Origin of the sequence: Planococcus salinus (assembly GCF_003719725.1) — a bacterium.
GTDB lineage: Bacteria > Bacillota > Bacilli > Bacillales_A > Planococcaceae > Planococcus > Planococcus salinus.
The window spans coordinates 1-57,671 of sequence record NZ_RIAX01000005.1 but is presented as its reverse complement, the minus strand read 5'-3'; the positions used below and the strand labels follow the sequence as shown (position 1 = coordinate 57,671).

Below are 57,671 nucleotides of genomic sequence, written 5' to 3'. Positions count from 1 at the left end.
GTTGGAGTTTGCTGTCTTCTGAACAAAAGGAATTTACATAAGCTGCCATATTGAGTGACGTGTTTGAGGAAGAGGATGAATATTCCAAAATTCTACATTAAAATGGTCGGAAAAGATGTTATAATAAAGTTTAAAAACGGGTTGAGTCTTCACGATTGACCGCTTATACATAATGTAAAGTTCGGTTGCATCAGAGAACGCATAACAGAAAGCGCATGAAAAGAAATGAATGGGTAAGGAGCCAGGGAAGAGATGGAAACCAAAAGTCCGAGTCATTTAAGAGGTATACTATGTGGGTAACTATAGGAGCGGTTATTTCGGTGGTATCGGGATTTGTATTTTCTTTGGCAAAAGCCAGTTCCCGTGCTGAAAGGGCTGCAGAGAGACATCGAGAAGAATTGATGGCAAGAAAACAGGCAAAACCCAAGAGTGAAAACAATAATGCTTAAGGGCACTCTGTGCTGGGGCAGGATATATACTCACTGAAAGAGGCTGGAACGCTAAAAGTTACAAAAGCGTTTCAGTCTTTTTATGTAGTTTGAAAGAAAACAGCATAATAGTCAAATTAACTAGAAAATTTAGAAAAATTCATTTTTTTATTCTAAAAGGCTTTCTATTTAGGACTATCGATGTTAGAATGTTAAATAATAACGGTTATACACTAAAATTATAGTTCTATATATCCTGTAAATAAGGACATATAGTAAATAATTTTACTTACCTAGGCATTTATTATCAGTTCCTTTAAAAGGCTCCAAGCAAGCAGGCTGGGAAAGGCAGGCCTTAAATCGCTTGTTGTTCAGCGCTTTTTGTCGAAATTCATGGTCTTTTTTTCTAGCAAAAAAATTGATAATTCAGAAAAACAGGAGGTTATTGTATGACAAAAAAAGTAACTAAAGCAATTATTCCAGCCGCAGGACTGGGGACCAGATTTCTTCCTGTAACAAAAGCGATGCCGAAGGAAATGTTGCCAATCGTCGACAAACCGACCATCCAATATATTGTGGAAGAAGCGATTGCTTCAGGCATTGAAGACATCATCATCGTAACAGGCAAAGGCAAACGGGCGATTGAAGATCATTTTGACAATAACTTTGAACTTGAAGACAACCTTTTGAAAAAAGGAAAGTTTGATCTTCTTGAAAAAGTCAGAGACTGCTCCAAAGTGGAGATTCATTATATCCGTCAAAAAGAACCGAAAGGGCTTGGCCATGCTGTCTGGACGGCTCGGAAATTTATCGGAAATGAACCTTTTGCGGTACTGTTGGGAGATGACATCGTCAAATCGGAAAAACCGTGTTTGAAACAACTCATCGAGCAACACGAAGAAACAGGTTCTTCCATCATCGGTGTGCAGCAGGTAGCTGATGACCAAACACACCGATATGGCGTCATTGACCCCTCTGCAGTGGATGGTCGCTGTTATGAAGTCAGTAATTTTGTGGAAAAACCTGCAAAAGGAACAGCACCTTCCAATTTAGCCATAATGGGACGGTATATACTGACTCCGGAAATCTTCGAATTTTTAAACAAGCAGGAAGTTGGAGCAGGGGGAGAAATCCAATTGACCGATGCTATTCAGCAACTGAATAAAATTCAATCTGTTTACGCCTATGACTTTGAAGGAGAGCGTTATGATGTGGGGGAAATGCTTGGGTTCATCCGTACAACGATAGAGTTTGCACTGGAAAACAAAGAGTTCGGTGAAGAAGTCGGTGAGCTGATAAAAGAGCTGGCAAAAGAAAAGCTGGGAGCCCCAATACTTTGACACGGAGGTGGGAGAATGAAGATTGCAATTATAGGGACTGGGTACGTCGGGTTAGTGACGGGCGTCAGTCTTTCTGAGATTGGGCATCAGGTTACCTGTATCGATATTGATGACGGGAAAGTCGAACGATTGAAAAAAGGGATCTCCCCCATACATGAACCTGGGCTCAGCGAGTTGATGTCCAAAAACATAGAGGAACAACGATTGTCCTTTACGACAAATCATCAGGATGGCATCCGTGAGGCTGATGTTGTTTACATAGCCGTAGGTACTCCTGAAAACGAAGATGGTTCAGCTGATCTCTATTACGTGGAAGAAGCTGCAAAAGAAATTGCGAAGTACATTTCGAAAGACATGATTGTCGTTACGAAAAGCACGATTCCAGTAGGAACGAATGATAAAATTCTTCAAATCCTGCAAAAGCATCGAATATACGATGTGAAAGTGGAAGTCGTTTCCAATCCTGAATTTCTCCGGGAAGGTTCAGCGATCCATGATTCTTTTTACGGGGACCGGATTGTAATCGGAGCAGAAAGCGAAGAAGCAGCTACTGTGATTGAAGAGATCAACCGGCCCTTTGGGGTGCCGATATTCAAAACAGATATAAAAAGCGCTGAAATGATCAAATATGCTTCCAACGCATTCCTGGCTACAAAAATTAGCTTTATTAATGAGATTTCCAATATATGCGAACTGTTGGATGCCAATATTGAAAATGTGGCAAAAGGGATGGGATTGGATAAGCGGATAGGCGAGCAGTTCTTAAAAGCCGGAATCGGATATGGAGGTTCCTGTTTCCCCAAAGATACGAAAGCGCTGATTCAGATTGCCGGCAATGTAAAGTATGATTTTGAATTGCTGAAAGGTGTAGTCAATGTCAATCAGAAACAGCAGCGGATTTTGATTGACAAGTTGAATTCTTACTTCTTTTCATTAAAAGGCAAACGGATTGCCGTACTCGGTTTGGCCTTTAAACCTGATACAGATGATATGAGAGAAGCGGCTTCCATCAAAGTAACCGAAGAACTGATCAAACAAGGTGCCGAAGTGATTGCCTATGATCCGGTTGCTGTGAAAAATGCAAAGGGTGTGCTGGATCCTCGCGTCCAATTTGCTTCTTCAATAGAGGAAGCTCTTGGAGGCAGCGATGCCGCTATGATTTTAACGGAATGGAAAGAAATTAAGACTATGGATCCCCAGTTGTTCCATTGCATGGACCAGCCTTTGGTATTCGATGGTCGAAACTGCTTCGACCCTGAGAGTATGAAAAACAACCAAGTCGAATACCATTCCATCGGAAGACCAGCAGTAGCGGTGCCCAGTCGAACAGTGCCTCTGTAGAGTGGTAGTCGAACTAAAAGGCGAAAGTGGTGATAAATGTGTCAGTTTCAGCTCCTGAAAAAAAAGAAGAGACCATAATAAGAGAATACACTGACTATCCTTTCAAAGAAGTGGAAACCAATGAAAGTGTTTCGTACATGTTTATGAAGCGATCAATCGACATTCTCGGATCTTTGGTTGGTTTGCTGGTATTGGTTCCTTTCTATTTGATTGTTGGGCTGCTGATAAAATTGGAAGACCCGAAAGGTCCCGTGTTGTTTAAACAACAAAGGGTAGGGAAAGACGGGAAGCTTTTCAATATGTACAAGTTTCGCTCGATGGTTTCAAACGCAGAAGAATTGAAAGAAACTCTAAGGAAGCAAAACGAAGTATCAGGACCCGTTTTCAAAATAAAGTATGATCCGCGAGTTACAAAAGTCGGTAGATTCATCAGGAAAACGAGTATAGATGAATTGCCCCAGTTGTTTAATGTCTTGAAAGGAGACATGAGTCTTGTAGGGCCGCGGCCACCGCTTCCGGATGAAGTGGAGCAATATACCAGCTATGAAAGACAGCGAATCAGTGTCACCCCTGGGCTCACCTGCTATTGGCAAGTGTACGGCAGAAGCAATGTAGAGTTTGAAGAGTGGGTGGAATTGGATCTTCAGTATATTCGTCAACGCAATATTCTTATCGATATAAAATTGATATGCAAGACGGTCTTGGTATTATTTGGCTCTAAAGATGCTTACTGATCTATTAACAGCTACAGACAGGATAAGAGAGTTTCTCGATGATAGTCCGCCTGCAAACTTTCTCTATCAAGACAAGAGCAGGTTTGCAGGCGGATTATAAATTTTTTTAAGGGCCAAGGGGGCTGGATATACGGTGGAACAGCAGATTAGCTTGAGAGAAGTATTTGCAATATTAAAAAAGAATGTTGCGTTGATATCTATTATTACGATTTTGGCAATTGCCTTGGCAGGAGTCCTTTCTTTTTATGTAATGTCTCCGGTTTATCAGACGTCAACTCAATTATTGGTGAACCAGGAACAGGCGGACGCTTCACAGTTCACCAACCAAAACATTGAAACGGATCTGCAGTTGATTAATACTTACAACGATATTATTAAAAGCTCAGTCATTCTTGAACAGGTTATAGAAGACCAGGGGCTGGATGTGTCAGTCGCTGAGTTGAACGAAAAAATCACAATCAGCACAAACGACAATTCACAAGTCATCGATATCTCGGTAAGAGATGAAGATCCGGTGACAGCTGTGGAAATTGCTAATGCCACAGCAACTATTTTCGAAGAGGAAATCCAGGTTTTAATGAATGTAAATAACGTTTCTATATTGTCTCCGGCAGTTCTAAGAGATAACCCTTCACCTGTAGCGCCGAATCCATTCCTGAATATGGCAGTCGCAGCTGCAGTGGGCCTTATGATTGGCATAGGCCTGGCTTTTTTACTGGCTTACTTGGATACAACAGTAAAAAATGAACAGGATATTGAAACTCTTCTGGGAATCCCGGTAATCGGAATGATTTCACCGATTGCAGAAAAAGAAAAATCAAAAGAAGCTAAATCGCTAGCACTCAATAGAAGGGAAGTTTAGGGGAAATGGGAAAAATAAAAAAGGGCCTGGAATTCGCAAGCCGAAATTTAATTGCTTTTACAACACCGAATTCACTTGTATCTGAACAATTTCGGACATTAAGAACGAACATTAATTTTTCTTCTCCTGATCAGAAAATCCAAACGATTGTTATTACTTCTGCCGCTCCGTCTGAAGGGAAATCGACTGCAGCGGCAAATTTGTCCATTGTATTTGCACAGGAAGGAAAAAAGGTTCTGCTGGTGGATGCAGATATGCGCAAACCAACAATGCACCATACTTTCAATGTAGGCAATGTACAAGGCTTGTCCAGAGTATTGACAAGGCAGTCGAATTTGGAGACAGCCATCAGGGCCACAAAAGTTGTGGGTCTTGACCTGCTGACCTGCGGCTCGTTGCCTCCAAATCCAGCAGAGCTATTGGGCTCCAAATCCATGGATACGCTCATTGAGCAAATGAAAAAAGCTTACGATATCGTTATATTTGATGCGCCTCCCATGCTGGCCGTAACAGACGCCCAGCTGCTAGCAAACAAGTGTGATGGAGCGATTCTGATAGTGAACTCAGGAAAAACGGATAAGAAAGAAGTTGTCAAAGCCAAAGAAACGATTGTAAAATCCAATTGCCGGCTGATTGGTGCTGTATTGAATAATTTCACACTTTCCAAAGACAGTGCTTATTCTCATTACTATGAAACGGAAGGAGTCCAACGACCGGTTAGCATCAGTCAGCAGACATGACTTTTTTAGAACCTCCAGCTTTTACAGGAGAAGAAACAGACCATCTCTCTTCAATTCCCCTGAAAAGGGTATAATTGAAATTTGAAGATGGTTTTTTGATTGGACGGAATTACCAAACCCAAAATTTTTTCGTTTAGAAAGGGGAATCGAACCATGAAATTGTCCGCTCTTAACAGAGCCGAAGTTTATCAAAAAATGAAACAGGGGCCTCTGGATCTTCTTGTCATCGGCGGCGGTATTACAGGGGCAGGGATTGCCCTGGATGCAGCAAATAGGGGAATGAAAGTAGGCTTGATTGAAATGCAGGATTTTGCGGCTGGAACGAGCAGCCGATCGACAAAGCTGATCCATGGGGGCTTGCGTTATTTGAAACAATTTGAGGTGAAACTCGTCGCTGAAGTGGGAAAAGAACGGGAAATCGTGTATGAAAATGGACCTCACGTGACGACGCCTGTTTCCATGATGCTTCCATTTTACAAGGGAGGATCATTCGGGCCTTACAGCGCAAGCTTTGGACTGCGGCTCTACGATTTTCTGGCTGGTGTCAAAAAAGAAGAGCGTCGGCAAATGCTCACTAAAAAACAAGCTTTGAAGCGGGAACCTTTGTTAAGGAAACAAGGATTGAAAGGCGCCGGCTCTTATGTTGAATACAAAACAGATGATGCACGGCTCACGCTGGAAGTCTTAAAAAAAGCTGGAGAACAACAGGCATTAGCGCTGAATTATGTAAAAGCGACCGCCTTTATTTACAGCGGTGCAACTGTGACAGGGATACGTGCAGAAGATCAGCTTGATGGTGGCGTCCATGAAGTATACGCCCGGAAAATCGTCAATGCCACTGGCCCCTGGGTGGATTCGCTGAGGGAGAGGGATCAATCCAGACATGGCAAAACGCTGTTATTGACGAAAGGCAGTCATTTGGTATTCGACCAGCAAAAATTCCCGTTGCGGCAAGCGGTTTACTTTGATGCCCCTGATGGTCGAATGGTATTCGCCATCCCAAGAGAAGGAAAAGTGTACGTGGGAACTACCGATACTGTCTACAACCAGGATCCGCGTTTCCCCGCAGTCAGCAAAGAGGACTGGGAGTATCTGCTTGCTGCTGTTGTTCACATCTTTCCCCAGGTGAAAGTTAAACCAGAAGACATAGAATCCAGTTGGGCAGGTATTCGGCCGCTCATCCGGGAAGAAGGAAAAGGTCCTTCGGAAATTTCCAGAAGAGACGAAGTTTTCATCTCAGCCTCCGGCCTTATTTCCATTGCCGGAGGAAAATTGACCGGGTATCGCAAGATGGCGGAAAACATTGTAGACCTGGTTGCAGAGCAGTTGAGAAAAGAAAGAAAGATAAAGTTTGCAAGGGTATCTACAAAAGATCTGCCGATTTCCGGAGGAGAAATGGGTGGTTCCAAAAACTTTTCTTCTTTTCTGGAGGACCGGGTGGCGCAAGGAATGCTGCTTGGGCTGGATCACGCAACAAGCAGGCGATTGGTGCAACGGTACGGTGCCAATGTCGATCAGATTTTCCGGTTCTATGGGGAAGGAAAAAGAAAGCCGCCGGCACTTGATCCACTTGTGTATGCCATGCTCCAGTATGCAATCAATTATGAAGCGGCATGCAGTCCAACTGATTTTTTTGAGCGGCGCACCGGTGCGCTTTACTTTGATATAAAATGGGTGTATGACCATAAGGAATCAGTTATGGCCCATATGGCAGCGGTTTTTAACTGGACCCATGAACAAGCGGCTGATCACCGGCAGGAATTGGAGAGGGTTTTGTACCAGGCAAATCATCCCTTAGAGTAAGTGCCTCTCTTTAATTCTCTTGGCTCCTTTTTACATATTCTTGGCTATTTGGGGTAAGGAAAGAATATCGAGCGACAGAAAACCGTTGCTTCAAAGGAAGATTCGAAACGGAGGATGATTGGATGAGACAGATGAACCGAGGGATGGTGACTTCACTGGGAGCCATCGGAGTAGCGCAAGCCTTGAAAATTGTCACGCACAAAGCAGTGGCGGGAAAGTGGGATTGGCGCCAGCTTTTTACAACTGGAGGTATGCCAAGTTCCCACTCAGCTGGGGTTTCGGCGTTGACATCGTACGTAGCAGCCAATAAAGGAGCCAGGCATACGGAGACGGCATTAGCGGTTGTCTTCGGTGCCATCGTTATGTACGATGCGCAGGGAATCAGGCGCCATACAGGTGAAATCGCCACATTGGTCAACGACTTGGAAGACAGATTTGTGCAGATTTCCGGTGAATTCCCGAGTTATGAATTTATTGAGCGTGAAAAAGAATTGAAAGAACTGCTTGGACATCAACCGATCGAAGTTCTTGCCGGTGCCATGTTCGGCACCATTTTGGGATTAATATCAGCCAAACTTGAAAACCGGGAGCGCGAAATTGAAAAAAACCGAATCCAGCCTATTGATTATCCAGACAGAAGATACCAGAGAAGAAAGCGCTTATCCTAACGTTATTATAGAAGAGCCTTCAGCGAGCGAAGCTGAGGGCTCTTTTCATTTGGTTGAAGAAAAGAAAAATCAGAGACAGCGAATGACGATTCAACGCATTTTTATCCGTCAGCTTCAGAAAATTTGTAGGCTGAGACAATAAAAAATGAGTTTTTTTATTCATTACTCTATATAATAAAAAAATTTGAACTATTATAATATTAAGAAGACGCTCAAAAAAGGAGAGGAATTACATGGTGTCAGTAACAAATAATCCATCACAAAAAGACAAGACGGACATTCCGGTTTACCGGAATTACATTGACGGAAAATGGATCTCTTCCAAAACTGGGGAACTTTACGACAGCATCAATCCCGCGAACACTTCAGAGGTGTTGGGAAGATTTCAAAAATCATCAGTGGAAGATGTGCAGTCCGCCATTGAAGCAGCTGGCCAAGCATTTCCTGAGTGGTCAAAAACGGCGGCTCCTGTGCGGGGAGACGTCATTTTCAACTTGATCAATTTATTGGAGCAGCATAAAGAAGAGTTGGCGCTGATCATCACCAAGGAAGTCGGCAAAGCTCTGCGCGAGGCACGGGGTGAAGTAGTGAAAACGATTCAGGCGATGAAGCAATTCAGCGGTGAAGCAACGAGGCTCGCAGGCGAAACGCTGCCGTCTTATGATAATGAGATTTTTGCATATACAGTCCGTGAACCATTAGGCGTGGTTGGTGTAATTGCTCCGTACAATTTTCCGCTCGGCATCGGCATCTGGAAAATTGCGCCTGCGATTATTGCTGGAAACACGGTAGTATTCAAGCCGGCAAGCGCAACTTCTTTAATCAGTGTCAAGATTATGGAGTTGTTTGAGCAGGCAGGAGTACCGGCGGGGGTCATCAACATGGTGACAGGCTCCGGTTCAGTGATCGGCAAAGAGTTCGGCACCAACAAAAAACTGAAAGCTGTGTCGTTCACCGGCTCAACAGATGTCGGGACTTCGCTCGGCAAAGCAGTCACACAGCACGGAGGAAAAATGCAGGCGGAAATGGGCGGGAAAAACCCGGCCATCATTCTGGAAGACGCTGATCTGGATGCAGCCATCGACAGTATTGTGACAAGTGGATTCTATGATAACGGGCAGCGCTGCACGGGAACGAGCAGGTTGATCGTCGTCGAATCCATTTATCGTGAAGTTGTGGAACGCCTGGTGGAAAAAGCGGAATCGATGGTTGTGAAAAATGGATTGGAAGAAGGCGTAACCAATGGGGCAATCATTGATGAAAATCAGATGAATACGTACCTGCACTATGTCGAATCGGCCCTGGAGGAAGGGGCAACGCTTGAAACAGGTGGCAAGCGCCTGGAAGACGGGGATCTAAAGAATGGTTACTTTGTGGCGCCTACCGTTTTCAGTGATGTACATCCACAGATGAAAATTGCCAAGGAAGAAATTTTTGGCCCGGTCATCGGCGTCTTCAAAGTGGGGAATTATGAAGAAGCGATTAAAATGGCCAATGACATCGAATTCGGTTTATCGTCGACAATCTATACGAAAGATTTGGAGAAAGCGTTCCATTTTGTCCGTAATATCGAGTCGGGTGTAACCCATGTGAATATGCCTTCCACTTATTTCGAAAATCATTATCCTTTCGGCGGCAAAAAAGAATCCAGTATCGGGCCGCGTGAACAAGGCAGTACGGCATTGGATTTCTGGACAGATATCAAAACCGTATACATGAAACCGTAAAGGAGGAGAACGCATGAAAATCGGTGTGATTGGCTGTGGAGCCATGGGAGCCGGCATGGTCAAAAACCTGCTGAAAAACGATCGTGAAGTTTGGACATTCGATCCGGATGAGAAAAAACAGCAGCAAATGAAGCAGCTTGGCGCTGTTCCTGTCGGCAAGATGAGTGACGTGGCTTCAGACATGGACGCTTTTGTGCTGTCCTTGCCTTTGGCTCATCTGGTGGAACAGGCATTGACAAGTGAAGATGGGCTATTGAAACGGGCCAAAAGAGGTGCTTTGATTTTGGATATGAGCACGACGGACGTCGAACTGACGAAAAAACTGGCTCGGCAAGCAAAGGAGCAGGGAATCTATTTTTATGACTGCCCGGTATCCAACGGACCTAAAGGGGCGGATGAAGGCACTTTGTCCATCATGGTTGGAGGAGACGAAGAGAAATACAAAGATGTTTTGCCGGTGCTTCAGAACATGGGAACGGCGATCACATATGTCGGGCCAAGCGGTTCCGGCCAAGTCGTGAAACTAAGCTCCAATATCGTGGTGGCGGGCATTATTTCACTGTTGTCTGAGGCTTTCAAGGCAGGTGAGGAAGCCGGAGTCGATCCTTCTGTCATTGCACAAGTGATGCAGAACGGGACGGCACAAAATCGCGTGATGGATGTTTTCGGCGATAATTTACTGAAACATTCTCATGAAAATGTCGTGTTCTTATTGAATCACATGAAAAAAGATGTAGACTTGTTTTATAGCTTGGCCAACGATTCGATGAAGGAAGAATCCATTACGGCTTATATACAGAAACTCTACCAGCAGGCTCAATCGGCAGGGCTTGGGATGGTGGACGCTACAGCCGTCCAGCAGCTTTACGGATCGACAGAAAGAGAACCGGCGAACTAAACGAGGGAAGTAGGGGGAAAAATGGAGAAGAAAGACATGAAGTCCGTCATCAAAGATTGGCGTCTGCATGCCATTGTGTTTATCTTAGTCTGTATAACGGAAGCCATTGGCCAATTCAGCATCAGTGTGGGACCGGGTGTCATTTTGTTATTGCCGATGCTTTATGCGTTCTTTTTGGGACTTGGACTGTATTTTACACCGCTCATCAGTGAAAAAAATTCCAAGAATGCTGAGCCTTTGATCATTTTGGGCGTTACCTTGTTGATTGCCAAAATCGGCGTCACCATCGGGCCTCAAATCGAAGCGATTATTGCAGCGGGTCCTGCATTATTGCTGCAGGAACTGGGGAACCTGGGCACTATTTTCCTGGCGTTGCCGTTAGCGGTTCTGCTTGGATTCAAGAGAGAAAGTATCGGGATGACACATTCTGTTGCCCGTGAACCGAACGTTGGGTTGATCGTCAACAAATTTGGATTCGATTCTCCGGAAGGCCGTGGCGTTATGGCCATCTACATTTTTGGTACTGTGTTTGGCGCCGTTTTCCTCGGACTGATTTCAGGGTTGCTGGCGACAACGACACCGCTGCATCCTTTGGCTTTTGCCATGGCTTCAGGAGTGGGGAGCGGCAGTATGATGGCCGCTGCGAGTGGCTCGTTGGTGGCTGCTTTCCCGACTATGGAAAATCAGATTGTGGCATTTGCAGGGGCCAGTAATCTGCTGTCCCTTTCGACTGGTCTGTACATGAGTATCTTCATCGGCTTGCCGTTGACTGAAAAACTGTATTCTTTAATGATGAACAGAAAAACGAAAAAACAAGCAGCAGTGAAAGAAGGGAGAAATCCGAATGCTTAAAAATATTTGGGAATGGACATGGGTACTTTTAATATTCGGATTTGCCGCGCTCTTCGGCAACTGGTTCGGCCTCGATGTTCTGCCTTGGGAAGCCATACCCGGCATGCTTGTATTGATCGTAGTAAGTGTAGCGGGCTTGGCGCTTGAAAAAGCGCTTCCGTGGAATATGCCGGCGGTCGGATATATCGGAATTCTGGCAATTGTCATTTCCTTGCCGTTTTTCCCTGGCTCGGAATATGTAGTGGCATGGACAGAGAAAATCAGCATTTTAGCTCTTGCCACGCCGATTCTCGCCTATGCCGGAATTTCCATCGGCTCTAATTGGGCAGATTTCCGTAAACTTGGTTTTCGCAGTCTCATCGTGGCTGTTGCGGTCTTCCTTGGCACATTTATCGGCTCGGCTTTGATCGCAGAAGTGATTCTTCGCTGGCAGGGAATTATCTAATTTAAAGAAATAAAATCGAAAACAGAAGCCGTTCAGCATCATGCCAACGGCTTCTGTTTTAAAATTCGCTGAATGTGAGCACTCCGAAACTACAAGAAAGAGGTGGAATGATGAAGTTTTTCGCTGTCTTGCTGCCGATGCGTGACGAAGAGAAAAGCGTCCGGTTCAGGCCGGAGCATCTGGCTTTTCTTGAACAAATGAGAAATGCGGGCCATATTTACGCAAACGGAAAATTTACCGATGGAAGCGGCGGCCTGGTCATTTATCAAACCGATTCTTTTGAACAATGCGAGGCTTTCGTCCATCAGGACCCTTATGTAGAGAATGGTGCCAGAACCTATGAAATTCATGAATGGGAAGCTGTCTGGGCAAATCCAAACTGACTTTCGAACAACCAAAAAGCGTCTCCGGAATCCCGGAGACGCTTTTTTTGATGCCGTTAGTTGACTTGTTTGCCATTGATGAAGACCTGCTCGGGTTTGTTCCGCAGGTCGAACGGGTTACCGCTCCAGATGACGAGGTCTGCATCTTTTCCTTTCTCGATGGACCCGACGCGTTCTTCGACGCCGAGGTGTCTCGCCGCATCCAGCGTAAGGGCACGCAAAGCCTGCGCTTCGGTGATGCCGTTGTTGATGGCATGGATGGCGCTTGTCACCAGGTAATCGATGCCAACTACCGGGTGATCAGTCGTCAACGAAAAAGGAACCCCTGCATCCGCCAATGACTTGGCCGTTGACCAGGATTTGTCGTTCAATTCCACTTTGGAGCGGGGAGTCATGGTCGGTCCGAAAGAAACCCGTACGTCATGCTTGGCGATATAATCGGCAATATGATGGCCTTCCGTGCAATGTTCAATGGTAATGTCGATGTCAAACTCACGCTTGATGCGGAGAACCGTTAAAATATCATCTGCCCGATGTGCATGGACGCGCAGCGGAATTTCTTTCCTTAACACTTTCCCGAGGTTTTCCATGGCCAGTTTTCTCGGTTTTTGGTCACCGTCCAAATAGTTTTGGGCTTCGATCAATTGTTCGCGCAGCAAGGCAGCGACACCCATCCGTGTTACTGGCATTTTGCCTTTTTCCCCGTGGAACCGCTTTGGATTTTCACCGGTGGCGGCTTTCATGCCGGAAGGGGATTTGATGACCATTTCATCAACAATCGTTCCTACTGTTTTTAAAACGACCATTTCTCCGCCAATGACATTGGCGCTTCCCGGCATCACCTGTACGGTGGTAACACCGGCTCTTCTGGCATCCTGAAACCCGGTTTCCATTGGGTTGATGCCATCAATCGCCCGAATCTGTGGTGTAACGGCATCACTTGTTTCGTTGAAATCCTTGCCTTCCTTGCCGACTCCCTGTTCGTCGACGCCGAGATGCGTATGTACATCGATCAGGCCGGGAGAGACGATTTTACCTGTGGCATCGATGGTTTGGTAAGTGTCGGGAATTTCTCCTCCAGTTTCCACTGATACAAATTTCCCGTCTTTCACAAGTATCGTTGCGCCTTCAATAATTTCCCCATTTCCGAGCCATGCCGTTCCGTTGAGAATTGCTAACATCGAAACACCTCCGTAAATTTTTTGAAAAAAAAGATTGATTTATAAATATACATATTATAAACTAATCGTTGTCATTCCTTTTTTAGATAATAAAATATATTTTAACTATTGTAAAGAGGTACTTAACTTCAATATAGTTCCTCTTTCCGGTAATAATTCATGAGAGAGAAGGTGTAATGTGGATTACGATTTGGATGAACTGGACAAAGGAATCATTAAGTGTTTGACAAAGGATGGCCGCATCTCTTTCGCGGAATTGTCGAAGAAGATGAATGTAACCGAAAAAACAATCCGTCTGCGCTACAAGAATTTATGTGACCGGGAAATTATCGATGTGGTGGGAATTGTGAATCCGATTGCGCTCGGCCTTAAAGCGGGGGCAATTATTCAAATTAAGGTGAAATCAAAATCGATTTCCACAGTGATTGAAGAACTGATGAATATCGATATTATCCGGTATGTGACATTAACAACTGGAGAATATCCGCTGCTGGTGCAAATTACGGTAAAAGACCAGGAAAAAATAACGGAAGTTTTGAAAGAAATCAATCAAATCGAAGCGGTGACCGATATTAATACGATCATGCAATTGGAAGTCTATAAAAATACGTTTGAATATATTTTCACTTAATAAAAAAATGCGTCTTGAATTGTCAGTATTTTCTATGTATTGAAAGCTTTTTAACAATCACACAAAGGAGTCGAGTAATATGAAAATTTTCATCTCAGCAGATATGGAAGGAATCTCCGGAGTAGCGACCAATCAGCAACTCAAAACGCCAAGTGAGTATGCCCGTTTCCGCAAATTGATGACCGCTGATGTCAATGCGGCCATCGAAGGGGCGTTTAATGGCGGAGCAACCGAAGTGGTTGTGGCTGATGGCCATGGCAATATGTCCAATATCATCATTGAGGAAATGGACAAGCGTGCACGCCTCGTATCAGGAAGCAACCGTTTGATGTGCCAGTTGGAAGGCTTGGATGAATCCTTCGATGGCATCATGTTCGTCGGTCATCACGGTCGTGAAGGCGGCTCGGACGTCACCGTCATCAGCCATACCCTGGCAGGAATCTGTGTCAATGAAATGAAAATCAACGGCCATGTGGTAGGCGAAACGGAAATGAATACATATGTCGCTGGTGCTTTCGGCGTTCCGCCGTTATTCATCAGCGGCGACGACGCCTATGTCAACGAAGTGCAGGAAACATTGCCGAATGTGGAAGGTGCTGTGACAAAACGTGCAGTAGACCGCTTTGCGGCTGAATTGCTTCATCCCGAAGCAGCGCAGGAAATCATTCGTGAAAAAGCCGAAGCGGCTGTGAAAAATGCAGCCAGTCAGAAGCCGGTGACTTTGTCTGGTCCCATTACGTTTGAAATTCAATTTAAAGGGCCGCAGCAGGCGAAAATGACGACGACAATTCCAAGTGTCGAATTGATCGATCCGAAACGCATCCGTTTCACATGTGATGACATTGTCACGGCGTATAAGCATATGTGGGGCTGTGTCATTATTGCGATGACTGCCACCAACGGTGTACTGGGCAGCGTCAACGCATAAAAAGCCAGAAATTAAATGAACAGAGGTGTTGAACAACATGTATATTGTGAAACGGTTTCTCACAATGCTGCTTACCATTTGGGTAATTGCTTCATTGACATTTTTGATCATGAAGATGATTCCCGGAGACCCGTTTGCTTCGGACGCAGATGTGCTGCCTGAAGAAGTAGTGGAAAACTTACGGGCAAAATATAATTTGGACGAACCGATTCCGGTTCAATACATTATGTATATCAAAGACTTGGCCATGCTGGATTTAGGGCCTTCCATTCAATCCGAGACCCGTACCGTCAACGACATTATTGCTGATGGAATTCCGGCTTCCGCCACTCTCGGACTGCAAGCGATCGTCGTAGCGCTGGTGTTTGGGTTGTTCCTCGGCATCATTGCTGCATTAAATCATAACAGGCTGCTCGATTATGGAGCGATGCTTTTCGCCATCATCGGCATCTCGGTGCCAAGCTTCATCCTGGCCCCGCTGCTGATCAATTTTCTGGCGGTGAAGTGGGGCGTGTTGCCTGTTGCTTCCTGGGGAACCTGGCAACATTCTGTGATGCCGACTTTGGCACTTGCCACGACACCTTTAGCGGTTATCGCCCGTTTCATGCGTTCAAGCATGCTGGAAGTCATGAGTCAGAATTACATCAAAACCGCTGATGCAAAAGGGCTTTCTTCATTCAAGATCGTCGTGAGCCATGGCATCCGGAATGCGATTTTACCGGTTGTATCGTTTATCGGTCCATTGTTCGTGTCACTGATTACAGGGACTTTTGTAATCGAGAAGATTTTTGCAGTGCCTGGAATCGGCAAGTACTTTGTTGACAGCATATTCAACCGCGATTATCCCGTCATCATGGGGACCACGGTATTCTTCAGCGCCATCCTGGTGATCACTCTCTTTTTGATCGACATTTCGTATCGGTTGATTGATCCAAGAATCAAGCTGACAAGTAAGGGGGATTCTTAAATGGTCAAAACAATGGACGACTCCCTTTTTCGTCCGGTAGACCCGGACAAGCTGCAAACAGATGAAATCCAACGCCCGAGTCTGGGAGTATGGAAAGAAACATTTTTAAGTGTCATCAAAAATAAGCTGGCAGTTGTCGGATTGGTGTTATTGGCGATCATTATTTTCCTGGGTATTTTCGGGCCGATGATGGTCCCATACTCGGCATCTGAACAGAATTTGACGAACACCAACCAGGCGCCTTCGAGTGAACATTGGTTTGGCACCGACGACCTGGGGCGCGACATGTGGAGCCGCACCTGGCAGGGCGCCCGGGTTTCCTTGACCATCGGCTTTGCCGCTGCAGTCATTGACCTGGTAATAGGAATGATTGTCGGAGGCGTTTCTGGCTATATGGCAGGTAGAGGAAAGCTGGGTGACCGCGTTGATAACTTATTGATGCGCGTGGTGGAGATATTATTCGGTATCCCGTATTTACTGGTTGTCATTTTGCTGATGGTCATCATGGAACCCGGCGTCGTCACGATCATCATAGCCTTATCCATCACTGGATGGGTCGGAATGGCACGCATTATCAGGGGGCAGGTATTGCAGCTGAAGTCACAGGAATATGTGCTGGCTGCTGAAAAGCTGGGAACTTCCCACACCAAAATCATTACGCGGCACCTGCTGCCGAATACGATGGGAATTATCATCATCAATTTAACTTTTACAATCCCAACAGCGATTTTCGCGGAAGCATTCCTGAGTTTCCTGGGACTTGGCGTCCAAGCGCCATTTGCAAGTTGGGGAACCATGGCCAATGATTCTTTGGGAGTCATTTTAAGCGGACAATGGTGGAGATTGTTTTTCCCGGGATTCATGATTGCGTTGACGATGTTTGCTTTTAATGCATTCGGAGACGGGATCCAGGATGCTCTCGATCCGAAAGGCCGCAAGTAGGAGGTACAAAAATGGATCATTTATTGGAAGTGAATAATTTAGAAGTGAATTTCAAAACATATGGCGGCGAAGTCAAAGCTGTCCGCGACGTTTCTTTCCATGTCGACAAAGGGGAAGTCGTTGCGATTGTCGGAGAAAGCGGAAGCGGGAAAAGTGTTACTGTCCAGACAATAATGGGACTGATCCCGACACCGCCCGGCATTATCAAAGGAGGCACTATTCAATTTCAGGGACAGGATTTACTGAGTCTGTCGAAGAAAGAACTGCGGAAAGTCAAAGGGTCGAAAATCGGCATGATCTTCCAGGACCCGATGACTTCTTTGAACCCGACGATGGTTGTCGGAAAGCAGATTGCTGAAGGCCTCATTACTCATCAGAACTTATCAAAACAAGCTGCCAAAGCACGAGCCATCGAATTGATCAAGCAAGTGGGAATTCCAAATCCCGAAGAACGCTATGGCCAGTATCCGCATGAATTCAGTGGCGGCATGAGGCAACGGGCGATGATTGCAATTGCACTGGCATGCAACCCGGAGCTGCTGATTGCCGATGAACCTACAACAGCGCTGGATGTTACCATCCAGGCGCAAGTGTTGGAATTGATGAAGGATTTGCAGGAACAAACGAATACCGCCATCATTTTGATCACTCACGATCTTGGTGTTGTGGCGGAAACCGCTCAGCGTGTAATCGTCATGTACGGCGGCATGATGGTCGAGAGCGGCACGGTATTGGAATTGTTTGAAAACCCGAAACATCCCTATACATGGGGATTGCTGAACTCCATACCTGATGTGGATGGACCGGAGAAAAAGCAATTGGTCCCGATTGAAGGTTCTCCGCCTGATCTGTTTTCGCCGCCGAAAGGCTGTCCATTCGCTCCACGCTGCAAATTTGCCATGGACATTTGCGTGGAAGAAATGCCGGGAGCGTATGAAATCGGGGAAGGCCATCACGCAAAATGCTGGTTGAATGATGAGCGTGCGCCTGAAGTGGATCATGCTTTTGCTCCTAAGAAAAAAGAAGCAGTTGCAGTAGGGAGTGAGGCATGATGGTGGAAAAGTTAATGGAAATTGGAAACAGCCAATTGGATGACAATTTGGTCGAGGTTCGGTCACTGAAAAAGTATTTTGACATCAAAAAAGATGTCACAGTCAAGTCAGTCGACGATATTTCCATCTCGATCAGAAAAGGGGAGACGTTTGGTCTCGTCGGTGAAAGTGGAAGCGGAAAGTCGACTTTAGGAAAAACATTGGTCGGTCTGCAAGCGCCCACAGCCGGAGAAGTCATTTACAACGGCCAGGACGTTACACAGCTCGACAAAGAAACGAAAAAACTGGTCAATAAGGAAATGCAGATCATCTTTCAGGACCCGCACGCTTCCCTTAATCCACGGATGCGTGTCGGCGATATTATTGCTGAAGGTATCGATGCCTATAAGCTCTTCAAAGGCAAAGAACGGGAAAATCGGATTTACGAGTTGCTGGAACGCGTTGGCCTGCGGGCTGAGCACGCGAAACGTTTTCCGCATGAATTCAGTGGTGGGCAAAGACAGCGCATCGGCATTGCCCGTGCGCTGGCGGTTGAACCGAAATTCATCGTAGCCGATGAACCGATCTCGGCATTGGATGTGTCGATCCAAGCGCAAGTCATCAACTTGCTGGAAGACTTGAAGGATTCGGAGGATTTGACTTACTTGTTTATCGCCCACGATCTGGGAATGGTCAAGCACATCAGTGACCGGATCGGTGTCATGTATCTTGGGAAAATGATGGAATTGAGCAACAGCGATGACATGTTTACCAAGCCACTTCATCCTTACACACAGGCGTTATTGTCGGCCATTCCAAAGACGGACCCTCGGGCTGCCAAAAGGGAACGGATTGTATTGGCTGGCGATCCGCCAAGCCCGACAAATCCGCCGAGCGGCTGCCGTTTCCGGACGAGATGCCCGCATGCCATGGCTATTTGTGCGGAGCAGGCTCCACCTTGGAAGGAGGTGGAACCGGAGCACTGGACGGCTTGTCATCTATACTAAAAATGAAAGAAGAAATAGGGGGAAACAACATGAAGAAATGGTTATTGCCAATGAGCGTAATGCTTGCAGCATCGACTGCATTAACAGGATGCTATGGCGGCGGTTCAGCTGAAGAAGAGACTTCAGGAGACAATGCAGACAGCGGAGACATCAAACAGGAAATCGTCGTCAATGCTATGTCTGAGCCACCGGCAATCGATCCGGCACTTGCAACAGATACAACTTCCGGATGGGTACTCGATCATATTTTTGAAGGGTTGTATACACGGGATCAGGAAGGAAATCCGGTACTGGGAGTGGCAGAAGATGTTGCTGTATCGGAAGATGGCACGACTTACACATTTACTTTGCGTGAAGATGCCAAATGGTCGGACGGTTCCCAAGTGACGGCGTCAGACTTTGAATACGCCTGGAAACGCGTATTGAACCCTGATACAGGAAGCTCGTTTGCATTCTACATGTACTACATCAAAGGAGCAGAAGACTATAACAAAGGAAACGGTTCAGTTGAAGATGTCGGCATCACGGCAGTGGACGACACGACTTTCGAAGTTCAATTGAACTCACCGCTTGGTTATTTCGACAGCTTACTGACGCTTTGGACTTTCTATCCGGTTCAGCAGGCCGCAGCTGAAGAAAACGAAAACTGGGCTGCTGAAGCAGACACATTCGTCAGCAACGGTCCGTTCGAAATGGCAGAGTGGAACCATGACAGCAATGTAGTCATTGAAAAGAATGACGATTATTATGACAAAGACGTCGTCAACCTGGACAAAGTTACATTCGAGTTAGTCAATGAAGCCACTACGTATTATCAAATGTTCAAAACAGAAGAGCTTGACTTAGTTATGACTTTGCCGACAGATGTCATTGCATCTGAAAGAGAAAATGAAGAATATGTGGAAGTTCCTTATTATGGAACTTATATGTACATGTTCAACGTAGAACAGGAACCATTTACAAACGCCAAAGTCCGTCAGGCATTTGCCATGTCGGTTGACCGTGAATCTTTGACAGAGAACGTAACATTGGGTGGAGAAACGCCGGCATACGCGATGGTTCCGGATGGCGCAGAAACACCTGAAGGAGATTTCCGTGAAGTAGGCGGAGATTATTTTAAAGAAAATGCAGAAGAAGCCAAAAAATTGCTGGAAGAAGGAATGGCTGAAGAAGGATGGTCTGAGTTGCCGGAAGTTACTTTGATGTACAATACTTCTGAAAACCATAAAAAAATTGCTGAAGCCGTACAGGAAATGGTCAGCAATAACCTGGGTGTCGATATCAAGCTTGCCAACCAGGAATGGGGAACTTACTTGGATACGACCAAACAAGGCAATTTCCAGATGGCCCGCATGGGTTGGATCGGTATTTTCGTGGATCCTGTTGTAAACCTGGATTATTACCTGGGTGACAGCCCGAACAACCGTACCGGCTGGGTAAACGAGGAATTCGACTCCATCATGGCTGAGTCGAAAGTGGAACAAGACAATGACAAACGTTACGAATTGCTGCATCAGGCGGAAGAAATCCTGATGACAGATATGCCGTTTATGCCGGTCTACTTCTACAAAAACAATTATTTGGTGTCTACGGACTTTGAAGATGTCGTTTACTACGTAAACCGTTATCCTCACTTAAAGTGGGCTGAAAAGACAAATTGATTTCAGTGGACTGTTGAATTGAACTGATAAAGCTCCCGCTCCTCCATGGAGAATGAGGAGCTTTATCGTTTTTACTGAGAAGAATGATGAGGTGGCTATTATGAAAAAGTTTATTGTATTAACAGGCGTCATGGCAATTCTTTGGGCAGGTCTTACACTGACAGGGGACTGGTCGCTTGTCGAATGGGTTAATATCTCTTTTTTAGTCGGCTTGGTGACAGCGATACTGGCAGCGTGCGTAAAAATCTGGCAGACGAAGTTCCTGGAGCTGTTTACAGGCGGTTTCCGGTCCATGGGCAATTTTTTTATGCCGATTTCCAAATCGAGAGCGCTCGAGCGCGCAAACGAACAATTGGCAAATGACGAAAACTTAAAAGAATTTAAACAGTCAACGGCGCAGTGGCTGCTGTTGTTTCTATCCTCTCTGGCCGCCTCATCGATTCTTTGTTCCGCTATTGGTTTGTTTATCTATTATACAAAATAAGGTACACTACTAATTATAAAAAGATTCAAGCAATTTGAAAGGGGATATAAAATGACAGTTTCCACCGAACAATTATTAAATACATATTTGCATGCGCACGGGGCATCGCAGCCTGAAGTGATCCCAGGCAAAAAAGCTTTTACTTTCCTGTCCAAAGAAACCGGTTTGCCGCAGGCGTGGAAATGGGAAGAAGCATCTTCTGAAGTCGTACAATATACGGACGTCGAAGATCGTGTCATGTTCGTCAGCCATTCCCCTTCAGGTGCCGGAACAATTATCGGCATGGACGAAAAAGGGAATGAAAAACAACAATTGTACATGCTGACGGAAAACGGCGAAAAAGTGGAGGAACTCATTAATTCAAAAGAGCATTTTCACAATTTCGGCGGATGGTCTCCGGATGAAACGAAAATTGCTTATTCAAGCAACCGGCGCGACGCAGGCTACTTTGATGTCTTCATTATGGATTTGGAGACAAAACAGGAAGAGTGCGTTTACCAGGTGGATGGGAACTGCACACCGGTGTGCTGGACGAAAGACGGAAAAGGTTTAATTTTACGCATCCCGGATACGAACATTGAGCTTTCTTTCTACCTCTTTGATTTGGCGACCAAACAGCGTACGCGAATCGGCAAAGATCAAACGTTGGCACGCTATCAGTCGATTCAGCTGAGTTCCGATGGCAAGGAAGGGTTTGTCCTGACTGATGAAGAACGTGACCTTTTGGGAATTCATCATTTCAGGCTGGATGAACCTTCAGTATTGAATCCACTGTTGCTCAATAAGCAATGGGATATTGAGGAAATAAAACTGTCCCCTGATAATTCACGGCTTGCTTTTACCGTCAACGAGGGAGGCTTGTCCAGTTTGGGGATATACGACTTGAAAGAAGGCCTGCACCGCCAAGTGGCCGGTCTGCCGAAAGGCGTCTTCTCATCAATCGATTGGCTTTCTGATCATGAGCTGATCGTAGACGTGAAAAGTGCTGTGCTGCCCGGAGATATATGGAAAGTTTCTTTGACAAACGGAAAAGTGGAGCGGTTGACGTTCGTCGGCGAGTCGAAGGAGGTGCAGGACCTCTGGGTTGAGCCGGAATTGTGTAAATTCGCATCGTTTGACGAACTGGAAGTCCCTTACTTTTTATACGGCAAAAAAGAAGAATCCCAGCCGGTGGTCGTATATGTGCACGGGGGACCTGAATCCCAGATTCGGTCAGAGTACAATCCGGTTATCCAATTTTTGGCGTCACAGGGATTTGCGGTAGTCGCGCCAAATGTCCGCGGGAGTTTAGGATACGGCAGGAAATACGTCAAACTGGATGATGGACGCAAACGGATGGATTCCGTTGCTGATCTGAAAGCATTAACAGAAGACCTGGTAAAGAATCACGGAGTGGATGCAGATCGCATCGGCATCATGGGACGCAGTTACGGTGGCTTTATGGTGCTGGCGGCAGTGACTCATTATCCGGATATTTGGGCAGCAGGTGTGGATATCGTCGGCATCTCCCATTTTAAGTCATTCCTTGAAAATACGGGGCCGTGGCGCAGAAAAATGCGTGAATTTGAATATGGTTCTTTGCAGGAGGACGTCGACTTTTTTGAAGAAATCGCCCCATTGAATCATACCGCGAACATTACTGCACCATTGCTGGTTTTCCATGGCAGAAACGATACGCGGGTTCCGGTAACGGAAGCGGAGCAATTGACCGCGGATCTTGAAAACCAAGGAAAGCAAGTGGAGTTGGTCATTTTTGATGATGAAGGACACCAGACGGAAAAAATTGAAAATCACATCCGGATGAATACGATGATTGTGGAGTTTATGCAAAAGAATCTTTAGTTTTTACAGTCCTGGCCGAAACTAGAAAGCCGGGGCTGTTTTTTAGATTGCAAAAAAGTTAGAAAAGCGAAATAATTAAGAGGAACAAAAAAATTGACCGAGGTGAAGGAAATGAAGACTGTTTTAGAGGAAGTTAAGCTCGTCGCAGAAGAAGTCCAGCCGATTGCCCAAGAAGTATTTGAACATTTACATACACATCCGGAAATCAGTTGGAAAGAAGTTGAAACTACAAAATACCTGAAAGAATTTTTAGAGAGAGAAGGTTTTCAAGTCGAAACCTTCGATGACATGACAGGACTCGTGGTTACAGTGGGAACTGGAAAGCCGTGCGTCGGAATCCGGACGGACATTGATGCTTTGTGGCAGGAAGTGGATGGCCACTACCAAGCCAACCATTCATGCGGTCATGATGCCCATATGACGTTGGCAATCGGCGCCTTGCTGGTGTTGAAGAAACTGGGCATCCCGGAAAAAGGGCAACTGAAAGTATTGTTCCAGCCAGCTGAAGAAAAAGGGACGGGTGCACTGGCTTTTGTCGATAAAGGAGTCGTCGATGATATCGATTATTTATATGGTGTTCATCTGCGTCCGAAGCAGGAAGTGGGTTATGGCTATTCAACGCCGGCGATTTTAAACGGTGCTGCGAGAATGCTCAAAGGTTCGATCAAAGGGACCGATGCCCATGGAGCCAGACCGCATGAAGGCCAAAATGCTATTGAAGTGATGGCGTTGCTGGTGCAGGCGATCCGCTCGATCCATGTCGATCCAATGGTCCCGCATTCTGCGAAAATGACGATGTTCCAGTCCGGCGGCGATTCCGCGAACATTATTCCAGGCAATGGCGTTTTCAGCATCGATGTGCGTGCACAGACCAACGAAGTTATCGAAAAATTGTTGAACCAGGTGAAAAAGTCGATCGACTCCATTGCTGACATGACGGGAGTGAAAATCGAATACAACATTATTGCTGAAATCGCTGCAGCGCAAGTAGATGAAACAGCTGTGGAAATTATGGCGGAGGCTATTAAAGATACCGTTGGAGAAGAATTTTTAAAGCCGCCGGTTGTCACACCGGGCGGAGAAGACTTCCATTATTACACATTAAAGCGGCCGACTGTCAAAGCGACGATGCTCGGGCTGGGATGTGACCTGTCCCCGGGCCTTCACCATCCGTCTATGACTTTTAATCGCGACAGCCTGGTGACCGGGATTGAAATACTGGCAAGGGCTGTTATCCGCACATTTGAACACGAGGGGAAATAAGGGCCTGAAATTCATTTATTCTAAGCAAAAATTGCAGGATTTTTGATAATCTTTCTGGAATAGTTATTAATAGGAGTCACAGCTAACACCAGTATGGAAGATAAGAGGAGGAAACCGGATGATGACTGAAGACGATATGATTGTAACTTATCAACTCGGGCTTAAAAACGGTACGGATCTATTTTATTGCCATGCTGTTTGTTCACTGATGGAAACCGGAAGTCCGGAAGCTGTTTCTACGGAAGTGGCGAGCGCTACTTTTTGTTTGTTTAACCCACAAATCAGCTCCTTGGATGCAATCAGTGCATACGCAGAAGAAATATCGGGAAAAATGAGTGCGGTATGTGAAGATTTGAAATACGTCCAGGGGATTGAAGAAGTTTTCGGGCTGATTGCCATCAGTGATTCCTTGAAAGCAGTGAGTAAGGAATGGGAAGAAAAAGGTCTTGAGGACTTATTCAGGAAAAAGATTATTGAAGAACTCAAGCTGTTGAACGTGGAAATTTTGGTGGTGCTTCCGAATTATGTGCAAAGTGAAGTGCCGAACAAAGAAGCTACCAATAAAAACCTCCAAGCGTATTATCGGAAAAATGGATTTCATCGTTTGAGAAAAAATATGGACGAACCTGCCATGTACAGACATATTTGAGCTATAGGACAGAAAAAAGCCGCCTCTTGTAAATTGACAGGAAGGCGGCTTTTTATGCAGCAGGATCTGCATTGGTTTTCAAATTGCTTTTCGGGTCATAAATAGAAACTGGATGCCCGTCCAATTAGTCATCAACTCCTGGTATGTGAGGAGTCTCCTTTATATTCAGGAAAATCACAAGTCCTGTTGATCATAAATGGAGGAAATGAGATTTTTGCAGGCTTGTCCTGTCGAATAGGTATTCCAGTGTTCCCGGAAGCGGTCGATTTTGTCAAAATCGATTGAAGTGTCGTTGAGGTGCCGGATCAACCCGCTTGTCGTGGTGACAATTGGGCCTGGAAAATACAGATCATTGGTGGCCCACAGGCCTTGCTGATGCTTGTAGTCCTTATAGTCATAAGTGAAAAAAATCATCTTCTTGCGGAGCAACGAGAAATCAAAGGAAATGGAAGAATAATCGCTTACCAGGACATCAGTGGCTATCAATAATTCATTGACGGAAGGGTAGTCACTGACCACCAGCAAGCGAGGGTCACTTTCTAAATTTATGGATTCTTTTGCCGAAGGGTGCAGTCTGAGAAGCAGAATATGATGGTCGTCCAGCCCAGCCAGGATTTTTTCTATCCATTCGCTCGTATTGACTGTTGGCAATAGTTCTTTTCGGTACGTCGGTGCATACAGGACCACCCGTTTTCCAACAATGGAAGGATAGGCTTTTCTGACACAGCTCAGGCCGCGGGCTTTGGCAACGTCATCAAAATAAAAGTCTGTCTGGGGAACACCGGTATACAAGAACCGGCTGTCATCCAAATGGAATGATTCGGCGAATATCTGTGCCATCTGACGGCTGCTCACCGGAATGAAATGAAACCGGTCATAAACTTGCTGAAACCTTTTTTGGGCGAGGCAGCTGCGCTTTTTTGTGGCAGGTTCACACCATCCGAAGCGTTTGATGGCCCCGGTGGCATGCCATAACTGGACACATCTTACAGATTTCCGGAAATTCATGACTGAAAGTATTCCGACGTAATTGTCGATAAAAATATACTTGGCAGTTGCCAGATGATACAGGGAACAAACTAAATGGACTATATTCGCCGTCTCAAACTTCAGGATTTTTTTGTTGTTGGCCGGAATAGTGGAAAAATCGATCGTGCACTTTGTTTTGTTTAAAAAAATGAGCGGTTGTTTGCTCGACGTGGCCAATTCTGCAGCGACATAATAAGCGTTATTGCCGAAAGATGACAGAAAGACAGTTTTATTTTGCAGCGGAAATAAGTTGAAAAAGGAAGCGGCTCCTTTCACTAAGGCCAAGTAACCGGCAATAAGTGCTTCTTTAATCATTTCTGGCTCAAGAGATCAGCTTTGATTTTAGTGGTTGAGATGCCTTCCGTCCGCGGCAAGTAAATCACTTGGCAAAAAGGTTTCAGTTCGTCGAATTTCCCTTCCCAGTCTGATCCCATGACGAAGCAGTCGACCTGGTAAATGCTGATGTCTTCAATTTTCTGGTTCCAATGGCGTTCAGGTATCACTTCATCGACGTATTTAATCGATTCAAGAATCAGTTTTCGTTCAGCGTAAGTATAATAAGCTTTTTTGCCTTTTTGGGCATTAAAGTGATCAGTGGACAATCCAACGATCAAATAATCCCCGCATTCTTTGGCTCTTCTTAAAATATTTATATGGCCGTGATGTATCAAATCGAAAGTCCCATAAGTGATTACTTTTCTCATCACATCTCACTCCAGAAATGTATTTTTTATCATATTGCAAGTGATTAACCTATGTGTTATATGTTATCATTTTTCTATAACAATTGAAAATGTTTTGTGAATATTATGACAACATTGTAAATTCGGCGATTCCATTGCAGAGAAGGGGTTTGTATGCAGATATACAATGAACAGGTTCATCTGCTCAATCAAAAGTCCAACCGCTTTGAATTCTTTATACAGGAAAGCGAGGGAAAATATTATGTGGACCTTCAACTAGTAACACCGGGCATCCCTTTTTTTCTCGGCCGATTTGAAGCGGCCGATCAAGTCCTTTTGAAGGAAGAGACAGAAACAGAAGTGACGGTAGTTTATCTCAAAGATGAAAGAATATACATTACGCGTCAAAGTCAGAAGCCGAATCCTCATTTCGAAATGACGGAGGCAGCTTTCCCTTTGCAGTTTGAATATTTTTCGGATGCAGTGAGGTGTGTACAAACAAGTGAGACGGGTTTTTCCGTTTATGATCAGGAGGATGTTTTTTTGTTCGCCATCCATGATTTTGCATCCCGTCAACGATTGACTTACCTGTTCCCTGTAGACCTCGGGCTTTCGACTGTTGAATACCGGTTTTTAACATTAGCCAAAATCCATTACGCTTCTTATTATGTATTTCTCGTCTATGACTTGTTCAGAAGAGAAATTAAGGCAAAAAATATGGAGTTTTCTGTGGAGTGGAAAGGTGCACAGCTGGATTACGGGCTGGCAGGCCCAGGCGAGCTGGAAGTCACATCTGGTTCGGTCAGCTCCATCGTTGATTTTCGAAGGATTCCTGTTAAGGGAAGAAGGGTATTTACCATCTATCAACTGGAAAGCTATCGGGACCGGCATTTGCTGGGAACAATAAAGATAAATGGTGTCACGTATTACCTGCATAACAAATTGAATGGTGTATTTCTCAGCCGCGGAAATCCAATTAGAGTTTCAGGATTTCAGCCGAATATGAAATTGCGGCTGCTCGGCAACAATCTTTATTTGCTCGGACGTTACACCCATTATGCTTATAAGGCAAGCGAAGCTTATGATTGGCTTTACTTGGGCAATCAGGAGCAGCCTGTGGCGAAGTTTATCAGGTTGTCCAGGATGCGTTTGCTGAGGCGGTATGGGTTTTTTAAAGTGCCCCTGTCCACTTTTTCCGAAAAAGCAGGGGAGCAGCAGTTGTTTGTCGGAACCAATGAACTGGTATTGCATCCGCTGAAATTGAAGCGGAAACCTCTTCCGTCCATAACGGTGGATTTTAAGATTCACGGAGAACGGGCTGTGGTTATAAAAACCAGCGCAGAAGGTCATCTTGCTGCTGCGGCAGTTCCGGCCACACAGGAATTTACGTGGCGCAATAGAAATCGTTTGGCAGTGAACAATCTGAAGAACAGCAAATACGTGCCGAGGATTTTTCGTATGGTCTTCAAGTTGATGGGGAAATTGCCGAAAAAAAGAAAGCTGGTCATGTTTGAAAGTTTTCATGCCAAGCAGTACAGTGACAATCCGCGCGCCCTTTATGAATATATGGAGAAGAACATAGAGGGATATCAGCTGATTTGGAGTATAGACAAATCAGCAACCCACCTGTTTGACCGTTTTCAAGTACCTTATATTGTACGTTTTACATGGAAATGGTTTCTGAATTATCCCCGCGCGCATTATTGGATCAACAATGTCCGGCTGCCGGTGTGGATGCCAAAACCGAAAGGCACCATTTATGTGCAGACCTGGCATGGCACTCCATTAAAGCGACTCGGGCTGGATATTGCAGAAGTACAAATGCCGGGTACGAAAACAGACACTTATCAGAGAAGCATCGTGAACGAATCAAAAAAATGGGATTATCTCATATCGCCAAATCCTTATTCGACTGAAATATTCAAAAGAGCATTTCATTTTAAAGGCCATGTCATTGAATCGGGCTATCCAAGAAACGATATTTTATCCAATTATTCTATGGATGGCATCCAGGAAATTAAACAGAAACTGGGCCTGCCTGCTGATAAAAAGTTGATGTTGTATGCACCGACCTGGCGCGATAACGAATTTTACCAAAAAGGGAAATACAGGTTTGACTTTCAGTTTGATCTGGAAAAGTGGAAAAGGGAGTTCGGTTCCGACTGGATTCTGTTGACAAGGATGCATTATTTGGTAGCGGAAAACTTTGATTTTTCCGCTCATGAAGGATACGTCATCGATTTATCCGGTTATCCGGATATACGGGATTTGTATTTGATTTCCGACTTACTGATCACGGATTATTCTTCTGTATTTTTTGATTATGCGATTTTATATCGGCCGATTATTTTCTTTATGTACGATTTGGAAAAATACCGGGATCAGTTAAGAGGATTTTATATTAATATTGAAGAAGAGGCACCAGGGCCGATTGTTCAGACGGAAGATGAACTGTTCCAGGCGATCCGTGACATGGCAATGGGAGATGTTCATACAGATCCGTTATTCGAAGCGTTCCGGAACAAGTATTCCTCTTTGGAAGACGGCCATGCCGCTGAACGTGTGGTACAGGCTTTCCTGCAGGAGCCTGACAAAAAGTGAGTAGGTGCTAAATCTGGATGAAATCAGCCATAACGATTTTAAAAGAACAAATTAATTATTTCTATCTCGTCAGAAGATTGTCTTTGTATGAACTGAGAAGTTTGACGAGCGGCAATTATTTGGGAATGGCTTGGGAAATTATTAATCCGGCCATTCAAATTACTATTTACTGGTTCGTTTTCGGATTTGGAATCCGGCAGCGGGAACCGGTCGGCAGCATTGATTATTTCCCTTGGTTGTTCGGCGGGATTTTGGTTTGGTTTTTTATCAACCAAAGCGTGATGAAATCTTCGAAATCGATTTACACCAAAATCAAGATGCTGTCGAAAATGAACTTTCCGATGAGTGCGATTCCCGCCTATGTTATTTTTGCGCAATTTTATCCTCATCTCGTCATTATAGGTCTGGGTGCCATTTTACTGCAGTTTTTTGGGTTTCCGGTTTCCATTTACTATGTGCAATTACCTTTATATACTGCCGGGTTGCTGGTTTTTCTATTCAGTTTGTCATTGATCACATCGACTTTAACCACTATTGTCCGTGATGTTCAAATGTTACTGCAGTCCCTCATGCGGATGCTGCTGTACTTATCGCCTATTTTATGGCCGCCGACTTTGCTGCCGGAATCATGGCACACTTTCCTGAAGCTGAACCCGTTTTATTTTATCATCGAGGGTTATCGTGCTTCCTTACTGGGGCAAGGCTGGTACTTTATCGAACATCCTGTTCATGCTTTCTATTTTGTCGCCGTCACTGCACTTGCTTTCCTGATCGGATCATATCTGCATGTTAAGTTCAGGAAACAATTTATTGATTTTATCTAACATTGGATGTGATTGAGCATGTCAGCAACAGTCGAAGTGCGAAATGTTTCAAAGAAGTATAAGCTTTATCAGAAAAAATCGGAACGGATTCTTGATCTGATGGTTCCCTATAAAGAATTCGGCGAAGACTTCTTTGCTTTGCAAAATGTCTCATTTGACGTGGAGGAAGGGTCAATCATCGGATTTGTCGGCATTAACGGTTCAGGAAAATCAACACTTGCCAACATCATTGCCGGAGTTATCCCGCCGACTTCAGGGTACGTAAAGAGTACGGGAAATGTTGCGTTGATCGCCGTGAACGCTGGGCTTGACAATCAATTATCAGGAAGAGAAAATATTGAACTGAAACTTCTGATGCTGGGCTTCTCCAAAAGAGAAATCGTAGAAATGGAACAGGAAATCATTGAATTTGCTGAGATTGAAAAGTTCATCGATCAGCCAGTTAAAACGTATTCCAGTGGTATGAAGTCCCGACTCGGGTTTTCAATATCGATTCGGGTGGATCCTGATGTACTGATCATCGATGAAGCTTTGTCAGTGGGGGATAAGTCGTTTGCCGAGAAAAGCTTTGCAAAAATGATGGAATTTACACAAAAAGGGAAAACGATGTTTTTTGTCAGCCATTCGATCGGGCAGATGAAAAAGTTTTGCGAAAAAATCGTTTGGCTGGAATTTGGTATTGTAAAGGAATTCGGCGACGCCCAGGAAGTGCTGGAACATTATGAGGAATTTTTGAAAAAATATCAGAATATGAACAAAGAAGAAAAGCAAACTTACCGTACTGAGGCTTTGAAAAGCCATTCACTGAAAAAAGATGAAAACCCGTCAACAGTATAAGATGAACCGATCAACAGGGATCAGTTCAATGAACTGCTAACGGGTTTTTCTAATTTTTTTCGCACTGAACGGGCAGTAAAGACCTTTTAGGGTTCCGTGATTTTGAGGCCCAGGTTGGAATTGATGGTTGTATAAAAGTTGAAAGTCCTTTTTTCAAACTGAATCAACTCGGGCCTTAAAATGCTGATTTTTTTATAGACATCGTATCGGATAAATACTTCGAAACTTGCTGAAGGCAGTTCGTTTAAGGAATGGATATCGACCGTGAAACTTTCTTTTCCTTTGCCGTCAGCTTTAAACTCGAATGGGTATTCTTCATTGACATCCTTTCGGTTTCTGAAAACCAGTTCACTGACTTTGTCGACATCCTCTCCATACACATCGACTTCAAGTTTATAGGTCTCTTCATCGAAATAACCATTTTTATAGACGGCCAGCATGGTGACGCGAATATGCTTCAAATCTTCTTCAGGAAAAGGAGTGATCATGTAAGGCAGATTGTCTTTGACAAGATATTGCTTAAACTTTTCTTTTTTATTCCATCTGATGAGGTTTTCCATTTTCTTATATTCTCCTTGTTTAAATAATTGGTAAATGACTTTATTTATAGGATGAAAGAAGTTGTCGGAAATCTCGTAACCTAAATCGTTGGAAGTCTCGAGTACTTCCTGAAATTTAGCGAAATAATCTTCTTTGGCTTCGCTTTTCAGAAAGTGATATCTGTCAAAAAGCCTGGTGATGCAATCGAATTCATACAGACGATTTAAAATCATTTTTTCATGTTCCATCGGCAGCTTCTTTTTCTTAACGTATTTAATCACTGCTATATTCGCATCTGTTTTTTCCATGATAGTGGTTTTGGTGGTCAACGAGCTTTCGTTGTCATCCAATCGGTTCGCATAATATACGACTTGTTTCGTAGTTGAGATGGTTGGAGAGTTGGTCAGTACATCAATGAAAAATTGTTTATCTTCCGCAAACTTCATGTGAGGAAAACGTATCTGTTTATCCATTAAGAGTTTCTTTTTCATCATTCTGGCTGTCGGCCCTAAATGTTGAAAGATATGGGGAATGCTATAAGGAGAAACACTTCTCCTCTCCATGACTGATTGATGTTCGCCGACAATTTTGAGGCCTTGTGTAGCTGCTTTCATCGTTCTGCCTACTACGTAATTGTCATTCGTTTCCAGGATCAATTCATAAAGTGCCTCCAGGCCATCTTTGTGAAGCCAGTCATCAGCGTCTAAAAAAGTCACATAATCAGAGGTTGCGAGCTCGATTCCAAGGTTTCTGGGAACGGCAGGGGACCCCGAATTGCTTTTTAAAAAAACAGCGATAATATTTTTATGGGTTTTAGCATATTCCCAAAGTATTTCTCTTGAAGAATCTGTGGATTTATCGTCCACAAGTATATATTCAATATGCTCAAACCCGAGGGACTGATCTATCACGGATTCTATTGTTTTTACTAAAGAAGAAGAGGCATTGTATACGGGAGTTATAACAGTTACTTTTCTTTTTTTCTGAAGTGAACTTTCATTTTTTACAAAATAACCGTCTTTATTATATTTTATGTCTTTTGCTTCGTTAAACTTTTTGCTGCCTAGTCTCCACATTCAGCATCACTCCTTTGGTGGTGCAGATTTTACTGAATATATTACACTACATTTGACGAAATAAAAGACGAAATTTTCAGATGAATAAAACAGGTTAGTGAAGGAAAGTTGAAAAAGTGCACCATCATTTTTTCAGTACGGAAGAGGTTATAACAGCTTTTCTATTTTGCAAGGTATCTTCTTTCTCTCCATTTTTGCTTGTGAACTTCCACTACAAAGATCGGCAATTGAATCATTCGCACTCCTCGTGTCGGTTGCGTAATCAAGCGGTATAGCCACTCTAAATTCCAATCGAGCCAAAATTTGGGGGCCCGTTTCGTCTTGCCGGAAAGAACGTCAAAGCTGCCTCCAACTCCCATTAAGACTGAGCAAGGAAAAAGATGTCTGTGTTGGGCAATCCACAGTTCCTGCAACGGAACGCCAAGCCCCACGAAAAGGAAATCCGGTTGACAGGCCGCAATTTCTTCAACAGTTTCCTGCCCGATGCCCGAATAGCCGTCCTTAACTCCGGCAATGACCAGCCCGGGGTAAAGCGTTTCCGCGTTGGCCGCAGCTTGTTCTGCAACTCCTTTTTTCGAACCAAAAAAATAGACGGATTTTTGCTGTTTGCCTGCATAGGACAAGAACGTATGCAAAAGTTCATAGCCAACGATTTTCTCTGCCAGGGGCTGGCTCAGTATAGTTGAGGCTAGCATTACGCCTGTTCCATCCGGGATGATGTAGTCAGCCTGAAGAATGGCTTGTTGATAAGAATCATTTCTTTTCGCTGCCATAATGATCTCCGGGTTGGCTGTGACGATAAAAGTGTTTTTCTGCTGTTTTTCCAGTCTTGTGTACACCGCACTCACCAACTGTGATTTGAAAAGATTGTCAATCGGTATATCTACAATCGTGACTCTTCCTTTGGACAATTGATGCACCTCCAGTGTTGGAACGAACTGGGAACAGAGAACTCAAAAAGAAGAAAGGTTTATAATTTACTATACCCGTTTAGTGGTAAAATAAAAATATATTCTGAATAATCCGATAATTGAGTTTGGAGAAGGGAGGCATTTATCATGTACAGCATGGTGGAAAAGGCCATTGAATTTGCGGCCATCAAACACGATGGTCAATTCAGGAAAGGTACAGTGATTCCTTATATTACGCATCCATTCGGAGTGGCGCTGCTGCTGCAAAAAGAACAGCAGAGGGAAGAAGTAATCGCCGCGGGAGTTTTGCATGACACACTGGAAGATACCGATACGACCAAGGAGGAGCTGCTGAAGCAATTCGGGGAAGAAGTGCTCTGGCTTGTAGTGGCTGCCACAGAGCCGTCCAAATCTTTGCCGTGGGAAGTACGGAAACTTCATACGATTGAACAGCTTCCTTTTCGTTCAGACGAGGAAGTGATGTTGATCCTGGCTGATAAGCTGCATAATCTGCGGTCGATTCACCAGGATGCAGCTGACAAAGGAGAAGATGTCTGGCTCCGTTTCAACAGGGAGAAGCGGGATCAATCGTGGTATTACATGGGCATTGTGCAGGCGGTGATGGGCAGAAAAAAAGAGATTCCTCTGGTACGTCAGCTGGAAAGGGAAGTATGCCGATTGTTCATAGGTAAAGACAAAATCGGCACGCGGGATATCGATGCTTTGTTTAAGTGCGCGGCGGGGATGAGTGAAGAGTTGCGACAGGAAATGGGAGAAGGAAATGCCCTGAAATTTATTGAGGAGATAACAGTCAGGGCAGACAGGAACTTTAAAGAAAAAGGAAGCGAGCTGATAGCTCCTTTGAAAAAAGGGATGGACGACAGAGGCCTTTCTTTGCACATGGACACAGACAAGGAGGGAGTGCTGTTGGCGTATTTGACGGAACTGAAGCATCGGCTGGCGTGGTCGGACGATGTATTTTTCGAACATTTCAAACGCAACCGTTGGAGAATGTAACAATGCGCTCAAGAGGTCGAAAAGGGGGATGGGAGCCGCATTTTGTTCTGCGATGAGAAAATATTCAGTGCATCGGTTATAAATTTGATACACCGCTTTGCAGCCGGGTTGTCCACTTATATTCGTAACAGGCAGAAATGTGGTAAAATGTAAGGGTGTTTTACTGAATAATAATAATTTTTGCACACAGAAAAGGAATTGGTGGATGCTTTGATCAAAATATACGCACTTCTGCTGTTTGTTATGCTTCTCTGGGGATTTAATGTATCTGCTATCAAAGTGCTGGTGACCAGCATGGATCCGATTATTCTAACCGCTTTACGGATTTTTCTTGCAGGGGTCGCTGTCCTGGTCGCCTCTGTTTTTATGAAAATATTCCGGTGGCCCAACAGAAAAGAACTGGGGCTCATTTTGTACATATCGATATTCAATGTCATGTTGCATCATATTTCCATTGCATTGGGCCTTCAATCCACGCTGGGCGTCAATACAGGATTAATCTTGGGAACAGGCCCTTTGTTCACCATGATTTTGGCAGTCATTTTATTGGGAAGCCGTGTCTCAAAGCTGCGGATTATCGGATTCCTGCTGGGATTTATCGGCGTAGCAGTAACATCGCTTTCAGGAGTAAACGGGTTTAACGGAGTTTCGCTTGGGGATTTATTTATCTTAACGGGAGTGGTGACACAGGCTTTCAGTTTTATACTGATCAGCAAGCTGCATGCGGATTTCGATCCGCGTCTGTTGACAGGGTATATGCTGGTGATCGGCTCCGTGGCCATTTTCATCACCAGTCTGCTGCTTGAATCGAACATCGGGCAAATCACGCGCCTGTTTTCCTGGAAGCTCGGACTGGTATTCCTGTTCAGTTCCTTGTTATGTACAGCTTTTGGCCATATGGTTTACAACTACGCCATCAAAAAAGTCGGACCGGCGGAAGCGGCGATTTTCATCAATTTCAATACAGTCTTCGCCGTTGTCGGTTCGGTCATTTTCCTGCAGGAAGCGGTCACGTATTATCACGGGCTTGGATTTGTCCTCATCTTGACCGGTGTTCTGATGGGTACGGGGACAGTGGAATATTTATGGACCGAGAGACGGAAAAAGGGGTACCAAAGTTGATGTTTCCAGCTGTTCTTCACTGATTCAAGGCCGCATAAAATATTTTACAGGTTTTCTCCTCAATTGCGCGGGTAAAGATTAAGAAAGATGAACCACTCACAAAATTGAAGGAGGAATTCTGATGGCTGATGACAACAAAGAAAACCGCGATGAGTATTTCAAGGAACGGGCAGGCACAGACGAAGCCCGTTATCATGTCGTCCCTCACGATGAAGGTGAATGGGCAATCAAAAAAGAAGGGGAAGACACCCCCGAGTCCACTTATACTTCCAAATCGGAAGCGGTGAATGAAGCGAAACAAATGGCAGAGACCGCTGGAACGATGGTGTATATCCATAATGAAGATGGGCAAATAGAAGACCAGGAAAACTATCAGTCATAAGAAACAGACCAGACCGGCAATGCATTATGTGTTGCCGGTCTTTTCAATGTGTTTTCTTCGTACAGTTAATGGTTAAACTGAAGCTGGAAGTAAGGTAATATGATTATAGAGGATAAGCATCAGGAGTAAAGAAGGGAGTCAAAAGATGAGAAGCATGGAAAGAAGAGAGAACCTAGTGGCGACATTTTCGATTATTGGGGCTGATCCGCAAACAGGTGAAGTGGGAGTTGCGGTTCAGTCGAAATTTCTGGCAGTAGGTGCTGTTGTCCCATGGGCGAAAGCGAATGTGGGAGCTGTCGCTACCCAGTCGTGGGCGAATACGGCTTATGGTCCGGAAGGTTTGGCGCTGCTTGAAGAAGGATTGTCTCCTGAAGACGTAATCGCCAGGCTGGTTGCAGACGATCCCGGAAAAAATCTGCGGCAGGTGGCGGTCATCAATGCTGAAGGAGTCGCCAGTGCGTTCACGGGAGAAGAATGTTATGACTGGGCTGGACATATTGTCGGACGCCACCATTCATGCCAGGGCAATATTCTGGTCAGCGGAGAGACGGTCTCAGCTATGAGTGAGACTTTTGAGAAGTCAAAAGGGCCGCTGGCTGAACGTTTACTGCTGGCGCTTGAGGCGGCACAGCGCGCGGGAGGCGACAGCCGCGGAAAACAGTCGGCTGCCTTGTATGTATTGCAGGAAGGTGCAGGGTACGGGGGATACAATGACGTCAAAGTGGATTTACGTGTAGATGACCATCCCGAACCCATCGAAGAACTCAAACGCCTTTTTGAATTGCATAAATTATTCGGTGCACCTTCTGATAAAACCGTGGCAATCGAAGGGGATGTGTTCGAAGAAATCAAACAGCAACTTGTGAAAGTCGGCTTATTGGCAAAGGCAGATCAGTCCAGTTACGAGGGAGAAGTAAAGGATGCGTTGAAAACTTTTACACTGCGCGAGAATTTTGACGACCACTGGACAGAAGATGACATGATCAATGAAACGGTGTTGGAGTTTTTAAGGAAGAAATAAATGGCTGAGAAATCCCGTTGGCTAATGAGCCGACGGGATTTTTGGTAGCTGCAAATTCAGCGTCGAGTACATTGGCAGACTCGATTCTCACTTGAATTTGAGCAGCGGATGAAATGTTGAAAAGAATGGGTGCTAAGTGACAAGATAGCGGAACTTCATTTTCTACAGTTTTTGCCACTAAGGCGACCGCAAAGCAAATTGGAAGAAACTGATTACTCCAAGTCAAATAGTTTTGTCTAAAAGCATCTATATTCTCTAGGCAAAAAATCATCTATATTATACTTTTTCTATTTCAATAATGTTAAAAAGAGGAAGTCTGACCAATTCTATATACCGGAATTTCGTATATATTAATATATGCAAGTAAGAGATTGACGATAGACAAAAGAGATTCGCCAATTCTTTATTTGACAAAGGCAAAAATGCTGAAAAGTGTTGACGCAAAGCTTCAGGTCTAAGGTTTTTAAACTAAGACGGCTGGGTTGCTAAGATTAAAGAATGATTACAGTCATTGCAATAGATCTTTACACCCTGACCCCAATCAGGAGGAAAATAGAATGACAACAATGTTTAAGAAATTCGCAACAGGTACAGCAGCTTTGGCTTTGATGACTACCGTGTTTGCTTCAGGTACGTTAGCAGCAGAGACAGGTGTAAGTTCAACTATAACAGGTGGAGAATTAACACTATCTGATATATCGGCAACATCGTTTTCTGGCACTAAACTAGATGGTAAAATCCAAAACGATTCTACAGCTTCAATCCAACCATTTACTATCACTGATGCAAGAGGAACAGGAACTGGTTGGGACGTAAGTATTTCGGCTTCAGCACTTACTAATCCAAGTGTACAAAAAGCATTGAGCCCTGGTACATTAACGATTGGTACTCCAAATTTAACGGGAATAGATGGCGCATCTATAGTTGCCGATCTTGCTAAACTAGGAGGCGTAATTGACAACGGACCAGTAAAAGTTTTAACGGCTGAAACAGATGAAGGCATGGGAACTTTTGAAGTGTCTGCAATTCCAATGACTCTAAACTTGAAGCCAAGTGAAGTTTACGCTGGTACGTACTCTACAACAATTTCTGTTACTTTAACAAACGGACCACAATAATAATCTGAAAACTTTATGCCATGTCTCAATGACATGGCATTTTTTTGAGAATTATGTTTGCTTAAATTAAATCATTTTCAGGAGGAATCTTATGTATTTTCGTATTGTTACGCTGTTCGTTTTCTTACTCTCTCTCCCTACGTTTGTATTCGCCGCAGAATCTCCGTCTTCTTTGCAAGTCGAACCGATTTATCCAGAAAATCAAGTACCGACTACAAAAGGTTACTTTGACGTTAATGCCAACCCGGGTGAAAAAGTGAGTATGCAGTTACACTTGGAAAACACGGCGCAAACACCAATCAATGTAAGAGTGGAAAAATCGAATGCTTATACAAGTCCTACTGGCGGCATTTTTTATGGAGCAGAAACGGATTCGGACGATACGAAATTGCTCGATGATGCGATTCATTTGGTCGCTCACATGGAAGTTGAAGAATCTGTGTCGATTCCTGCCAATGGCTCAATAGATTTGCCGATCCAAGTGACAGTTCCTGAAACGGACGGACAAACTTTGCTTGGCGGTATTAAAGTGACACAAGTAGCTGAAGAACAAGAATCGGCAGAAGAAGCTGGTGAAGATGAAGCGAATTTTGTCATCAATACAGAAACAACTTACGCAGTGGCCATCAAATTGAATTTGCCAACGACAACGGAACCTGATTTCTCAACAGGGTCATCAGGGTTTATTCCGGAGACTGCTCAGGTATTTCTTGAAATGACGAACGATGCGCATTTGATTCAGGGAAATATCGAAGGAACATATGCTGTTTTGGACAGCTCAGGAGCGGAAATGTTCAAAGGGGAGCTGAATACTTTTAATATGGCTCCGAAATCACAAATCCGTTATCCATTCGCCTGGAATCATGAAAGCTTGAAAGACGGTGATTATACTTTAAAAGTTGACGGCCAGGCAGGAGATGAGCCTTTCTCAGTTGAAGAACCATTTTCCATTTCGAATGAAGAAGTACAGGAATATGCCGAAGTCACCAATCCGACTGTTGAAGTCGAGGGAGATGGAGGCGTGCCGATGTGGGTTTGGATTGCAGGAGCTCTCGCTTTCGGTTTGCTGATGTTTTTTATCGGAAGAAGAAAAAAGCCGGCTGCAGAAAAAGCAACTGAATAAGATAACAGAAAAACAGAGCAAGAGGACATTCTCTTGCTCTGTTTTATTTACTTTGCAATCATCAACACCTGCCCGACACGGATAAGCGAAGGATTTGAAATATTATTGGCGGCAGCAATCTTGGCGACTGTCGTTCCATGGTGTTTTGATATGCTGTACAACGTGTCTCCGGCTTTGACTGTGTATTTCACGGTTGTGGCTGGAGGAGGTACCGGTGTAGACGGTTTTCCTGGAATGGTCAGAATCTGGCCGACACGGATCAAGTTCGGATTTGTAATGTTATTGGCGGCGGCCAGAACGGAAACCGTTACTCCATGGCGTTTAGCAATGCTGTAGAGCGTATCACCTGATTTGACGGTGTATTTGGTTCCGGTGCTTGGAGGCGCTGAAGGAAGTTTCAGCAGTTCAGAAACCGTGACGAACTTATAGCCCTGCGCTTTCATTTTTGAGATCATGCCCGCGAGCGCTCCTGGAGTTCCTGAAGCACCCGCCCCTGTATGCATCAGCACGATGGAGCCAGGTACGAGATTGCTCATCACTTTGTTGGTGATCTGACTGGCGGACACGCCTTTCCAGTCGACTGTGTCGATATTCCACTGAATGGTGTGGGTATAACCGGTGTCACCAACCGCTTTCAGTACATTGGTGTTGGAGGCGCCGTAGGGAGCTCTGAAAATCGGTTTTGTCGTTTTTCCAGTGATGTTTTTGATGGCCGTTTCTGTTTTATTTAATTCGTTTTTTATCTGTGTGGCAGTCAGTTTTGTAAAGTCAGGGTGAGAATAGGAGTGGTTGCCGATTTGATGGCCGTTCGCCACAATATTTTTTATCGCTTGCGGGTGGTTATTGGCACCGGAACCTGTTAAAAAGAAAGTGGCTTTGACGTTATGGTCTTTCAGCGTCTTTAGAATTTTGTTGATGTTTGTGCCGTCGGATCCATCATCGAATGTCAACGCCACCACTTTGCTGGTGGTGTTCCCTTTCGTGACAAATTTCGAACTGGCAGCGTCTGCTTGCGGAGAAAAGGACAACAGCGAGAATAAAACCAATAATAAGACAACGGAAGCTTTCAACAACTTGGAAACCATTCAATTCACCCCTTTTTATGTGGATGCTGTAATTTCACAGCATATGTACCAGATAGAAGTGGTTCTTTGGTATGAAGTCTGAACTTAATTTATAGAATGTTCAGTTATTAATTAGGTCGATTTAATTATATCATATCTTTCTATTTTTCGAGCTCTTTACTGCTGAAATTTGTATTTTTATTCTTCAAAAATTGAAAGGAGGTGCGGAAAAGTGGCCTGGAGGTGCGGAAAACTCATCCTGAGGTGCGGAACATTGCCAGTGAGGTGCGAAACTTCCGCAACGAGGTGCGTTCGCTGCGACCCACAATAAAAAACAGCCCCTTTCAAAACGAAAGGGGCTGTTCCAATTGATCAGGCTAATTCTTTCTTCCGGAATTTCGAAACGACTTCGTAGACGATCGGTACGATGACCAAGGTCAGTAACGTGGAACTCGTCAATCCGCCGATGACGGTGATGCCGAGTCCTTTTGAGATCAACCCGCCGCCTTCAGCGCCAATCGCGAGCGGAATAAGCGCGCCGATTGTAGCCAGGGCCGTCATCAAAATCGGACGAAGACGCGTGACGCCGCCTTCAAGTAGGGCTTCGCGAGTGGACAGTCCTTCTTTTTCCATATGAATGACGCGGTCGATCAAGACAATCGCGTTCGTCACGACGATACCGATCAGCATCAGGACGCCGATCAATGCGGAAACGCTCAGTGGTTCACGGGCAATCCACAAGGCAACCAGTACGCCGATGACAGTGAACGGCAGCGAGAACAGGATTGAGAATGGAGCCAAAGCGCCGCCAAACGTGACTACCAGTACGAAGTAGACGATGGCGATTGCTGCAAGCATCGCTAAGCCAAGTTGTGTAAACGATTCATTGATCTGTTCGGTGACACCGCCATGGTCGATGCTGACGCCTGCAGGCAAGTCGAGTTCTGCCACTTGTTCATCAATATCAGCTGTGATTTCCGCTGCGTTATTGCCAAGAATATCGGCTGACAAAGACGCATACATCTGGCCGTTCCGTCGGTTGATGGTATCCGGCGATTTGCCTTCTTCAACTTCCATGACATCGCCTATGGCCACTGTGCCTCCAAGGGCTGTTGGCACTTCGATGGTTGTGACATCTTCAATTCCTGTGTACGTTGTTTCTTCTGTTTCTATATAGACATTAATGTCTTTGTCTTCATGTGTGACAGTTGTCAACACCGGTGCTTCAGCGACTCCGTTCAGCGCCATCCCAACCTGGGCAGCGCTTAAGCCGTTGGCACTCAAGCTTTCCTGTTTGGCAACCAATGTGTATTGATCATACGCTTCTGATAAACTGGATTCTGCGTTTTCCAAGCCATCGTTTTGTTCCAAAAGCGGCTGAATTTGATCAATTGCCGTTTGAATGTCTTCAATGGTATCACCGTAAACGAACAGCTCCAGTCCGCTGGCTCCCATGGAAGCAAAGTCCATACTGCCCCATTCGCCGGATTCGGTCATTCCGTTCAATTCATCAATCAGCTTTGTGCTTTCATCACTGAATTCCTCGAAATCATCATCATACTCAATGAAGAACAAAGCCGAATTGTCTCCGCCGCCACCCATTGCTGCCATCGGGTTGCCGCCACCCAGAGAGTATTGATAAGTCGTGACGCCTTCACGTCCGTCAATCAGTTGTTCAGCGTCGAGTGCAATGGTTTCTACATCATCACGAGTCTGGCCGGGTTCTGGGCTGTAAGTCGCCATAACCATTTTCTGTTCTTCTTCCGGCAGGAAACTGACGCCAATGACCGGAACAAGGAACAGGCTGGCAACCAATACGGCAGCAGCACCGCCGAATGTAACGATTTTGTGATTGAGCGTCCACTCCAACAGGCGCTTATAGCCGGCAGCCAGTTTTCCGGGTTTGTGTTCTTTTGTTTTATTGCTGGAAAGATTCTGCAATTGCTTGGCATACATGGAATGGGCCATCATCGGAACGATGGTCACCGCTACCAATAGGGAAGCGGATAAAGCAAAGACCACTGCCAACGCAAATGGCATGAACAATTCACCGATTTGTCCACTGACAAGCGCCAGCGGAAGGAACACCGCGATTGTCACGACTGTTGAAGAGAAAATCGGAAGGAACATTTCACGCGTTGCTTCGCGAATCAATTCTTTGCCGCGCAATTTTTCACCGCGCAATGCCATTCGGCGGTAAATGTTTTCAATTACGACAATCGAATCATCGATGACCCGGCCGATTGCAACCGTCAGGGCGCCGAGTGTCATAATGTTCAATGTGATGTCCATTTGGTTCAATAAGAAAATTGCCATCAACAACGATAATGGAATCGAAATGATTGAAATGAACGTTGTCTTGAAGCTGCGCAAAAACAGCAGAATGATGACAACAGCGAAAAGAATACCGAATAATGCTTTGCTGAGCATCGTTTCCACCGATTTCTCGATCGGTTCGCCCTGGTCAAAAGTGGTGGCGACTGTTAAGCCATACTCTTCCTCCATTTCAGAAGCGATGTCTTTTACATCGTTCACCACTTCCACTGTGTTGGCATCCGGTGTTTTGACAATTTGGATGCCGATCGATTCTTCACCGTTCGTCCGGGAAATCGATTCCGCCTCACTGATTACTTCGATATCGGCCAGTTCACTTAATGCAACGGTTGGCATCGAAGCGACAGCAGGCATGGAAGCGGAAGGGGCTTCCGGTGCTTCAGCGCTTGGAGCACCAGGCGGCTGTGCTGTTGGACCACTTGCTGTTTGCGGAACAGCCGGAATTTGAAGGCCTTTCAAGTCATCGACTGTTGTAATATTGCCATCGATGACAAGATTTTTCATCTGGCCGTCAAAGTTTGTCAGTCCGAGAGGGAAAGTGAGATCAGATCCCTGGATCAATTGCTGAACAGTGTCCTGCGTCAATCCGTACTGCGCCATTTTTTCGTCATTGAAAGCCATGGTCACTTTTTGGATGCGCTGACCGGAAATTTGAGCATCTGACAAACCGGATACGCCTTCGATTGCCGGCAGGACGTTTTGTTCAACAGTAGCGGTCAATTCTTCGAGTGTTTGTTCACCGTTGCTGACGCTGAGTGTCAGAACAGGGAATGCATCGAGACTGATGCGTGATACTTGCGGTTCATTGGCCGCATCCGGCAGTGAGATTTGAGCCAGTGCATCTTCGATTTCGCGCGTTGCTTCGTCCATGTCGGTTTCAAATGTGAATTGGACCTGGATCGTTGAGGCATTTGCCATAGACGTAGACGTCAGCAATTCCACACCGCTCATGTTCTGGATGCGCTGCTCCAATGGAATGGTCACTTCATCCATTATTTCGTCAGGTGCCGCACCGGGATAAGGCGTAACAACGGTGACCGCAGGCATGGTGATGCTTGGGATGGATTCCTGTTTCATGGTCAGGCCGGCATATAATCCAGCTACGACCACCATGATCGTTAAAATCCAGATGGCAAACTTGTTATTCAGTGAGAAATCAATGATTTTCTTCAAACTGTACACTCCTTCAAATTAGCTTCTCTAAGAGAAGTAGTTCTTGTTCCAGCTCTTTTTCCTGTTTTAAGTAAACGAGCAATGCTTCAACAAGAAACGTTTCGGGTTCATCTTTTTCGAGCTCTTCTTTCAACCGCTTCAACGAAGACAGCTTTTTTAGAGGTTCGGAGGAATATCTGGAAATCTTTCTTTCAACTGCCTCCAAACGGTCTTCGAGTGAAGGGGAAAAAGAATTTCCTGCTGTGAGTACCGGGTCAATCCGGTCTATCTGGTCGACAATTGCATCCATGCATGAAGCGATGAAATCCGTTAATTTGGTGACGGAAAGTTCTTTTTTCGTCAGAATCATGGCCATCAGGTACTCTCTCATGATCCCTTCTAATACAGCGACCAGATCAGACAGGAGGGGCTGCACTTTGGACCCGTATGCTTCCAAAATATTTTCCATATGTAGTTCCGTTGAAGCAATCCGTGATTCTTCGAGCAACGAAGCCAGTTGCTCATTGCCATCGGTCGGCATATCCTTGAAGACCATGATGAAGAAATCCTGATTTTCGAGGACACGTTCGATTTCAAAAGCGAGCTTTTTTGTAAAGACTTCTTTGCTGCTCAAGTCGCTTGAAAAATCCGGTGCGTTGGTGAGCGCAACATTTTCCTCATGATATTCCTTAAAAATCTCCACAAGAATGGAGTCTTTGGAATCGAAGTGTTTGTAGAACGCTCCTTTCGAAATTCCAGCAGCTTGGGCAATTTCGTTTACAGACGCCTGATGAAATCCTTTGACTGAAAACAACCGAATCGCTTGTTTCAATAGTTCCTCTCTTTTGTCCATGTTTACCTCCTTAAAACCGTTCAGTCACAAAGGGTAACCGATCGGTCACAAATAATAGCGTACGGTTTCTGGTGATTTCTGTCAATCTTAAACAACCGAAAATTTATGGCGGTTTCATGTCGGTCGGAAAAGGGAATTTTCCTTAATACAAATCTTTTTACAATCGAAATGGGGAGGGCTGAAGGTGATTAAGAAATACATGACGGAACCGATTATTGAAAAGCGGATAGAACAGCCTTACGTTGGGATTCCGATTTATGCAACCTTGCTGGACTGGGATAAAGTGAATGCACTCATCAGTGAGATTTTTGACTGGCTCGACCGGAAAGACATCGAACCGGTGGGACCACCTTTTTACCGGTATTGGGTGATCGGTGGAATCGATGAAAATTACGAGCTGGAAGTGGGCGTTCCTGTTGAACGGATGGTAACAGGCAATAGCCGGATCATTGCCAGCAGTATTCCGGGTGGTTCCTATGTTACAGCCAAGCACCGGGGGCATCCGGACCTATTGGAGTATTCCCTGGAAGTGCTGGAACAATGGTCAAAAAGAGAAGAATTGGAATTTGATAAAAGGTGGGAAGGGGAGGACGAAATTTGGACCGGCCGTTTTGAGTTCTATTTAACGGATCCTGACGAAGAGCCGGATTTGGACAAATGGGAAATTGAAATCGCTTTTTTGCTCATGAGGGATGATGCAGCGTAGTAGTGAAAATCGACAGCGGCTAAGCTGAGAAGAATAGAAGTTAATAGAAATAACGAAAAGACACCTCTCTGCAACTTGGGTTTGTCCCAATCCACAGAGAGGTGTCTTTTAACTGAAATTATGAAATGATCTTCAGATTCGCCATACGGGACTATGTATTTTGTCTCTCGCTCACTTTCATATAGAAGTACAACATTTCATACATGCGTGTTCGCTGCTTTTTCAAGGTCTGTACTGACACATCCACATCGACAAAGATTTTATGCTGATCATAGATAAGGCGTGTTTTGGTGGGAGTTAACTTTTCCATTCGGTAATCCTGGTCGAAGACCCAGACGCAATCGGGATGAAACGGAGACTTGGTTGGATAGGCCGCCACCCCATCGGTCGAAATGAGAATCGGTGTTTTTTTATGCTGTTTCAGGTTATGCCGAGTCGCTTTGACGCGCCCTTCGTAAGTTGACGCATACAGCATACATGTTTTGTCGATCAATCCCAGTGCAGATAACCGTGAATAATATTCCCCGTGTTTTGTGACTACTTTCGACTTTCGTTCCGTCTCAAAGACGGACATTAAAATTAATGCGGATCGATCGATTAACTGTTCATCATGTTTCCTCAACAAGTGACTCCCCTTTCGGACTACAAGAAAATTCTACCATTTGACCCTATCTCTAGCAATAGTATTTTTTCTGAAAATAAACTATTTTTTGACATTTAAATTTCAGAAACTCTTTGTTTCATTCCTTAAAAATCTTGTTTCACTGGAACAAACGGCACGTATGGAAAGTGGCTGGCTTTTGTTTCTTGCCGTAATCTGAACAAACCCGGGAAATACAGGAACGTTCAGAAGGAAAAAAGATGGAGAATTTTGAAAAAGTGTTGGTGCAATATGAACCGATGATTTCGGCATTGATCCGTAAACTTCACATTTACCGCGACTACGACGGTTTCCGGCAAGTCGGAAAAATCGCCTTGTGGCAGGCCTGGCGGAAATTTGATGAAGAGAAAGGCAATTTCACTCCTTTTGCTTACCGCAGTATGCAAGGCGCTATGCTGGATGAACTGAAGCGCGAATCTCGTTTGGCGGAGCGGATGCTGATCGCAGAAAATGAACAATTTGAGCGGCTGGAAGATCCTCTGCCGGTGGCGGAGGAAATGCCGGAATGGCTGGAGGCTGCCCCGTTGACTTTAAACGAGCGTCTGCTGCTGGACGAACTCTTTTTAAATGGCAAAAGCGTGGTGGAATTGGCTGAAGCTCACAACATTTCACTGGCAGGAATGAAGAAAAGGCGGGAGCGGACGTTAAAAAAAGTGAAAGCATATATGGAAGAAACAGATGATTGTTTCAGGCCAGCCGAAAATGGCACCAAAGACCATTGGTGAAATTACTTGAAAGTATCGACTCCGGAGTTATTTTTTATTGTATAATGAATGGCGCTAGTCAACGAGTAAGGAAGTGTAAGCTATGTTCGAAATGATGACAGGGATGATCAACAATATATTTTTTATCATTTTCCCGATTATCCTGTACCAAATGTTTGCCGCTACCGGCAAGCGCAATTTTTTTGTCAGTCACCGTGTAATGCTGACGATCCTGTTTTCGATTTCCATCATTCTCTGCATGATATTCCCTTATCAATTTATGACAGATGATTATATATTCGATTTACGGCAGGTGCCGATGATCGTAGGAGCATTATACGGCGGTCCGCTGGTCAGTGCTGTGCTGTTTTTGGTATCTGCCATCGGCCGTGTCTTCATTGGAGGGGACGGCATGTACATCGCCATCTTGAACCAGCTCCTCATCGCCGTTGGGGTTCCCTTGCTGCGTCCACAATATCTTCGGATGAAGCAATTGAGCAAGACTTTGCTGGTATTTGGCATTACGATTGTATCGCTGCTGTTTAATCTGGTGGCGGGATATGTCTTTTTCGGTGATCCCATTCACGATCTTATTGGTATATGGTTAATACTGATGCTGAATCACGGTACAATCATCGTACTGACTGCTTTATTGATCGAACATATTCAACGCCAGGAGTATTTATTGAATTCACTGGTCAAGCACGAAAAAATTGAAACCGTGAGCCATTTTGCTGCGTCAGTGGCGCACGAACTCCGGAATCCGATGCAAAGCATCAAGGGATTCGTGCAGCTGCTGCAAAGTCATGAGTACAATCGGGATAAGCAAGTGGAGTTTCATGACATCATATTAAAAGAGCTGAACGATGCAGAAAGTCTTATTGACGATTACCTGGTGTTTGCGAAACCGACTTACGGGCAATTAGAATCTGTTATGGTGGATGAGGAAATCAGCCAAGTGATAAAGGTGACAAAGCCATATGCCTCATGGCAAAACGTCGAGCTCCAGCTCCTCCACACTTGTGAGAAGTGCCGTGTCGTGGCAGATCGCCAAAAGTTTCATCAGGCGCTTGTCAATATCATCCGCAATGGCATTGAAGCGATGACCACAGGTGGGACGCTTTCCATTGGCGTCTCAAACATGCAATCATCCATTCTTATTGAGATAAAAGATGAAGGTCTCGGCATGACGAAAGAACAGGTTCAGCGGCTTGGCGAACCTTACTTCTCGACAAAAACAAAAGGTACAGGTCTCGGCATGATGGTTGTCTACAGCATCATTCATCAAATGAATGGCACTATCGAAGTCGATTCGGAAAAAGGGAAAGGAACCATATTCAAACTGTACCTTCCTGCAGCCGATTCTTTGGAGGAAGGATAAATTAACTTAGTAACAAAACAAACTGGCTTTAGGCTTTGAAATAAGAGAGGTGGAGAAAAATGATTCATTTTTCTCCACCTCTTGTTATTTTTTCTCCAGTTCCCTGACAAAAGGGAGAACTGATTGTTCTTTTAATTTTGCTTCAAACATAATGTCGGCATCGGTGCCGTTCAATAAAGCCAAAAGTTCCTGGAAATCTTTCTGGGATACCAGTTCATGGTGCCTTAAATCCGTAAACCCTTCCTTGCCGGTGCTGATGTGAATTTTGGGTGTGCCGAAGCCTTCCCATGTTGCCAGAATTTCGGAAAAATCGACGGCTTCTCCGTCGTTGTTGCAATTATGGTGATGAATATCGAAACAGATCGGCACTCCGCACAGCTTGTGGATATCGAGCACATCCCGCAGCGTAAATGTTTTGTCGTCATTTTCCAGTCTCAGCCGCTGTTTGATGCTGTCGGAGAGCATAGTACGATAATTTTCTGCAAAGCGGATTTTGGCTTGTTCTTTGTCGCCGTATGCGCCGCCTGTATGCAGAATGATATCGGATCCCCCGAGCAGAGTGATTAACCGGTCATGGTATTCCAAATCCAGAATGGATTTTTCCACCACTTCCTGTTTTGGGGAGTTCAGCACTGTGTACTGGCCGGGATGAACCGATATTCTCATCTGATGGGTTTCCACCAGATCCCGTATTTGCCCCGCCAGAAACAAAAAATCATCGTCTTCCCACCATTTCCAGTCATTGATCGGATGGGTCGACAAAGGGACAATCGAGCTGGAAGCTCTGTAAAAATAGATGTCGTTCACTAAATTCCATTGAATAATCTGCAGCGTCGTCTCCATATTTTTCAGTGTCAGTTCTTTTATTTTGCCTGTGCCTTGCGCTTCAGCTGTAGCCACGCGCAATGTTTTGAAAACGGTTTTCAGTTCGGTATTCATACAGGCGTATCCCAATCTCATAGTAACCAACTCCTTACGGCATGTATACCCGGCCCGGGGGAGTAACATTCCTTCGATTGCGGTATAGTAAAAACAAAATCGAATCGTGAAGGAGGAGTCGGGATGAGAGCGGAGATTGTCCGAAAAGGACCGGGGTTCAAAGCGACTTTCAAGCGTGAATTAAAGCATGACGTGAAAGCAGTCTGGGATATGCTGACAAAGAATGACAAGCTGCAGCAATGGTTTTCTGAACTGAAAGTGGAAAAGCTGGGGAAAGACGGGTTGATCGTTTTTGATATGGGAGACGGTACAGTAGAAAATATGGCCATTACGGATTACAGGGAAGGGCAAGTGATGGCTTTTGAATGGGGAGAAGACGATGTGCGGTTCGAGTTGACACCGAAAAACGGAAGTACGGAGCTTCGCCTCATTGAAACGATCAATAAACTGACACCGCACACACCGAAAGATCTCGCCGGTTGGCATGTGTGCCTGGATACAATTGAAGCTGTGCTCGAAAATGAAGAATTCCGTCGTGAAGAGGAGTGGAACGAGTGGTATCCGGAATACAAGCGCTTACTGGAAAGCATGAGTGTGTCGTTTGAGTAAACAAGCAAGCCCCAATACCAGGGGCTTGCTTGTTTATTGAACTGTAAATTCAAAGGTTTTCTGTTCTTTGAATTCTCCTTTCTCATACGTTCGTTCTGCAAAGGTTACATGGTTGTCATGATCGACCAAGACCACTGTAGCAGAGCGTGTGCCGTAATCGGGCGTTTTGATGAAAATGGATGACAGTTTGCGTTCAAAATCCAGGCCGACTCCTGTTTCGGGTAAATGGGAGTCCGGAGCCTGTTCAGCATCAGAAAGTATATGGAATAACGAATCGAGTTGCACTTCCCCGGTGGTAGATAAATAGGCCTCCAAATTCTTTCGGCCTTTGACGACTTTCGGCCAGGGGGTGTTCAAATAATGATTGCTTAAACCGTGTGTTCCCGGCGGAACTTCAGTAATATCTCCCTGCAGGTTATTGTAGTAGAACAAGTGATTTGTATCACCGACAAGGACGTTGAAGCCGGTATAGTCTTCTTTGTTCAGCGTCTTCAGAAATTCTTCCGGTGATTGGTGGCCGGCCAGAAAGTTTCGGACAATCATTCCTCTTGAAATTTTCCGGGGGTCCATTTCAGAAGGGTCGCGAAAATTGGTCAAAGCCGCAAAACGCCCGTTTTTTGTGACGCCGAGCCAGGTTCCATTCTGCAATAAGTCACGTCCTGCCAGAATATTCGGTTCTTCTTCCCAGAACTGTGCGGCAGCGGTAGGTCTGCCGTAAAACTCATCCCGATTTGCTGCAATCACTAATTTGTACTTTGGATGCGATTTGTATTGAAAATTAATCAAACACATGGACTCATCTCCCTTACTTGGTTCCATTATAAAACAAAGCGCCGGTTTATTGACAGAATCAGCATTTAAACAGGACTTATAATGGAACCGTAAGTACGTTGGAACCCCGGGAAAAAGCTCGAGAGGCACTCAAAAAAGGACAATGGGTTCTCGCTTGCGGAAAATTCAGCATGGCAACGGTGATTGGTCAAGGCCTATCGCTTTAGGAAAAAAAGTGGAAGATGTAACATCAACTTATATAGAAGGTGTTTTATTGGTACAGTAAAGATAATGTAAAGTAAAAGGCGAAAAAATTCACCCCGGCAGCCAGCAATTATTTACAATAGGCTGCGAAGCGAACAATTCGTGGCGGGGCTCTGTTGCTGATGTTAAAAGCCGGACAAAGAGCCGGTGGAATCCGATGATTTCACGGGAAATAAAGAAGAAGGCGCTAACGTTTTTCAACAGAGGAAGTAAGGGGGATGTATTTTGTGGAGAAGTCAGTGACGCTGGACATGAAGCAGGTTTTGATGGATGGGGTACAGGAAATGGTGTTTGTTGTAGCAGTAAGGGAGGATGCTGCTTTCGTTTATGATTTTATAAATCGAGCAGCCTTCGAGAAAACCCATTTGGACGAAACGGCACTTGGTAAAACGTTTCAGGAAAACCACTCAAAGAGAACAGCTGAATTTTTAGAGGAACAGTACAGGAACGTATTGGCGACCGGGGAAAGTTATGTTTACGAAGATTCGTATACGTCTCCTGCAGGGCACCAACATTTTTCAGAGTCCCGGTTGACTCCTCTTTTCGATGAGGCGGGCAGCTGCACTCACGTTGTCGGGGTGGTGAAAGATATAACAGAAGAAAAACTGGCAAAAGTCGAAGGGAAGGAAGCGAGGGAGTGGTTAGAGGAAAGCCGGTCACGTTACCGGTCTTTGTTTCATCATAACGCAGACGCGATTTTTACTTTGGACCTGCAGGGGGAAATTGTGGGCAGCAATGCGGCAGCTGAAGATCTGACGGGTTTCAAGCTGGATGAATTGATGGGAACCGATCTAGTCGGATACATCTCTCCCGGAGATGCAGACCGTACATGGCACTGTTTTCGACGTTCGATCAAAGAGATTCTGGAAGATTGCCGGATAAACGTCATGCACCAATCAGGGGAAGAAATCGGCTGTTTGATCAAGTTTTCGCCGATTGAAGTTCATCAGGAAATAGTGGGAGTTTATGCAATTTTGAAAGATATGAGGGAATTGGATAAAATGATTTCCAAGTTCGGGGAAAGCGAAAAACGCTTTCGGATTATTGCAGAAAACATCCACGACGTCATTGTGCTGATGAGTGATACGGGCAAGTATTTGTATGTTTCTCCTTCTTCAGAAGAAATATACGGATATAAGAACACCGAATTGATGAACAAACCTCCTTATCACAATACTCATGACAAAGATAAGTCTCTGCTGAAAGAAAATTTTTGGAACGCGATTGAAAGCCGTCAGCCGAAAAAAATGCAGCTGCGGATCAGGCATAAAACAAAAGGGTGGATTTGGTCGGAAGTGATATGGTCGCCGGTTTTTGATGAACAAAAACATTTCAGTTATATGGTGACAATAGCCCGGGATATTTCGCTTCAGAAAGAATACGAGGAGCAACTCGAATATTTCGCGTATCATGATTCCCTGACAGGCTTGCCAAACCGCCGTTTTTTCGAAAATCGGTTGGCTGAAAGATTTGCTTTACTCCATGAAACAGGGGAAACATTTGCTCTTATGGTTCTTGATATTGATAACTTCAAAGACATAAATGACCGGTACGGCCATGAAACAGGGGATGGTATCATTCAGGAATTCGGGTCCCGGCTACGGGAGGTAGTAGGAGAAAGGGATATTGCTGCACGACTTGGCGGTGATGAGTTTATCGTGCTGCTGTCAGAGGTGGAAACAGAAGAACTGGCAGCCGCCTCAGGAGAGAAGTTTCGGCAGGCTTTCAAGGCTCCCTGGCATGTCAACGAAGAGACGCTTCGCGTAACATCCAGTATGGGAATCGCCATAGCCCGTCCCACAAGCAGTTTTTCTTCACTTACCCGAGTTGCCGATCAGGCGATGTATGCTTCAAAGAAAGATGGAAGAGATTGTTACCGAATAGCCAGTGATGAGTAGGTTGGACTCATCGCTGGCTTTTTTATGCTCAGATTCTTTCAAGTACTATAGAAAAATATTCGTTAAAACAGTTTTAGCATTAAGCTCCATAGAAAAGAGAAGTTTATATTAAACTAATATTTAAAATTTTCGTTTAATTCTGTCTATAAGTGTTATAATTGTTTAAATATTTTTCATGAGGAGGTTGCAGAAATGTAAAAGTAGATTATGAAGGAACGCTGAGAGCTACATAGGATCAGGGAAGAAGAACTACGATTATCGATTGGAGGAGAAACGATGAAACTTGGACTTATTCCGAAATTGTTAATAGGGCTTGGCGCAGGTATTTTAATTGGTTTTTTTGGCCCTGAGTGGATGATCCGTCTAACGGAGACGGGAAATGTTCTATTGGGAAATTTGATTAAGTTCTTTATCCCGCTTATTATTTTTGCGTTTGTTGCTGCAAGTATTACCGAGTTTTCTTCAAAAGCAGGCCGTTTATTAAGTTTTACAATTGGCATTTCCTATATTGATACAATTCTGGCCTGTATGTTCGGAGCTGCTGTAGCTTATCTGGTAGTACCGGGTTTTGCACTGGAAGCTAGTCAGGCAGTGGAAGCTGCGACAATTGGAGCGCCTTTTGTGGAGTTGGATATACCTCCAATAATGGGAATTATTTCAGCGCTTGTGCTGGCAATTGTCGTGGGCATGGCTTCTTCTTGGGGAGAAGCGAAGATCTTGTCTGGTGCCGTGATTGAATTTAGAAATATGATAGAACGTGTTATCAAGAGTTTCATTGTTCCAGCGATTCCTTTTTTTATTGCTTGTATTTTTGCAGGTTTGACGGCAAAAGGCGAATTGTTTGGGACTATGTCGGTATTTGGAAAAATGCTGGTGCTGATTCTGCTATTACAGGCAGTCTGGTTGATTACCGAATACACAATTGCGGGGATCGTTTCCAAGCAAAATCCGTTTACGATGTTCAAAGCAATGCTGCCTGCCTATTTCACTGCCATGGGAACCATGTCGAGTGCCGTCACGATGACTGTATCACTCAAACAGGCTCGAACTGTTCCATATATTAACAAAAAGATTGCTGATTTTGTGATGCCGCTTTGCGCCAATGTGCACCTGTCAGGGGCAGCAATGACGCTGACAATCAGTGCCATCACAGTCTCCTTGCTGACACAGGGAGGTTTGCCGCCTGTAGGATTAATTATTTCTTTCATTATCATCCTTGGAGTAATTGAAGTCGGCGCAGTCGGAGTGCCGGGGGGCTCAGCACTTGCTGCAATTGGGATTTTGCAATCGACTTTAGGGTTTAACGAAGCTGCAATCGGTTTAATGCTTGCTTTGTTTATGATTCAGGACAGCTTTGGTACCGCTACTAATATTGCAGGGGATGGAGCAATCGCCATGATCGTCAATCGTTTCTTTGGTAAAGAAGATGAAGAGCTTGAACAAGAAACGGCTCCTGAAAACGAAGTCGCTCTAAATATAGAGGATGCAAGGTTATGAGGGAGCGAAATATCGATTTGCGGAGTGATACGGTCACCTTACCTAAACCAGAGATGATTGAAGCGATTGCGAAAGCCTCATTAGGTGACGACATTATGAAAGAAGATGCTACGGTAAACGAACTGGAAAAAAAAGCGGCGGAACTTCTAGGAATGGAAGATGCGATTCTCACTATTTCAGGAACTATGGCGAATCAAGCTGCCATTATGAGCTTTGTCCAAAGGGGACAGGAAGTGATTGTTGGAGACCAATCGCATATTTATAATTTAGAAGGGGCGGCCATGGCTGCAATAGCACAAGTCCAGGCTAGACCGGTTACTGTGATGGAGGGTTACTTTGATCCGGGAGTAGTGGAAAGAGCAATATCTATACGTGATATTCAAAAAGCTGGCACAGGATTAATTTCCTTAGAAAATACTTATAATTTGAATGATGGACAGATAGTATCGTTGGAAAATATGAAAGAAATGAAAGAATTGGGCAAGTCGTATGGAATTCCAGTCTATTTAGATGGAGCCAGAATCTTTAATGCAGCAGTAGAATTAGGGAAAAAACCATCAGAACTATGCAGCCAAGTGGATGCAGTCCAATTCTGTTTGACAAAAGGGTTAGGTTGCCCGCTTGGATCGGTGCTGGCAGGGAGCAAAGAATTCATCAGGGAAGCGAAGGTGAACCGCCAGCGAATCGGAGGAGGCATGAGGCAAGCGGGAATTATTGCCGCGCCTGGAATTTATGCTCTGGATCATATGATCGGTCGTTTGGCAGAAGATAATAGGAAAGCATCTTATATAGCCCGAAAACTGGCCATGATTGAAGGAGTCAGTGTAAATGAGGTGCAAACCAATATTATCTCGCTTCGAATTAATGAAATGGATTTACTGGCTGATGACTTGATTTTTTTCTTGAAGCAAAAGAATATAAAAGTGAAAAAAATTGGAGAAAAACAAATTAGAATGATTGTGCATTATTTAATATCTAAGGAAGACTTGGAATATGTTCTTCTCTGCATTAAAGAAATAATGGCTGTTCAAAAAAAAGGACGGCTTAAAGTCCAAGGAAGAGTATAGTGACAGCATAATAAAGAATATAAAATTATGCATGAATTGCTAAGTGAAGTAGGAAATAATAAAAAGCATTTCGAATTTTCTCATTCGAAATGCTTTTTTCTGCATGAAGCAATCAGCTCATATTCAAATGTTCCTTTAATACGCTTCGGATTTCCTTCAGTTCTTCTTCGTCCATCATATAATACCAAATGCCATTGATTGTTTCACCGTATCCCTGGTCAAAATACAGCTGGTCAATCGTATCGGCGGCATCCCGGTAGTTGCTTTGGACATGAACCATTTCCCGAAAACTCATATTGGTCCGTACATTGTCGCCCAACGCATCAAAAACCTTTGGATAATTGAGCACTGCATCCAGGGAAGAAGCTTTGGCCATAATGCTGTCAAGGACTTGTTTTTGTCTGTTCTGGCGACCAAAGTCTCCATCGGGATCCTGTTTTCTCATACGGACATACCGCAGTGCATCATTTCCATTCAATGTAATGTCCCCCACCTGGAAGTCATCAAAAGCCAGATCATTGGTCACTTCGACACCGCCGATTGCATCCACCACATCCTTGAAGCCTTTCATGTTCAACTGGACCACATAGTCAATCGGGATATCCAGAAGGTTTTCAGTTGTAGCCAACGACATTTCCAGTCCCCCGAAAGCATACGCATGATTGATCTTATCCAAAGTGCCCCGTCCAACGATTTCTGTGTACGTATCCCTCGGAATGCTGACCATTTTAGTGGATTGATCAGAAGGGTTGACGGTAAGGACCACCATTGTATCAGATCTTCCCTGATCATTTTCCCGTTCATCCACTCCGAGCAACAAGACCGAAATCGGATCTTTGTCCTTCAACTCCAGCTTCTCAAACCGCTTTTCCGACATGTCGCGTGCTAACGGCTGGTGAATCTCATTCATGGTGTTAGTGGCTTTGGGCAACAAAACTACTATACAAAGTGAAGCTAGTGTGACAATAACCAAGCAAACAGCAAGCAGCCGCTTTTTGCCCTTGGCCATTTTTTTTCCATCAACAGCCATTTTTCTCACCTCATGTGATTTCCATAATTGATGGCCAGTAAAAAATGAGACTATACAGTGGTTGGACAACGCAGCAGATGGCACATCTTTTCTTTAGGCTAATCTATTTTGCTTACTAGGTCAATAGTTTTATTAGAAAATTCAGATAAAAATATTTTAAACAAAATATGGTATTTTCGATTTATATAACGGTCTAAAATCCCTTTTATTAAACAATAAATGGAAATTTAGTGTTTACTGAATTTCAGTGTATTTACAAAATCTTTGAACGGAAAGCACTTTCCGGTTTTGAAAATCTTCAGCTTCCAGTGTTTTTTCATGGAGGAAAGCTGATTTTTACCGAATAAGTGGTAATATAATGACTGTGTCTGTTTGAAGACACGGTAAATGCGATTTGATAAAGGTTGCAAGGAGAAGATTAACATGACAGAAACGATAAAAAGTTATACACATGCCCGCTTGATTCCCGGATTGGCTCTTTGTTTTGCTGTAATGATGGCCGGAATCTATGGTGCGGAACTGATCGGTTACGTTTTAGTGAGGGCAGACGTATTGCCGGAAGGGAGCTCCAGTCCAGTCTCAGGTATATTTGTGGCAATTCTGTTGGGAATCATCATCCGGAATACAATTGGCGTGTCCAGTCTCTTTTCGATGGGCATCGGCTTCGCCATAAAGTATGCTCTTCGGACTGGGATTATTCTGCTGGGTTTGCGCTTAAGCCTGAATGAAGCTTTAAAGCTCGGTGCATGGGGGTTGCCGCTGATTGTAGCCTGCATTTCGGTGGGGTTATTCGTTACATTGTATTTCACAAAAAAACTGAACCAATCAGAACGCTTGGGGACGTTAATTGCAAATGGGACTGGAATTTGTGGTGTTACAGCTATTATGGCGACTGCGCCGGTCATCAAAGCGAAAGAAGACGAAATCTCCTACGCAGTGGCGAATATCACAATTTTCGGCTTGATTGGAATGTTGTTTTATCCCTATTTGGCACATGCTTTTTTTGCAACAGAACCGATTAAAGCAGGTCTGTTCCTTGGAACAGCCATCCATGATACGGCTCAAGTCACGGGAGCGGCTCTGATTTACGCTCAAATGTATAACATGGAAACGGTCATAGATGTGGCAACAATCACCAAATTGACACGAAACCTTTTCATTATTGCGGTAATCCCTTTTGTCTCTTATTTGTTTTTCAGGAATAACACGAAAAACGGCATGGACACAGCGGGACAATTGCCCAGATGGTACAAGCTGTTTCCGGTCTTCATCCTTGGCTTTTTATTTTTGTCATTGATGCGGACAGTCGGAGATGCCACAGTCGTCTCCACCGGTTCTGCGTTCGGATTATTCAGCCCGTCATCATGGGAATCCTTCTACAGTTTCTGGAGTTCTTTCGGTTCCACCTATATGCTGGGTCTCGCGATGGCAGGAGTGGGCTTATCAACCAATTTAAAAATTTTCAAAGGCATGGGCATCAAGCCGTTTTACATTGGATTGATTGCAGCTCTTTCTGTGGGGGCAGTCAGCCTGTTGCTGATTTCAATTTTTGGTGATCTGATTGTTTTATAAATATGAGAAGCTATCCGCATGCCGCGGATAGCTTTTTTATGGTGTGCCAGGCATGGCAACTATCTAGATGGTGAAAGT

Annotated in this window: 52 protein-coding genes and 1 riboswitch; of the genes, 40 read left to right on the top strand and 12 right to left on the bottom strand. The window is 44.6% G+C overall.

The features are described 5' to 3' along the window. Positions 1–877: 877 nt before the first annotated feature. From galU to EEX84_RS08475, 12 genes are all read left to right on the top strand, one after another. Positions 878–1,768: a UTP--glucose-1-phosphate uridylyltransferase GalU gene (galU, locus tag EEX84_RS08530; protein ID WP_123165212.1), complete on the top strand. Its 891-nt coding sequence runs from the start codon at positions 878–880 to the stop codon at positions 1,766–1,768. Between the two features lie 15 nt (positions 1,769–1,783). Next, positions 1,784–3,109: a UDP-glucose dehydrogenase family protein gene (locus EEX84_RS08525; RefSeq protein ID WP_123165211.1), complete on the top strand. Its 1,326-nt coding sequence runs from the start codon at positions 1,784–1,786 to the stop codon at positions 3,107–3,109. Between the two features lie 74 nt (positions 3,110–3,183). Beyond that, the gene (locus tag EEX84_RS08520; RefSeq protein WP_240033952.1) at positions 3,184–3,843 is read left to right on the top strand and encodes a sugar transferase; all 660 of its coding nucleotides are present in this window, start codon (positions 3,184–3,186) and stop codon (positions 3,841–3,843) included. Between the two features lie 133 nt (positions 3,844–3,976). Continuing rightward, the gene (locus EEX84_RS08515) at positions 3,977–4,705 is read left to right on the top strand and encodes a YveK family protein (protein ID WP_123165209.1); all 729 of its coding nucleotides are present in this window, start codon (positions 3,977–3,979) and stop codon (positions 4,703–4,705) included. A 5-nt stretch (positions 4,706–4,710) separates the two neighbouring features. Then, complete coding sequence (locus EEX84_RS08510; protein WP_123165208.1) at positions 4,711–5,445, top strand: CpsD/CapB family tyrosine-protein kinase; 735 nt, start codon at positions 4,711–4,713, stop codon at positions 5,443–5,445. Between the two features lie 153 nt (positions 5,446–5,598). Then, positions 5,599–7,248 carry a glycerol-3-phosphate dehydrogenase/oxidase gene (locus tag EEX84_RS08505; protein ID WP_123165207.1) on the top strand — a complete coding sequence of 550 codons (1,650 nt, stop codon included), beginning with the start codon at positions 5,599–5,601 and terminating at the stop codon, positions 7,246–7,248. 122 nt (positions 7,249–7,370) lie between these two features. Then, entirely contained in the window at positions 7,371–7,916 is a 546-nt protein-coding gene (locus EEX84_RS08500; protein WP_123165206.1) for a divergent PAP2 family protein, read from the top strand. A gap of 233 nt (positions 7,917–8,149) precedes the next feature. Continuing rightward, positions 8,150–9,643 carry an aldehyde dehydrogenase family protein gene (locus tag EEX84_RS08495; RefSeq protein WP_123165205.1) on the top strand — a complete coding sequence of 498 codons (1,494 nt, stop codon included), beginning with the start codon at positions 8,150–8,152 and terminating at the stop codon, positions 9,641–9,643. Between the two features lie 13 nt (positions 9,644–9,656). After that, entirely contained in the window at positions 9,657–10,541 is an 885-nt protein-coding gene (locus tag EEX84_RS08490; protein WP_123165204.1) for an NAD(P)-dependent oxidoreductase, read from the top strand. 21 nt (positions 10,542–10,562) lie between these two features. Then, the gene (locus tag EEX84_RS08485) at positions 10,563–11,393 is read left to right on the top strand and encodes a DUF3100 domain-containing protein (RefSeq protein WP_123165203.1); all 831 of its coding nucleotides are present in this window, start codon (positions 10,563–10,565) and stop codon (positions 11,391–11,393) included. Further along, positions 11,386–11,838, top strand: coding sequence for a hypothetical protein (locus EEX84_RS08480; protein WP_123165202.1), 453 nt, complete (start codon positions 11,386–11,388; stop codon positions 11,836–11,838). The genes EEX84_RS08485 and EEX84_RS08480 overlap by 8 nt, the downstream gene beginning before the upstream one ends. Positions 11,839–11,948: 110 nt before the next feature. Then, on the top strand, positions 11,949–12,221 hold the full coding sequence (locus EEX84_RS08475; protein WP_123165201.1) for a YciI family protein: 273 nt from the start codon (positions 11,949–11,951) through the stop codon (positions 12,219–12,221). Positions 12,222–12,277: 56 nt separating this feature from the next. Here the strand turns inward: EEX84_RS08475 and EEX84_RS08470 are convergent, their stop codons facing one another. Next, entirely contained in the window at positions 12,278–13,402 is a 1,125-nt protein-coding gene (locus EEX84_RS08470) for an amidohydrolase (protein WP_123165200.1), read from the bottom strand. A gap of 178 nt (positions 13,403–13,580) precedes the next feature. On the opposite strand from EEX84_RS08470, the gene EEX84_RS08465 reads away from it, so the two are divergent. From EEX84_RS08465 to EEX84_RS08415, 11 genes are all read left to right on the top strand, one after another. Beyond that, positions 13,581–14,033, top strand: a complete 453-nt coding sequence (locus EEX84_RS08465; protein WP_123165199.1) for an Lrp/AsnC family transcriptional regulator — start codon at positions 13,581–13,583, stop codon at positions 14,031–14,033. 79 nt (positions 14,034–14,112) lie between these two features. Continuing rightward, on the top strand, positions 14,113–14,961 hold the full coding sequence (locus tag EEX84_RS08460) for a M55 family metallopeptidase (RefSeq protein ID WP_123165198.1): 849 nt from the start codon (positions 14,113–14,115) through the stop codon (positions 14,959–14,961). A 37-nt stretch (positions 14,962–14,998) separates the two neighbouring features. Continuing rightward, a complete protein-coding gene (locus EEX84_RS08455) occupies positions 14,999–15,928 on the top strand; it encodes an ABC transporter permease (RefSeq protein ID WP_123165197.1) in 930 nt (309 codons plus the stop codon). Next, complete coding sequence (locus tag EEX84_RS08450) at positions 15,929–16,870, top strand: ABC transporter permease (RefSeq protein ID WP_123165196.1); 942 nt, start codon at positions 15,929–15,931, stop codon at positions 16,868–16,870. An 11-nt stretch (positions 16,871–16,881) separates the two neighbouring features. Continuing rightward, on the top strand, positions 16,882–17,922 hold the full coding sequence (locus tag EEX84_RS08445; protein WP_123165195.1) for an ABC transporter ATP-binding protein: 1,041 nt from the start codon (positions 16,882–16,884) through the stop codon (positions 17,920–17,922). Then, a complete protein-coding gene (locus tag EEX84_RS08440; protein WP_420812566.1) occupies positions 17,922–18,908 on the top strand; it encodes an ABC transporter ATP-binding protein in 987 nt (328 codons plus the stop codon). Before EEX84_RS08445 ends, EEX84_RS08440 begins: the two co-directional genes overlap by 1 nt. Before the next feature lie 29 nt (positions 18,909–18,937). Further along, on the top strand, positions 18,938–20,569 hold the full coding sequence (locus tag EEX84_RS08435; protein ID WP_123165194.1) for a peptide ABC transporter substrate-binding protein: 1,632 nt from the start codon (positions 18,938–18,940) through the stop codon (positions 20,567–20,569). A 100-nt stretch (positions 20,570–20,669) separates the two neighbouring features. Next, on the top strand, positions 20,670–21,053 hold the full coding sequence (locus EEX84_RS08430; RefSeq protein ID WP_158599096.1) for a DUF3899 domain-containing protein: 384 nt from the start codon (positions 20,670–20,672) through the stop codon (positions 21,051–21,053). 51 nt (positions 21,054–21,104) lie between these two features. Further along, entirely contained in the window at positions 21,105–22,895 is a 1,791-nt protein-coding gene (locus EEX84_RS08425) for a S9 family peptidase (protein WP_123165192.1), read from the top strand. A 111-nt stretch (positions 22,896–23,006) separates the two neighbouring features. Continuing rightward, positions 23,007–24,158, top strand: coding sequence for a M20 peptidase aminoacylase family protein (locus tag EEX84_RS08420; RefSeq protein WP_123165350.1), 1,152 nt, complete (start codon positions 23,007–23,009; stop codon positions 24,156–24,158). A 118-nt stretch (positions 24,159–24,276) separates the two neighbouring features. Beyond that, positions 24,277–24,807: a hypothetical protein gene (locus tag EEX84_RS08415; RefSeq protein WP_123165191.1), complete on the top strand. Its 531-nt coding sequence runs from the start codon at positions 24,277–24,279 to the stop codon at positions 24,805–24,807. A gap of 174 nt (positions 24,808–24,981) precedes the next feature. Here EEX84_RS08415 and EEX84_RS08410 read toward each other — a convergent pair whose 3' ends face one another. Both EEX84_RS08410 and tagD read right to left on the bottom strand, forming a co-directional pair. After that, a complete protein-coding gene (locus EEX84_RS08410) occupies positions 24,982–26,151 on the bottom strand; it encodes a CDP-glycerol glycerophosphotransferase family protein (RefSeq protein ID WP_123165190.1) in 1,170 nt (389 codons plus the stop codon). Continuing rightward, positions 26,148–26,540, bottom strand: a complete 393-nt coding sequence (gene tagD, locus EEX84_RS08405; RefSeq protein ID WP_123165189.1) for a glycerol-3-phosphate cytidylyltransferase — start codon at positions 26,538–26,540, stop codon at positions 26,148–26,150. Before tagD ends, EEX84_RS08410 begins: the two co-directional genes overlap by 4 nt. A 153-nt stretch (positions 26,541–26,693) precedes the next feature. On the opposite strand from tagD, the gene EEX84_RS16675 reads away from it, so the two are divergent. Genes EEX84_RS16675 through tagH form a run of 3 tightly spaced genes read left to right on the top strand, consistent with a single transcriptional unit; the run spans position 26,694 to position 30,781 of the window. Beyond that, positions 26,694–29,120 (top strand): CDP-glycerol glycerophosphotransferase family protein, encoded by a 2,427-nt coding sequence (locus EEX84_RS16675; RefSeq protein ID WP_240033947.1) that lies wholly within the window; start codon positions 26,694–26,696, stop codon positions 29,118–29,120. A gap of 17 nt (positions 29,121–29,137) precedes the next feature. After that, positions 29,138–29,944, top strand: coding sequence for an ABC transporter permease (locus EEX84_RS08395; protein ID WP_123165188.1), 807 nt, complete (start codon positions 29,138–29,140; stop codon positions 29,942–29,944). An 18-nt stretch (positions 29,945–29,962) separates the two neighbouring features. Then, positions 29,963–30,781 (top strand): teichoic acids export ABC transporter ATP-binding subunit TagH, encoded by an 819-nt coding sequence (gene tagH, locus EEX84_RS08390; RefSeq protein ID WP_123165187.1) that lies wholly within the window; start codon positions 29,963–29,965, stop codon positions 30,779–30,781. 86 nt (positions 30,782–30,867) lie between these two features. On the opposite strand, the gene EEX84_RS08385 is transcribed toward tagH, so the two are convergent. Both EEX84_RS08385 and EEX84_RS08380 read right to left on the bottom strand, forming a co-directional pair. Beyond that, complete coding sequence (locus tag EEX84_RS08385) at positions 30,868–32,397, bottom strand: glycosyltransferase family 2 protein (RefSeq protein ID WP_123165186.1); 1,530 nt, start codon at positions 32,395–32,397, stop codon at positions 30,868–30,870. 161 nt (positions 32,398–32,558) lie between these two features. Beyond that, the gene (locus EEX84_RS08380; protein WP_123165185.1) at positions 32,559–33,308 is read right to left on the bottom strand and encodes a WecB/TagA/CpsF family glycosyltransferase; all 750 of its coding nucleotides are present in this window, start codon (positions 33,306–33,308) and stop codon (positions 32,559–32,561) included. A gap of 147 nt (positions 33,309–33,455) precedes the next feature. Between EEX84_RS08380 and EEX84_RS08375 the strand changes: the two genes are divergently transcribed. From EEX84_RS08375 to EEX84_RS08350, 6 genes are all read left to right on the top strand, one after another. After that, positions 33,456–34,325 carry an HD domain-containing protein gene (locus tag EEX84_RS08375; RefSeq protein ID WP_123165184.1) on the top strand — a complete coding sequence of 290 codons (870 nt, stop codon included), beginning with the start codon at positions 33,456–33,458 and terminating at the stop codon, positions 34,323–34,325. 210 nt (positions 34,326–34,535) lie between these two features. After that, positions 34,536–35,447 (top strand): DMT family transporter, encoded by a 912-nt coding sequence (locus EEX84_RS08370; RefSeq protein WP_123165348.1) that lies wholly within the window; start codon positions 34,536–34,538, stop codon positions 35,445–35,447. 121 nt (positions 35,448–35,568) lie between these two features. After that, positions 35,569–35,829 (top strand): DUF2188 domain-containing protein, encoded by a 261-nt coding sequence (locus EEX84_RS08365; RefSeq protein ID WP_123165183.1) that lies wholly within the window; start codon positions 35,569–35,571, stop codon positions 35,827–35,829. Positions 35,830–35,974: 145 nt separating this feature from the next. Further along, entirely contained in the window at positions 35,975–36,850 is an 876-nt protein-coding gene (locus EEX84_RS08360; RefSeq protein ID WP_123165182.1) for a DUF1028 domain-containing protein, read from the top strand. 405 nt (positions 36,851–37,255) lie between these two features. Beyond that, positions 37,256–37,340: riboswitch (cyclic di-GMP riboswitch) on the top strand. A 67-nt stretch (positions 37,341–37,407) separates the two neighbouring features. After that, the gene (locus EEX84_RS08355) at positions 37,408–37,968 is read left to right on the top strand and encodes a WxL domain-containing protein (RefSeq protein WP_123165181.1); all 561 of its coding nucleotides are present in this window, start codon (positions 37,408–37,410) and stop codon (positions 37,966–37,968) included. Between the two features lie 91 nt (positions 37,969–38,059). Then, positions 38,060–39,091, top strand: coding sequence for a WxL protein peptidoglycan domain-containing protein (locus EEX84_RS08350; RefSeq protein ID WP_123165180.1), 1,032 nt, complete (start codon positions 38,060–38,062; stop codon positions 39,089–39,091). 47 nt (positions 39,092–39,138) lie between these two features. On the opposite strand, the gene EEX84_RS08345 is transcribed toward EEX84_RS08350, so the two are convergent. The 3 genes from EEX84_RS08345 to EEX84_RS08335 form a co-directional block, all read right to left on the bottom strand. After that, the gene (locus EEX84_RS08345) at positions 39,139–40,176 is read right to left on the bottom strand and encodes a polysaccharide deacetylase family protein (protein WP_123165179.1); all 1,038 of its coding nucleotides are present in this window, start codon (positions 40,174–40,176) and stop codon (positions 39,139–39,141) included. 351 nt (positions 40,177–40,527) lie between these two features. Then, positions 40,528–43,662: an efflux RND transporter permease subunit gene (locus EEX84_RS08340; RefSeq protein WP_123165178.1), complete on the bottom strand. Its 3,135-nt coding sequence runs from the start codon at positions 43,660–43,662 to the stop codon at positions 40,528–40,530. Positions 43,663–43,675: 13 nt separating this feature from the next. Continuing rightward, positions 43,676–44,494: a TetR/AcrR family transcriptional regulator gene (locus tag EEX84_RS08335; protein WP_123165177.1), complete on the bottom strand. Its 819-nt coding sequence runs from the start codon at positions 44,492–44,494 to the stop codon at positions 43,676–43,678. Between the two features lie 184 nt (positions 44,495–44,678). On the opposite strand from EEX84_RS08335, the gene EEX84_RS08330 reads away from it, so the two are divergent. After that, positions 44,679–45,200, top strand: coding sequence for a GyrI-like domain-containing protein (locus EEX84_RS08330; protein ID WP_123165176.1), 522 nt, complete (start codon positions 44,679–44,681; stop codon positions 45,198–45,200). A 151-nt stretch (positions 45,201–45,351) separates the two neighbouring features. On the opposite strand, the gene EEX84_RS08325 is transcribed toward EEX84_RS08330, so the two are convergent. Then, entirely contained in the window at positions 45,352–45,822 is a 471-nt protein-coding gene (locus EEX84_RS08325) for a competence protein ComK (protein ID WP_123165175.1), read from the bottom strand. Between the two features lie 239 nt (positions 45,823–46,061). Between EEX84_RS08325 and EEX84_RS08320 the strand changes: the two genes are divergently transcribed. Beyond that, entirely contained in the window at positions 46,062–46,586 is a 525-nt protein-coding gene (locus EEX84_RS08320; RefSeq protein WP_123165174.1) for a sigma-70 family RNA polymerase sigma factor, read from the top strand. 82 nt (positions 46,587–46,668) lie between these two features. Next, a complete protein-coding gene (locus EEX84_RS08315; protein ID WP_123165173.1) occupies positions 46,669–47,946 on the top strand; it encodes a sensor histidine kinase in 1,278 nt (425 codons plus the stop codon). 84 nt (positions 47,947–48,030) lie between these two features. On the opposite strand, the gene uvsE is transcribed toward EEX84_RS08315, so the two are convergent. Beyond that, entirely contained in the window at positions 48,031–48,906 is an 876-nt protein-coding gene (gene uvsE / locus EEX84_RS08310; protein WP_123165172.1) for a UV DNA damage repair endonuclease UvsE, read from the bottom strand. 102 nt (positions 48,907–49,008) lie between these two features. Between uvsE and EEX84_RS08305 the strand changes: the two genes are divergently transcribed. Beyond that, positions 49,009–49,494, top strand: coding sequence for an SRPBCC domain-containing protein (locus EEX84_RS08305; RefSeq protein WP_123165171.1), 486 nt, complete (start codon positions 49,009–49,011; stop codon positions 49,492–49,494). A 33-nt stretch (positions 49,495–49,527) separates the two neighbouring features. Here the strand turns inward: EEX84_RS08305 and EEX84_RS08300 are convergent, their stop codons facing one another. After that, complete coding sequence (locus EEX84_RS08300; protein ID WP_123165170.1) at positions 49,528–50,286, bottom strand: NRDE family protein; 759 nt, start codon at positions 50,284–50,286, stop codon at positions 49,528–49,530. A 470-nt stretch (positions 50,287–50,756) separates the two neighbouring features. On the opposite strand from EEX84_RS08300, the gene EEX84_RS08295 reads away from it, so the two are divergent. From EEX84_RS08295 to EEX84_RS08285, 3 genes are all read left to right on the top strand, one after another. Beyond that, complete coding sequence (locus EEX84_RS08295; RefSeq protein WP_158599094.1) at positions 50,757–52,427, top strand: sensor domain-containing protein; 1,671 nt, start codon at positions 50,757–50,759, stop codon at positions 52,425–52,427. 276 nt (positions 52,428–52,703) lie between these two features. Continuing rightward, positions 52,704–53,924 (top strand): dicarboxylate/amino acid:cation symporter, encoded by a 1,221-nt coding sequence (locus EEX84_RS08290; RefSeq protein WP_123165168.1) that lies wholly within the window; start codon positions 52,704–52,706, stop codon positions 53,922–53,924. After that, positions 53,921–54,991 (top strand): threonine aldolase family protein, encoded by a 1,071-nt coding sequence (locus EEX84_RS08285; protein WP_123165167.1) that lies wholly within the window; start codon positions 53,921–53,923, stop codon positions 54,989–54,991. Before EEX84_RS08290 ends, EEX84_RS08285 begins: the two co-directional genes overlap by 4 nt. A gap of 112 nt (positions 54,992–55,103) precedes the next feature. Here the strand turns inward: EEX84_RS08285 and EEX84_RS08280 are convergent, their stop codons facing one another. Further along, positions 55,104–56,021, bottom strand: coding sequence for an LCP family glycopolymer transferase (locus tag EEX84_RS08280; RefSeq protein WP_123165166.1), 918 nt, complete (start codon positions 56,019–56,021; stop codon positions 55,104–55,106). 423 nt (positions 56,022–56,444) lie between these two features. Here EEX84_RS08280 and EEX84_RS08275 point away from each other — a divergent pair, with 423 nt between their 5' ends. Continuing rightward, on the top strand, positions 56,445–57,593 hold the full coding sequence (locus EEX84_RS08275) for a YeiH family protein (RefSeq protein WP_123165165.1): 1,149 nt from the start codon (positions 56,445–56,447) through the stop codon (positions 57,591–57,593). Positions 57,594–57,671: the final 78 nt, after the last annotated feature.

Coding starts and splice junctions, on each gene's coding strand:
- EEX84_RS08335 (WP_123165177.1), bottom strand. CDS start 44,494: ATGGACAAAAGAGAGGAACTATTGAAACAAGCGATTCGGTTGTTTTCA.
- tagH (WP_123165187.1), top strand. CDS start 29,963: ATGTCAGCAACAGTCGAAGTGCGAAATGTTTCAAAGAAGTATAAGCTT.
- EEX84_RS08445 (WP_123165195.1), top strand. CDS start 16,882: ATGGATCATTTATTGGAAGTGAATAATTTAGAAGTGAATTTCAAAACA.
- EEX84_RS08395 (WP_123165188.1), top strand. CDS start 29,138: ATGAAATCAGCCATAACGATTTTAAAAGAACAAATTAATTATTTCTAT.
- EEX84_RS08350 (WP_123165180.1), top strand. CDS start 38,060: ATGTATTTTCGTATTGTTACGCTGTTCGTTTTCTTACTCTCTCTCCCT.
- EEX84_RS08470 (WP_123165200.1), bottom strand. CDS start 13,402: ATGTTAGCAATTCTCAACGGAACGGCATGGCTCGGAAATGGGGAAATT.
- EEX84_RS08455 (WP_123165197.1), top strand. CDS start 14,999: ATGTATATTGTGAAACGGTTTCTCACAATGCTGCTTACCATTTGGGTA.
- EEX84_RS08425 (WP_123165192.1), top strand. CDS start 21,105: ATGACAGTTTCCACCGAACAATTATTAAATACATATTTGCATGCGCAC.
- EEX84_RS08345 (WP_123165179.1), bottom strand. CDS start 40,176: ATGGTTTCCAAGTTGTTGAAAGCTTCCGTTGTCTTATTATTGGTTTTA.
- EEX84_RS16675 (WP_240033947.1), top strand. CDS start 26,694: ATGCAGATATACAATGAACAGGTTCATCTGCTCAATCAAAAGTCCAAC.
- EEX84_RS08460 (WP_123165198.1), top strand. CDS start 14,113: ATGAAAATTTTCATCTCAGCAGATATGGAAGGAATCTCCGGAGTAGCG.
- EEX84_RS08375 (WP_123165184.1), top strand. CDS start 33,456: ATGTACAGCATGGTGGAAAAGGCCATTGAATTTGCGGCCATCAAACAC.
- EEX84_RS08290 (WP_123165168.1), top strand. CDS start 52,704: ATGAAACTTGGACTTATTCCGAAATTGTTAATAGGGCTTGGCGCAGGT.
- EEX84_RS08305 (WP_123165171.1), top strand. CDS start 49,009: ATGAGAGCGGAGATTGTCCGAAAAGGACCGGGGTTCAAAGCGACTTTC.
- EEX84_RS08505 (WP_123165207.1), top strand. CDS start 5,599: ATGAAATTGTCCGCTCTTAACAGAGCCGAAGTTTATCAAAAAATGAAA.
- EEX84_RS08360 (WP_123165182.1), top strand. CDS start 35,975: ATGAGAAGCATGGAAAGAAGAGAGAACCTAGTGGCGACATTTTCGATT.
- EEX84_RS08285 (WP_123165167.1), top strand. CDS start 53,921: ATGAGGGAGCGAAATATCGATTTGCGGAGTGATACGGTCACCTTACCT.
- EEX84_RS08430 (WP_158599096.1), top strand. CDS start 20,670: ATGAAAAAGTTTATTGTATTAACAGGCGTCATGGCAATTCTTTGGGCA.
- EEX84_RS08475 (WP_123165201.1), top strand. CDS start 11,949: ATGAAGTTTTTCGCTGTCTTGCTGCCGATGCGTGACGAAGAGAAAAGC.
- EEX84_RS08440 (WP_420812566.1), top strand. CDS start 17,922: ATGGTGGAAAAGTTAATGGAAATTGGAAACAGCCAATTGGATGACAAT.
- EEX84_RS08490 (WP_123165204.1), top strand. CDS start 9,657: ATGAAAATCGGTGTGATTGGCTGTGGAGCCATGGGAGCCGGCATGGTC.
- EEX84_RS08500 (WP_123165206.1), top strand. CDS start 7,371: ATGAGACAGATGAACCGAGGGATGGTGACTTCACTGGGAGCCATCGGA.
- EEX84_RS08365 (WP_123165183.1), top strand. CDS start 35,569: ATGGCTGATGACAACAAAGAAAACCGCGATGAGTATTTCAAGGAACGG.
- EEX84_RS08315 (WP_123165173.1), top strand. CDS start 46,669: ATGTTCGAAATGATGACAGGGATGATCAACAATATATTTTTTATCATT.
- EEX84_RS08275 (WP_123165165.1), top strand. CDS start 56,445: ATGACAGAAACGATAAAAAGTTATACACATGCCCGCTTGATTCCCGGA.
- uvsE (WP_123165172.1), bottom strand. CDS start 48,906: ATGAGATTGGGATACGCCTGTATGAATACCGAACTGAAAACCGTTTTC.
- EEX84_RS08385 (WP_123165186.1), bottom strand. CDS start 32,397: ATGTGGAGACTAGGCAGCAAAAAGTTTAACGAAGCAAAAGACATAAAA.
- EEX84_RS08320 (WP_123165174.1), top strand. CDS start 46,062: ATGGAGAATTTTGAAAAAGTGTTGGTGCAATATGAACCGATGATTTCG.
- galU (WP_123165212.1), top strand. CDS start 878: ATGACAAAAAAAGTAACTAAAGCAATTATTCCAGCCGCAGGACTGGGG.
- EEX84_RS08355 (WP_123165181.1), top strand. CDS start 37,408: ATGACAACAATGTTTAAGAAATTCGCAACAGGTACAGCAGCTTTGGCT.
- EEX84_RS08280 (WP_123165166.1), bottom strand. CDS start 56,021: ATGGCTGTTGATGGAAAAAAAATGGCCAAGGGCAAAAAGCGGCTGCTT.
- EEX84_RS08485 (WP_123165203.1), top strand. CDS start 10,563: ATGGAGAAGAAAGACATGAAGTCCGTCATCAAAGATTGGCGTCTGCAT.
- EEX84_RS08410 (WP_123165190.1), bottom strand. CDS start 26,151: ATGATTAAAGAAGCACTTATTGCCGGTTACTTGGCCTTAGTGAAAGGA.
- EEX84_RS08300 (WP_123165170.1), bottom strand. CDS start 50,286: ATGTGTTTGATTAATTTTCAATACAAATCGCATCCAAAGTACAAATTA.
- EEX84_RS08415 (WP_123165191.1), top strand. CDS start 24,277: ATGATGACTGAAGACGATATGATTGTAACTTATCAACTCGGGCTTAAA.
- EEX84_RS08480 (WP_123165202.1), top strand. CDS start 11,386: ATGCTTAAAAATATTTGGGAATGGACATGGGTACTTTTAATATTCGGA.
- EEX84_RS08435 (WP_123165194.1), top strand. CDS start 18,938: ATGAAGAAATGGTTATTGCCAATGAGCGTAATGCTTGCAGCATCGACT.
- EEX84_RS08420 (WP_123165350.1), top strand. CDS start 23,007: ATGAAGACTGTTTTAGAGGAAGTTAAGCTCGTCGCAGAAGAAGTCCAG.
- EEX84_RS08510 (WP_123165208.1), top strand. CDS start 4,711: ATGGGAAAAATAAAAAAGGGCCTGGAATTCGCAAGCCGAAATTTAATT.
- EEX84_RS08495 (WP_123165205.1), top strand. CDS start 8,150: ATGGTGTCAGTAACAAATAATCCATCACAAAAAGACAAGACGGACATT.
- tagD (WP_123165189.1), bottom strand. CDS start 26,540: ATGAGAAAAGTAATCACTTATGGGACTTTCGATTTGATACATCACGGC.
- EEX84_RS08450 (WP_123165196.1), top strand. CDS start 15,929: ATGGTCAAAACAATGGACGACTCCCTTTTTCGTCCGGTAGACCCGGAC.
- EEX84_RS08525 (WP_123165211.1), top strand. CDS start 1,784: ATGAAGATTGCAATTATAGGGACTGGGTACGTCGGGTTAGTGACGGGC.